This window comes from Tessaracoccus aquimaris, assembly GCF_001997345.1.
Lineage (GTDB): Bacteria > Actinomycetota > Actinomycetes > Propionibacteriales > Propionibacteriaceae > Arachnia > Arachnia aquimaris.
The window spans coordinates 1,991,919-2,048,931 of record NZ_CP019606.1 but is presented as its reverse complement, the minus strand read 5'-3'; the positions used below and the strand labels follow the sequence as shown (position 1 = coordinate 2,048,931).

Annotated in this window: 51 protein-coding genes (2 of these 51 only partly in view); 27 read left to right on the top strand and 24 right to left on the bottom strand. The window is 69.1% G+C overall.

The features are described from left to right. On the bottom strand, positions 1-2,084 hold the 5' portion of the coding sequence (locus tag BW730_RS09615) for an ATP-binding cassette domain-containing protein (protein WP_077686048.1). 190 nt of this gene lie to the left of the window's left edge; the window shows 2,084 of its 2,274 coding nt (coding positions 1-2,084); it begins with the start codon at positions 2,082-2,084; its stop codon lies beyond the left edge, outside the window. A gap of 76 nt (positions 2,085-2,160) precedes the next feature. On the opposite strand from BW730_RS09615, the gene BW730_RS20165 reads away from it, so the two are divergent. Then, the gene (locus tag BW730_RS20165; protein WP_077686047.1) at positions 2,161-3,009 is read left to right on the top strand and encodes a ribonuclease H family protein; all 849 of its coding nucleotides are present in this window, start codon (positions 2,161-2,163) and stop codon (positions 3,007-3,009) included. A gap of 83 nt (positions 3,010-3,092) precedes the next feature. Here the strand turns inward: BW730_RS20165 and BW730_RS09605 are convergent, their stop codons facing one another. From BW730_RS09605 to BW730_RS09590, 4 genes are all read right to left on the bottom strand, one after another. Next, positions 3,093-4,541, bottom strand: a complete 1,449-nt coding sequence (locus BW730_RS09605; RefSeq protein WP_077686046.1) for a DUF4091 domain-containing protein — start codon at positions 4,539-4,541, stop codon at positions 3,093-3,095. Positions 4,542-4,710: 169 nt separating this feature from the next. Next, positions 4,711-5,517 carry a carbohydrate ABC transporter permease gene (locus tag BW730_RS09600; protein ID WP_077686045.1) on the bottom strand — a complete coding sequence of 269 codons (807 nt, stop codon included), beginning with the start codon at positions 5,515-5,517 and terminating at the stop codon, positions 4,711-4,713. Between the two features lies 1 nt (position 5,518). After that, complete coding sequence (locus BW730_RS09595; protein ID WP_226996681.1) at positions 5,519-6,448, bottom strand: carbohydrate ABC transporter permease; 930 nt, start codon at positions 6,446-6,448, stop codon at positions 5,519-5,521. Positions 6,449-6,450: 2 nt separating this feature from the next. Next, positions 6,451-7,686, bottom strand: a complete 1,236-nt coding sequence (locus BW730_RS09590; RefSeq protein ID WP_077686044.1) for an ABC transporter substrate-binding protein — start codon at positions 7,684-7,686, stop codon at positions 6,451-6,453. A gap of 126 nt (positions 7,687-7,812) precedes the next feature. Here BW730_RS09590 and BW730_RS09585 point away from each other — a divergent pair, with 126 nt between their 5' ends. From BW730_RS09585 to BW730_RS09575, 3 genes are read left to right on the top strand one after another with little or no spacing between them, the layout of a single operon-like run. Further along, positions 7,813-8,076, top strand: coding sequence for a helix-turn-helix domain-containing protein (locus BW730_RS09585; protein ID WP_158522578.1), 264 nt, complete (start codon positions 7,813-7,815; stop codon positions 8,074-8,076). Next, positions 8,028-8,402: a hypothetical protein gene (locus BW730_RS09580; protein ID WP_158522576.1), complete on the top strand. Its 375-nt coding sequence runs from the start codon at positions 8,028-8,030 to the stop codon at positions 8,400-8,402. The genes BW730_RS09585 and BW730_RS09580 overlap by 49 nt, the downstream gene beginning before the upstream one ends. Continuing rightward, positions 8,333-8,929: an ROK family protein gene (locus tag BW730_RS09575; protein WP_158522574.1), complete on the top strand. Its 597-nt coding sequence runs from the start codon at positions 8,333-8,335 to the stop codon at positions 8,927-8,929. The genes BW730_RS09580 and BW730_RS09575 overlap by 70 nt, the downstream gene beginning before the upstream one ends. Positions 8,930-8,949: 20 nt before the next feature. On the opposite strand, the gene BW730_RS09570 is transcribed toward BW730_RS09575, so the two are convergent. Both BW730_RS09570 and BW730_RS18130 read right to left on the bottom strand, forming a co-directional pair. After that, positions 8,950-9,327 (bottom strand): YchJ family protein, encoded by a 378-nt coding sequence (locus BW730_RS09570; protein ID WP_145952795.1) that lies wholly within the window; start codon positions 9,325-9,327, stop codon positions 8,950-8,952. 9 nt (positions 9,328-9,336) lie between these two features. Next, positions 9,337-9,891, bottom strand: coding sequence for a hypothetical protein (locus BW730_RS18130; protein ID WP_145952794.1), 555 nt, complete (start codon positions 9,889-9,891; stop codon positions 9,337-9,339). 129 nt (positions 9,892-10,020) lie between these two features. Between BW730_RS18130 and metG the strand changes: the two genes are divergently transcribed. Both metG and BW730_RS09555 read left to right on the top strand, forming a co-directional pair. Continuing rightward, positions 10,021-11,805: a methionine--tRNA ligase gene (metG, locus tag BW730_RS09560; RefSeq protein ID WP_077686039.1), complete on the top strand. Its 1,785-nt coding sequence runs from the start codon at positions 10,021-10,023 to the stop codon at positions 11,803-11,805. 45 nt (positions 11,806-11,850) lie between these two features. Beyond that, positions 11,851-12,294: a hypothetical protein gene (locus BW730_RS09555; protein WP_077686038.1), complete on the top strand. Its 444-nt coding sequence runs from the start codon at positions 11,851-11,853 to the stop codon at positions 12,292-12,294. 3 nt (positions 12,295-12,297) lie between these two features. Here BW730_RS09555 and BW730_RS09550 read toward each other — a convergent pair whose 3' ends face one another. The 6 genes from BW730_RS09550 to BW730_RS09525 all read right to left on the bottom strand — a co-directional run bounded on the left by BW730_RS09550 (position 12,298) and on the right by BW730_RS09525 (position 21,048). Further along, positions 12,298-12,885 (bottom strand): uridine kinase family protein, encoded by a 588-nt coding sequence (locus BW730_RS09550; RefSeq protein ID WP_077686037.1) that lies wholly within the window; start codon positions 12,883-12,885, stop codon positions 12,298-12,300. A gap of 63 nt (positions 12,886-12,948) precedes the next feature. Further along, positions 12,949-14,754, bottom strand: a complete 1,806-nt coding sequence (locus BW730_RS09545; protein ID WP_077686036.1) for a DUF2207 domain-containing protein — start codon at positions 14,752-14,754, stop codon at positions 12,949-12,951. Positions 14,755-14,779: 25 nt separating this feature from the next. Continuing rightward, positions 14,780-16,588: a DUF2207 domain-containing protein gene (locus BW730_RS09540; protein ID WP_077686035.1), complete on the bottom strand. Its 1,809-nt coding sequence runs from the start codon at positions 16,586-16,588 to the stop codon at positions 14,780-14,782. A 26-nt stretch (positions 16,589-16,614) separates the two neighbouring features. Then, positions 16,615-18,432, bottom strand: a complete 1,818-nt coding sequence (locus tag BW730_RS09535; RefSeq protein WP_077686034.1) for a DUF2207 domain-containing protein — start codon at positions 18,430-18,432, stop codon at positions 16,615-16,617. A gap of 139 nt (positions 18,433-18,571) precedes the next feature. After that, positions 18,572-20,236 carry a phospho-sugar mutase gene (locus tag BW730_RS09530; RefSeq protein WP_077687599.1) on the bottom strand — a complete coding sequence of 555 codons (1,665 nt, stop codon included), beginning with the start codon at positions 20,234-20,236 and terminating at the stop codon, positions 18,572-18,574. Next, positions 20,236-21,048: a purine-nucleoside phosphorylase gene (locus tag BW730_RS09525; protein ID WP_193432339.1), complete on the bottom strand. Its 813-nt coding sequence runs from the start codon at positions 21,046-21,048 to the stop codon at positions 20,236-20,238. The genes BW730_RS09530 and BW730_RS09525 overlap by 1 nt, the downstream gene beginning before the upstream one ends. 46 nt (positions 21,049-21,094) lie before the next feature. Between BW730_RS09525 and BW730_RS09520 the strand changes: the two genes are divergently transcribed. Continuing rightward, positions 21,095-22,498 carry an NAD(P)H-quinone dehydrogenase gene (locus BW730_RS09520; protein ID WP_226996679.1) on the top strand — a complete coding sequence of 468 codons (1,404 nt, stop codon included), beginning with the start codon at positions 21,095-21,097 and terminating at the stop codon, positions 22,496-22,498. On the opposite strand, the gene BW730_RS09515 is transcribed toward BW730_RS09520, so the two are convergent. Further along, positions 22,499-24,178, bottom strand: a complete 1,680-nt coding sequence (locus BW730_RS09515) for an AMP-binding protein (protein WP_077686032.1) — start codon at positions 24,176-24,178, stop codon at positions 22,499-22,501. It lies immediately after the preceding gene. 269 nt (positions 24,179-24,447) lie between these two features. Then, entirely contained in the window at positions 24,448-25,287 is an 840-nt protein-coding gene (locus BW730_RS09510) for a hypothetical protein (RefSeq protein ID WP_077686031.1), read from the bottom strand. Between the two features lie 406 nt (positions 25,288-25,693). Here BW730_RS09510 and BW730_RS09505 point away from each other — a divergent pair, with 406 nt between their 5' ends. From BW730_RS09505 to BW730_RS09470, 8 genes are all read left to right on the top strand, one after another. Beyond that, on the top strand, positions 25,694-26,701 hold the full coding sequence (locus BW730_RS09505; RefSeq protein WP_226996677.1) for a glycoside hydrolase family 172 protein: 1,008 nt from the start codon (positions 25,694-25,696) through the stop codon (positions 26,699-26,701). Continuing rightward, on the top strand, positions 26,701-27,843 hold the full coding sequence (locus tag BW730_RS09500; protein WP_077686029.1) for a DUF4185 domain-containing protein: 1,143 nt from the start codon (positions 26,701-26,703) through the stop codon (positions 27,841-27,843). Before BW730_RS09505 ends, BW730_RS09500 begins: the two co-directional genes overlap by 1 nt. Before the next feature lie 58 nt (positions 27,844-27,901). Then, on the top strand, positions 27,902-29,287 hold the full coding sequence (locus BW730_RS09495) for an ABC transporter substrate-binding protein (protein ID WP_145952793.1): 1,386 nt from the start codon (positions 27,902-27,904) through the stop codon (positions 29,285-29,287). Between the two features lie 69 nt (positions 29,288-29,356). Next, on the top strand, positions 29,357-30,283 hold the full coding sequence (locus BW730_RS09490; RefSeq protein ID WP_077686027.1) for a carbohydrate ABC transporter permease: 927 nt from the start codon (positions 29,357-29,359) through the stop codon (positions 30,281-30,283). 45 nt (positions 30,284-30,328) lie between these two features. Continuing rightward, the gene (locus BW730_RS09485; RefSeq protein WP_226996676.1) at positions 30,329-31,141 is read left to right on the top strand and encodes a carbohydrate ABC transporter permease; all 813 of its coding nucleotides are present in this window, start codon (positions 30,329-30,331) and stop codon (positions 31,139-31,141) included. After that, positions 31,138-33,687 carry a GH116 family glycosyl hydrolase gene (locus tag BW730_RS09480; protein ID WP_077686026.1) on the top strand — a complete coding sequence of 850 codons (2,550 nt, stop codon included), beginning with the start codon at positions 31,138-31,140 and terminating at the stop codon, positions 33,685-33,687. The genes BW730_RS09485 and BW730_RS09480 overlap by 4 nt, the downstream gene beginning before the upstream one ends. Continuing rightward, positions 33,687-34,721 (top strand): LacI family DNA-binding transcriptional regulator, encoded by a 1,035-nt coding sequence (locus BW730_RS09475; protein ID WP_077686025.1) that lies wholly within the window; start codon positions 33,687-33,689, stop codon positions 34,719-34,721. The genes BW730_RS09480 and BW730_RS09475 overlap by 1 nt, the downstream gene beginning before the upstream one ends. Positions 34,722-34,814: 93 nt before the next feature. After that, positions 34,815-35,639: a hypothetical protein gene (locus BW730_RS09470; RefSeq protein ID WP_077686024.1), complete on the top strand. Its 825-nt coding sequence runs from the start codon at positions 34,815-34,817 to the stop codon at positions 35,637-35,639. Positions 35,640-35,652: 13 nt separating this feature from the next. On the opposite strand, the gene BW730_RS09465 is transcribed toward BW730_RS09470, so the two are convergent. Next, positions 35,653-37,428: an acetyl/propionyl/methylcrotonyl-CoA carboxylase subunit alpha gene (locus BW730_RS09465; RefSeq protein ID WP_226996673.1), complete on the bottom strand. Its 1,776-nt coding sequence runs from the start codon at positions 37,426-37,428 to the stop codon at positions 35,653-35,655. 93 nt (positions 37,429-37,521) lie between these two features. On the opposite strand from BW730_RS09465, the gene BW730_RS09460 reads away from it, so the two are divergent. Beyond that, positions 37,522-37,992 carry an NUDIX hydrolase gene (locus BW730_RS09460; protein ID WP_077686023.1) on the top strand — a complete coding sequence of 157 codons (471 nt, stop codon included), beginning with the start codon at positions 37,522-37,524 and terminating at the stop codon, positions 37,990-37,992. Between the two features lie 22 nt (positions 37,993-38,014). Here the strand turns inward: BW730_RS09460 and BW730_RS09455 are convergent, their stop codons facing one another. Together BW730_RS09455 and BW730_RS09450 are read right to left on the bottom strand one after the other, a co-directional pair. Further along, positions 38,015-39,622 carry a mechanosensitive ion channel family protein gene (locus BW730_RS09455; RefSeq protein WP_077686022.1) on the bottom strand — a complete coding sequence of 536 codons (1,608 nt, stop codon included), beginning with the start codon at positions 39,620-39,622 and terminating at the stop codon, positions 38,015-38,017. Between the two features lie 24 nt (positions 39,623-39,646). After that, positions 39,647-40,054 (bottom strand): lipoprotein, encoded by a 408-nt coding sequence (locus BW730_RS09450; protein WP_077686021.1) that lies wholly within the window; start codon positions 40,052-40,054, stop codon positions 39,647-39,649. A gap of 111 nt (positions 40,055-40,165) precedes the next feature. Here BW730_RS09450 and BW730_RS09445 point away from each other — a divergent pair, with 111 nt between their 5' ends. Then, complete coding sequence (locus BW730_RS09445) at positions 40,166-40,744, top strand: RNA polymerase sigma factor (RefSeq protein WP_158522572.1); 579 nt, start codon at positions 40,166-40,168, stop codon at positions 40,742-40,744. 1 nt (position 40,745) lies between these two features. Continuing rightward, complete coding sequence (locus BW730_RS18525; protein WP_077686019.1) at positions 40,746-41,564, top strand: hypothetical protein; 819 nt, start codon at positions 40,746-40,748, stop codon at positions 41,562-41,564. Positions 41,565-41,624: 60 nt separating this feature from the next. Here the strand turns inward: BW730_RS18525 and BW730_RS09435 are convergent, their stop codons facing one another. Genes BW730_RS09435 through BW730_RS09425 form a run of 3 tightly spaced genes read right to left on the bottom strand, consistent with a single transcriptional unit; the run spans position 41,625 to position 44,024 of the window. Beyond that, complete coding sequence (locus BW730_RS09435; protein WP_077686018.1) at positions 41,625-42,230, bottom strand: Maf family protein; 606 nt, start codon at positions 42,228-42,230, stop codon at positions 41,625-41,627. Between the two features lies 1 nt (position 42,231). After that, on the bottom strand, positions 42,232-42,453 hold the full coding sequence (locus BW730_RS09430; protein ID WP_077686017.1) for an acyl-CoA carboxylase epsilon subunit: 222 nt from the start codon (positions 42,451-42,453) through the stop codon (positions 42,232-42,234). Continuing rightward, positions 42,450-44,024, bottom strand: coding sequence for an acyl-CoA carboxylase subunit beta (locus tag BW730_RS09425; RefSeq protein ID WP_077686016.1), 1,575 nt, complete (start codon positions 44,022-44,024; stop codon positions 42,450-42,452). Before BW730_RS09425 ends, BW730_RS09430 begins: the two co-directional genes overlap by 4 nt. A gap of 71 nt (positions 44,025-44,095) precedes the next feature. Here BW730_RS09425 and BW730_RS09420 point away from each other — a divergent pair, with 71 nt between their 5' ends. The 4 genes from BW730_RS09420 to purE all read left to right on the top strand — a co-directional run bounded on the left by BW730_RS09420 (position 44,096) and on the right by purE (position 47,099). Next, positions 44,096-44,899: a biotin--[acetyl-CoA-carboxylase] ligase gene (locus BW730_RS09420; RefSeq protein ID WP_158522570.1), complete on the top strand. Its 804-nt coding sequence runs from the start codon at positions 44,096-44,098 to the stop codon at positions 44,897-44,899. Positions 44,900-44,916: 17 nt separating this feature from the next. After that, positions 44,917-45,414 carry a PH domain-containing protein gene (locus tag BW730_RS09415; protein WP_077686014.1) on the top strand — a complete coding sequence of 166 codons (498 nt, stop codon included), beginning with the start codon at positions 44,917-44,919 and terminating at the stop codon, positions 45,412-45,414. An 85-nt stretch (positions 45,415-45,499) separates the two neighbouring features. Continuing rightward, positions 45,500-46,609, top strand: a complete 1,110-nt coding sequence (locus BW730_RS09410; RefSeq protein WP_237268041.1) for a 5-(carboxyamino)imidazole ribonucleotide synthase — start codon at positions 45,500-45,502, stop codon at positions 46,607-46,609. Then, on the top strand, positions 46,602-47,099 hold the full coding sequence (purE, locus tag BW730_RS09405; RefSeq protein ID WP_077686012.1) for a 5-(carboxyamino)imidazole ribonucleotide mutase: 498 nt from the start codon (positions 46,602-46,604) through the stop codon (positions 47,097-47,099). The genes BW730_RS09410 and purE overlap by 8 nt, the downstream gene beginning before the upstream one ends. Positions 47,100-47,171: 72 nt before the next feature. Here purE and BW730_RS18795 read toward each other — a convergent pair whose 3' ends face one another. Both BW730_RS18795 and BW730_RS09395 read right to left on the bottom strand, forming a co-directional pair. Next, positions 47,172-48,962 (bottom strand): hypothetical protein, encoded by a 1,791-nt coding sequence (locus BW730_RS18795; RefSeq protein WP_193432338.1) that lies wholly within the window; start codon positions 48,960-48,962, stop codon positions 47,172-47,174. Between the two features lie 108 nt (positions 48,963-49,070). Then, positions 49,071-50,279 carry an LCP family protein gene (locus BW730_RS09395; RefSeq protein WP_077686011.1) on the bottom strand — a complete coding sequence of 403 codons (1,209 nt, stop codon included), beginning with the start codon at positions 50,277-50,279 and terminating at the stop codon, positions 49,071-49,073. A 126-nt stretch (positions 50,280-50,405) separates the two neighbouring features. On the opposite strand from BW730_RS09395, the gene BW730_RS09390 reads away from it, so the two are divergent. From BW730_RS09390 to BW730_RS09375, 4 genes are read left to right on the top strand one after another with little or no spacing between them, the layout of a single operon-like run. Beyond that, positions 50,406-51,932: an LCP family protein gene (locus tag BW730_RS09390; RefSeq protein WP_077686010.1), complete on the top strand. Its 1,527-nt coding sequence runs from the start codon at positions 50,406-50,408 to the stop codon at positions 51,930-51,932. A 60-nt stretch (positions 51,933-51,992) separates the two neighbouring features. Then, entirely contained in the window at positions 51,993-52,976 is a 984-nt protein-coding gene (locus BW730_RS09385) for a glycosyltransferase family 2 protein (RefSeq protein WP_077687596.1), read from the top strand. Between the two features lie 31 nt (positions 52,977-53,007). Next, positions 53,008-54,381: a coiled-coil domain-containing protein gene (locus BW730_RS09380; RefSeq protein WP_145952792.1), complete on the top strand. Its 1,374-nt coding sequence runs from the start codon at positions 53,008-53,010 to the stop codon at positions 54,379-54,381. Next, positions 54,378-55,448 carry a coiled-coil domain-containing protein gene (locus BW730_RS09375; RefSeq protein WP_145952791.1) on the top strand — a complete coding sequence of 357 codons (1,071 nt, stop codon included), beginning with the start codon at positions 54,378-54,380 and terminating at the stop codon, positions 55,446-55,448. Before BW730_RS09380 ends, BW730_RS09375 begins: the two co-directional genes overlap by 4 nt. Before the next feature lie 5 nt (positions 55,449-55,453). On the opposite strand, the gene BW730_RS09370 is transcribed toward BW730_RS09375, so the two are convergent. Continuing rightward, a complete protein-coding gene (locus BW730_RS09370) occupies positions 55,454-56,110 on the bottom strand; it encodes a TIGR03089 family protein (protein ID WP_077686007.1) in 657 nt (218 codons plus the stop codon). Positions 56,111-56,140: 30 nt separating this feature from the next. Between BW730_RS09370 and BW730_RS09365 the strand changes: the two genes are divergently transcribed. Then, positions 56,141-57,013, top strand: partial view of a mannose-1-phosphate guanylyltransferase gene (locus BW730_RS09365; protein ID WP_077686006.1) — the 5' portion only. The gene runs 207 nt beyond the window's last position; the window shows 873 of its 1,080 coding nt (coding positions 1-873); it begins with the start codon at positions 56,141-56,143; the stop codon falls past the right edge of the window.

Below are 57,013 nucleotides of genomic sequence, written 5' to 3'. Positions count from 1 at the left end.
ACCAACCGGTCGAGCATCTGAAGCATTGCGTCGATGTCTGCCATGTGCAGGCCGGTGGTCGGCTCGTCCAGCACGTAGATGCCTGCGCCCTCGCCCATCCGGATCGCCAACTTGATGCGCTGCCGCTCGCCGCCTGACAGCGTCGACAGCGGTTGGCCGAGCCGCAGGTAGCCGAGGCCGACGTCGTGCAGGCGTCCGAGGATCTTGCCCGTCGTTCCGGTGTGGAAGACCTTCGCGGCCTCGGCGATGGGCAGGTTCAGTACCTCGGCGATGTTGAGACCGTCGAGCGTGTAGCGCAGCACCTCGTCGGTGTAGCGGCGGCCCTCGCACACCTCGCAGGTGTTGGCGACCCCGGCCATCATGCCGAGATCGGTGTAGACGACGCCCAGGCCCTTGCAGTTCTGGCAGGCGCCTGCCGAGTTGGCGCTGAACAGCGCGGGCTTCACGCCATTGGCCTTCGCGAAGGCGGTCCGCAGCCCGTCGAGCACGCCCGTGTAGGTCGCGGGGTTCGACCGGATCGAGCCGCGGATCGCCGTCTGGTCGACGACCCGGAGGTCACCCGCCCGCGCCATCGAGCCGTCCGCGATCGAGCCGTGGATGAGGCTGGACTTGCCGGAGCCTGCCACTCCGGTGATCACCGTCAGGATGCCGAGCGGCACGTCGACGTCGACGTCGCGCAGGTTGTGGGTGGAGGCGCCCCGGATCTCGAGGTGGCCCTTGGCCGCGCGTGGGGTTTCGCGCAGCGTCGGCCGGACCTCCAGGTGCTCGCCGGTGATTGAACCGCTCGCGCGCAGGCCCTCCAGGTCTCCGGTGTAGACGACCTCGCCGCCCTTGGTGCCAGCGCCGGGCCCGATGTCGACGATGTGGTCGGCCCGCTTGATGACCTGCGGCTTGTGCTCCACCACGAGGACGGTGTTTCCCTTGTCGCGGAGCCGCTGCAGGAGCGAGCACATCTTGTCGATGTCGTGCGGGTGCAGCCCGACGGTGGGCTCGTCGAAGACGTAGGTGATGTCGGTGAGCGCGGAGCCCAGGTGTCGCACCATCTTGACGCGCTGCGCCTCGCCGCCGGAGAGCGTGCCGGACTCGCGGTCGAGTGAGAGGTAGCCGAGGCCGACCTCCACCAGCGAGCCGAGCAGGTCGGCGAGCGCGATCAGCACCGGGCGGGCCCGGTCGCCCGCGGCGGAGTCGCGCAGCGTCTCGACCCAGGGGAGCAGGTCGGAGATCTGCCAGCCCAGCGCCTCGGGGAGGGTCACGGAGTTCACGGTGGCCGTGCGGGCCGCCTCGGTGAGCCGGGTGCCTCCGCAGTCGGGGCAGGGGGCGAAGGTGCCGATCCGCTCCGCGAACTCGCGCGCGTGCTTCTGCCCGGGCGCCTTCTCGGGGTTGAGGAACATCCGCCTGACCCGGGGGATCAGCCCCTCGTAGGTCATGTTCATGCCCAACGCCTTGACCTTGGTCGGCTCCTGGTACATGAGGAACTGCCACTGCTCGTCGGTGAAGTCCCTCAGCGGGATGCTCGCGTCGAGCGTCGGGTTCTCCGCGTAGCCCTTCCAGTACCAGGTGCCGACGCCGAACCCGGGTGCCAGGATCGCCCCATCGGTCAGCGACAGGTCGCGGTCGACGATCAGCGACTCGTCGACCGCGGAGACCTTCCCGTTGCCCTCGCACGAGGGGCACATGCCCTGCGGGGTGTTGAAGGAGAAGAAGAAGCTCGGCCCCACCTCGGGGGTGCCCAGCCGCGACCAGACGAGCCGCATCAGGTTGTTGACGTCGGTGGCGGTGCCGACGGTCGAGCGCGAGTTGGCTCCCATCCGCTCCTGGTCGACGACGATCGCGGCGGACAGGTTCTCAAGGGCGTCGACGTCGGGGCGGGCGGGGCTCGCCATGAACGACTGCACGAACGCGGGGTAGGTCTCGTTGATGAGGCGCTGCGACTCGGCCGCGATGGTGCCGAACACCAGCGAGGACTTCCCGGAGCCGGAGACCCCGGTGAACACCGTCAGTTTCCTCTTGGGGATGTCGACGTCCATGTCGCGCAGGTTGTTGACGCGCGCGCCGCGCACCCGGATCTGATCGTGCGAAGTCATGCGGGAAAGTATGACACCGCGACCCGACAGATCCACGATCGGAAATCGGCGCCCCACGGCCACTATCCTCGGGTGCGTGATCGTTGCCGCTGCTGATGGTTCCTCCCTGTCCAATCCCGGGCCCGCAGGCTGGGCGTGGTACATCTCCGACGACGCGTGGGCGGCAGGCGGCTGGGACCACGGCACCAACAACATGGGCGAGTTGATGGCCGTGCTCGACCTGCTGCGCTCCACCGCGCACCTGGACGAGCCACTGAAGGTGCTGTGCGACTCGCAGTACGTGATCAACTCGCTCACCAAGTGGATGCCGGGCTGGAAGCGGAAGGGTTGGCGCAAGGGCGACGGCAAGCCGGTGCTCAACGTCGAACTCATGAAGGAACTGGACGCCGAACTGGCGGGCCGCGACGTCACCTTCGAGTGGGTCAAGGGGCATGCTGGTCACGCCATGAACGAGGCGGCCGATGTCCGCGCCCGCGCTGCCGCGACCGCCTATCAGGCGGGCACCGAGCCGGACGTAGGGCCCGGGTTCCCCGAGGCCGCCCGGCCCACAGCACGCACCGACTTCGAGGTCGGCCAGGTCGACGAGCAGCCCGACCTGTTCTCGCTCGACGCCCCGGCCGATCAGCCCCGCCCGGTGCCTGGCACGGCTGGGCCGAGGGCGAAGGCTGCCGTGGTGCGCGCCGTCGGCAACCTCTCGACGGCGCGTGACTCGGTGCGGCTGCACCAGGATCTGGTCGTGCTGAGTGGCAGCCTCGAGACGACCTCACTCGCCTGGTTCGAGGGAGCCACCATCGAACTTGTTCGCGTCGACGCCGTCGGCGAGGAGGCCTGCCTGGCGCGGCTCCTCGTCGACGGCCGACCCGCAGGGCTGCTCTGGCAGCAGGTGCCCGGCGCGTGGTCGCTGCGCTACGCCGCGATCGGCTGACCTGACAGCAACGACCTCAGAGCAACGACAACGCCCCGCCGCGCCCGGAAGGGGAGCACGGCGGGGCGTTCGTCACACGACGTTCAGGAGGCGTCGATGACGGCCTTGTCGAGGGCGGCGCGGCGGGTCAGCCACTGGTCGCCGGGGATCCAGCCCGCTGCGTAGTCGAGGTCGCCGTCGGGGTCGATGATCGCGAGCACGGCCTCGCGCCCGATCAGCGCCTCCGCCTGCTCCGCGACGGCCAGGTCGGCCATCGCCTCGGCAAACAGCCGGTGGCGCTGCGACTCGATGGGCTCGAACTTCGGGCCCGGGTACACGATGAACGGGTCGCCGCTGATGAAGCCGCCCCCCGCGCTGGTGTCGTGGAACGGGTCGATGGGGCGACGCGACAACTGCGCGTAGTAGAAGTTGAAGCCCCAGTGCAGGAAGCCGACGGCCTTCCCCTTGAACATCTGCCAGCCGAGCGCGCGCGTCCGGATGCCCTCCTGCGCGATGAAGCGGTTGGCGACGTCCCAGCTCTGCGCGACGCAGTGGTAGACCCACTCGGGCTCCATGCCTTCGGCACGGAAGGCCGGCACCGCGTCGGTCGCGACGATGGGCGTCGCGACGTGCTCTGCGTACTCGGGGTGCGAGAGCGCGTCGAGGACCCGGCAGCCCTCAAGCAGCCCTGCGACCGAGGCCTTCGCCGCGACATAGGTGTCGAGGTGGTCCTCGTTCGGCTCGTCCGAGATGTGGAAGACGGTGTTCTCGCGGCCGATCCGCTCGTCGAAGTAGGAGATCAGGAACGCGACGGCCTGGGACAGGAAGTCCTGGAAGGCCGGATCGAGCGCGGGCGTGTGCCAGCCGAACAGCTCGCGCTCCTCGCCGTCGACCACGACGCGGATCTGCGGCGCGCGGGTGGCGCCCCACTGAGTGAACAGGTGCGGCACCTCGACCTTGCCGATCCCTGCGTCCTTGAGGATGCCGAGCCAGCGGTCGAGGCGCTCGTGCCCGAACAGGTAGCGGCTGCCGTCGAGCGTGATGTCGAGCAACTGCGTGGTGGGGCGGTTGATGCCAGGCTCAGTGTCGAGCGGGGGAGTCCACACCGGCGTGAGCAGCATCGTGGTGCCCATCCGCGCGGCGGAGTGCACCTGGTTCTCGATGGCGCTCCAGTGCTCCTCGCTCCACGTCTCGACCTGGTAGTAGGTCGCGAGGCAGTCCGCGTGGAACCATTGCATGACGTCGACGCTCGGGGCCGCGCTCGGCCGCGCGACGGTCGTCACGTCGATCTCCTGCTCGAGAAGCTTGGTGTCGCGGTCCCAGACGGTGACCGTGATCCGCTCGGCGGGCAGCGTCACGTCGACCCAGATGCTGTGCCAGCCGATGTGGGTCGCGCGGGAGGCGCCGAACACCGGGCGCAGCAGGTCGGGAAGCAGCGCGGGGGCGTCGACGATGTAGCCGTCGGAGTGCTCCTTCCAGCACGGCACCTGGGCCGCGACCAGGTCGACGTCGAACATCCGCACGGACGAGGCGCCCGTCACGTCGACGCGCACCTGGCTCGCGGGGCCTCCAGACGGGTCTCGGGGGCAGCCAGGCGACCTGGAAGGACACCTGCTCGCCGTCCCAGCCGGTCAGGGCGGTCAGCGGCTCGGCGGGGGTCCAGTCGGGGGTGACCTTGACCATCGAGTTGGTCAGGAAGGTCGTGGGGGTCTGCATCGCTAGTTATCCCTTCACGCCGGAGGCGGTGACGCCCTCGACGAACTGTCGTTGGAGTACGGCGTAGACGATGAACGGCACGAGGAACGCGATCGTGGTCCCCGCCATCACCATGCCGTACTGGGTGAGGAAGTTGCCCTTGAGTTGTGAGACGGCCAGAGTCACCGTCGAGCGGGTGCCGTCCTGCAGCGAGATCAGCGGCCACAGGAAATCGTTCCACGTCGTCAGGAACGTGAACACCGTCAGCGCGACTAGAACCGGCTTGATGGCGGGCACGACGATCGACAGGAAGATCCTCAGATCGCTCGCCCCGTCGATCCGGGCCGCCTCGAGCAGGCTCGGCGGGATGGACGCCATGAACTGGCGGATCAGGAAGACTCCGAACGCGTTGATCACGGGCAGCGCGAGCGACAGGTGCCCGCCGAGGATGCCCAGTTCCCTGAACAGGATGAACATCGGGATCATCGTCACCTGGGCAGGCACCATGATGGTGGCCAGGTAGACCCAGAACACGGCCTTGCTGCCAGGGAACGGCTTGAACGCGAAGCCGAATGCCGCAAGCGACGACACGATGTTGTTCAGCACCACGGCGATCACGACGACGATGCTGGAGGTGAGCAGCGCAGAGCCGAAGTTGTTGGTGGTGAAGAGCCGCACGAAGTTGTCGAACGTCAGCAGCTCGGGGCGGATCGTGAACTCGAGCCGCGTGGTCGCCTGGATCGCGGTGATGACCATCAGCGCGAACGGCAGCACGGCCATCCCCACGAGCAGGGCCACCACGGCGTACATCGCCCATTTGCCTAGTCGTCCCATGTCAGTGCTCCTCTCGGAAGGCGAGTCGCTGGACGATCGAGACGATGAGCACGATCACCAGCAGCACCATGGCGATGGCGGAGGCGTAGCCCATCTGGAACGACTTGAAGCCGGCCTCGTAGATGCCCATCACGATGGTGGTGGTCGCGCCGCCTGGGCCGCCGCCGGTCATCGAGTAGACGAGGTCGAAGACCTGGAAGGACCAGATGGTCGCGAGGATGGTGCACAGCAGCGTGACCGGCTTCAGGCCGGGCAGCGTGATGTGGAGGAACTGCTTGAAGCCGCCCGCGCCGTCGACACGGGCCGCCTCGTACTGCTCGACGGGGATGTCCTGGACGCCCGCGTAGAACAGCACCAGGAAGTAGCCGATGTTCTTCCACACGCTCACCAGCGCGACGCAGATGAGCGCCAGTTGCGGGTTGCCCAGGAAGTTGACGGAACTGAGTCCCATCGCCTTGAGCATCACATTGAAAATGCCCGAGTCGGGCGCCAACATGTACTGCCACACCGTGCCGACCAGGATCAGGGAGGCGACCACCGGCACGAACAGGACGGAACGGACGATGCTGGAGAAGCGCGGGCCGGCGACCCGTGCGAGGAACTCGGCCAGGATCATCGGGATGATCATCTGCAGGGGGACGGCGATCAGGGTGTAGATCGCGGTGGTGCGCAGCGCGCCCCAGAAGTTGGGGTCGTTCAGCAGTCGGGTGTAGTTGTCCAGCCCGGTGAAGACCGGGTCGGAGAGGACGTCGTAGCGCGTCAGCGACAGGTATCCCGAGAAGACGATCGGGATGATCGCGATGAAGGTCAGGACCAGCAGCGACGGTGCGATGTAGAGCAGGCCGCCCCACCCGGCCCGACGAGCGGGCCGAGTGGGAGCGGTGCTGGGGGGCGCGCCGGTGCGCGCCCCCCGTGCCTGGAGCGTTGTCACGCTCACGCCTGGGCGAGCGCCGCGTCGCCCTCGGTGGCGGCGTCGGCCATCGCCTGCTCCGGGGTCTTCTCCCCGTTGAGCATCTGCTGCAGGTTCTTGTACAGCGCGTTGTATGCGGGCACGCCGTTGGCGACCACGGGCAGGACGTGCAGGATCTCGGCCTCCTCGGTGTAGATCTTCTGCAGTTCGGGCGAGTAGATCGACTTCTCGTCCTTGCCGATCGGCGGGAAGTTGGCCTGCTTGTGGAAGGCCTCCATCTGCGGGCCCGCCTGCAGGAAGCTCATCAGGTCGTAGCAGAGTTCCTGGCTCTCGCAGCCCTTCAGCATGACGAGCGCGTCGCCTGCGATGAAGGTGCCGCGGTCCTTGCCCTGCAGCGAGGTGACCCAGCCCAGGTCGACGCCGGCGGCCTCGTAGATCGTGGCCTCCTGCTCGGTGGTGATGGTGAATGCCACCTCGCCCGACTCGAACGCCTTGCGCGCGGTGTCGACGGTGATGCCGGTGGTGGCGTCCGGGAGGATGCCGTCGGTCTTGAGGCTGAGCAGGAACTTGGCGGCCTCGATCACCTCGGGGGTGTTGAACTGGGTCTTGGTGCCGTCCTCGGTGAACAGGTCACCGCCGGCCTGCCACACGAAGGGGAAGAACTGGCCGTTCATGATGCCGCGGCTCGGGTCGCCCCACGGCGCCGTCATCGGCTGGATGCCCTTTGCCTTGACGGCCTTGGCCGCCGTCGCGAACTCGTCCCACGTCGTGGGCGGCTCGACGCCCGCCTCGGCCAGCAGGGTCTTGTTGTACATCAGCACGCGCGCGCCGCCCACCACGAAGGGGAGCGTGTACTGCTTGCCGTTGATGACGCCCTTGTCGAGGAAGTACAGGTTGTCCTTCTGCTCGTCGGTGACCTTGCCGTCGAGCGAGATCAGCTGGTCCTTCTTGATGTAGTCACCGATCATCTCGGAGTACATGTAGCCGACGTCGGGACCGGCGCCCGACGAGATGCCGGTAAGGTACTTGGTCTCGTAGGAGTCCCAGGGGACGACGGTCACGTTGACGTCGACGCCCTTCTCCTTCTCGAACGGGGCGACGATCGCGTCCCACAGTTCCTTGTCCAGGTTGTCCGCGGCCAGGGGCGGCATCCAGAGGTCGATCGACTTGGGGGTCGACGCCGAGGTGCCCGCGCCGCATGCCGTGAGGAGTGCGCTGGAGAGGATCAGGCCAGCGAGCACGCTCAGGGATTTCTTCATGTTGCCACTTCCTTGTTGGCGGTCGGGACCGCGGATTCTCCCGCGGCTGCCCACAGTATGCAGATTCGTAACAGGGTTGTGCAAGTCTCTTATTAAAAAGGGTTACAGTGTTGTAACATTTTCGTCGTGAGCACGCATTCGTCCTTGGCCGAGATCAGGTACGTGAACCAGCGCGCGGCGCTGGACGCCTGCTACGCGCTGGGGGACACGTTCACGCTGAAAGACCTTGTCGAGGCGACAGGGCTGTCCCGACCGACGCTCACGCAGTCGCTGCGCGCCATGGAGCAGGCGGGTCTCGTCCGCTCCGACACCACCAGGCCGGCCTCGGGCTCGGGCGTCCGATGGCGGTGTTCCACCCCGTGCCGGAGCAGCACCGACTGCTCGTGGTGATCATCGGCTACGAGTCGTGCGACGTCACCATGGTCGACGCGACGGGCGCGGTGATCGCCACCGGCCACGCATTGATGTCTCCCTCGCCGGTCGACGACATCGTCGAGGCGGTCGACCGGGTCGTCGCGGACGGCGACTCGCCGGTGCTCGGCGGAGTGATCGCCGTGATGGGCATCGTCCAGGGCGAGAACAGCGTCCGCTCGAACCGTTACCCCTGGCTGGGGAGCCGCAGTCGCTCGTCGCCATCAAGGCCCCGGTGCTCGACCGTTGGCCCGACGCTGACATCGTCGTGCGCAACGACGCCAAGCTCGCCGCAGGCTTCCTGATGTCCGCGCTCGCCGAGTCGGGGCACCCTGCCCGCTCGGCCGTCGCGCTTCACATGACGGAGGCCGTCGGCTGCGGCCTCGTCATCGCGGGAGAGGTGCTGGAGGGCGCGCACGGCGCCGCGGGCGAGATCGGGTTGGACCCGAACGGTGCGTTCGGCTCGGCAGAGATCGCGCTGCGTGAGGGCGCGCAGAGGCTCGGCATCCCGCGGCTCGAGGTGTTCGCGGAGGCGGGGCGCAACAACCCTCAGGCGCTCAAGGTCGCCCGGGAGGTCGGACGCTGGCTCGCGCTCGGCGTCCGCTCCACCACGCTGGCGCTCGACCCGGAGGTCGTCGTGCTCGGCGGGCCGCTCAGTGCCTGCGGCGAGGCGCTGCGCAGCGTCTTCGTCGACGCGTTGGGCGACGTCTCGCTCACGCCGCCGGAGGTCGTCCTGGTGGCGTCGTCAGGCGACGCGGTGCACCGAGGGGCGCTGCTGGTGGCGAGCGACCGGGCCCGAGCGCGGCTCGTCGAGGGGCTCCCGCAGGTCTGAGAGTTCGGCAGGTCTGAGAGTCAGTAGGTGCCGTCGAGGTAGTACCAGCGGTCCTCGAAGAGGAAGCGACTCACCACGCGCAGTTGCCCTGGCCCCTCGGGCGAGGAGAAGTCGGCGGTGAACGTGACCGTCCCCTCGGTGTCCCAGGCCTTGCCTTCCGAGGTCGCGTCAATCCGCAGCCCCGTCCAGGTCGTGTCGACGTCCAGGTCGAGGTGGTCGGGTCGGGTGTCAGGGTGCCACGTGTCGAGCAGATAGTCGGCGTCGCGCAGCGCGAACGCGCTGTAGCGCGACCGCATCAGGGCGACCGCGGTTGGCGCGGGTCGCCCGGCGTGGAACCGTCCGCAGCACGCGTCGTACGGCTTGCCCGTGTCGCAGCGGCAGGGGAGGGCGTCGGTCATGCGAGGAGTTTAGGCGTCGGGCCAGGTGAGCGTGAGGGTCGTGTCGCGCTCTGCGGCATACTCCCCGCCGAGTTGCATGCACTCGCTCGACACGTCGACGGCGGCCTCGCCTGCGTGCAGCACGAGGCGCTGCGTGCCACGCTCGCAGCGACCGTTGGTCCGCCAGTCGAGCGTCAACCCCGTCCATTCGCCCGGCGCGAGCACCGGGGCGTCGCCCAGCACCTCGAGGCTCAGTTCCCCGCCGGAGCCGTCGGCGTCAAGGCCCGTGAAGTGGACCTCTTCGAGGGGGAGCGGTTCGGAGCCGCAGTTGCCGATCTCGAGGAACAGGTGCCGCGCCCCGAGGGCCGCGTCGATGGGTGAGAGCCGCCTCGCGAGGCCGCCCGCCTCCGCGTCGGTGTCGGAGCACTGAGTGGGGGCCTCGATCGGCTCGACGGGGTCCTCGAGGACCGGCTCAGGCTCCTCGACCGCCGCCACCACCGGGGGAGGTTCGGGTGGCGCGACCGGGACGCTCGGGAAGCCGAACAGGAGCACGAAGAGGGCCAGGGCCGCGGCGATCAACCACATGTCGGCCAATCTACGGCGCCATCGTCGGTGGCGCGTCCCGCCGTGGTCGTGACCCGACTGCCACCCTGGTGTCGGCCTGGCGAGGCGCGACGGTGAGTGGCCCGTCGTCGCGGCGATAGGATGACGCCCATGAGTCGCATTCTTGCCGCGGTCGCCTGGCCGTACGCCAACGGTCCCCGCCACATCGGGCACGTCTCCGGGTTCGGGGTGCCTTCCGACGTGTTCGCGCGGTACATGCGCATGGCAGGCCACGACGTCCTGATGGTCTCCGGCTCCGACGAGCATGGCACCGCCATCCAGGTGAAGGCCGACGCGGAGGGCCTGACGGCCAGGGAGACCGCGGACAAGTACCACTCACGGATCGTCGCCGACCTGCAGGGGCTCGGCCTCAGCTACGACCTGTACACGCGCACGACGACGCCGAACCACTACCACGTGGTGCAGGAGATCTTCACGGCGCTGTACGAGAACGGCTACGTGTTCGCCAAGACGCAGATGGGTGCCATCTCGCCGTCGACCGGGCGCACCCTTCCCGACCGCTTCATCGAGGGGACCTGCCCGATCTGCGGGTACGACAACGCCCGAGGCGACCAGTGCGACAACTGCGGCAACCAACTCGACCCGGCAGACCTGATCAACCCGAAGTCGAAGATCAACGGTGAGACGCCCGAGTTCGTCGAGACCGAACACTTCTTCCTCGACCTCCCGAAGGTCGCCCCGCAGCTCGCCGCGTGGCTCGACAGCCGCGAGGACTGGCGCCCCAACGTGCTGAAGTTCTCGCACAACCTCCTCAAGGAGATCCGCGAGCGCGCCATCACCCGCGACCTCGACTGGGGCGTACCGATCCCCCTCGACGGCTGGCGCGACGCCCCCATGAAGCGCATCTACGTCTGGTTCGACGCCGTCATCGGCTACCTGTCGGCCGCCGTCGAGTGGGCGAAGCGCTCCGGCGACCCCGACGCCTGGCGAGCGTTCTGGAACGACCCTGAGGCGGGGTCGTACTACTTCATGGGCAAGGACAACATCGTCTTCCACTCCGTGATCTGGCCCGGCATCCTGCTCGGCGCCAACGGCCAGGGCGAGTTGGGCGGCACCATCCGCCCCGAGCTCGGCGAGCTGCAGCTTCCCACCGAGGTGGTCAGCTCCGAGTTCATGACCATGAAGGGCTCGAAGGTGTCCTCCTCGCGTGGCGCCTCGATCTTCGTCGGCGACTTCCTGGCCGAGTTCGGCCCCGACGCGCTGCGCTACTACATCGCGGTCGCCGGGCCTGAGAACCAGGACACCGACTTCACGTGGGACGAGTTCGTCCGGCGCACCAACTTCGAGTTGGCCAACGAGTGGGGCAACCTCGTGAACCGCTCGATCGCGATGGCCCACAAGAACAACGGCGGCATCCCCGCGCCCGGCGAGCTCACCGACGAGGACCGCGCGCTGCTCGACGCGTCGGCTGGCGCGTTCGACACCGTCGGCGAGCACATCGCGGCGCGTCGCTTCAAGGCGGGCATCACCGAGGCCATGCGGATCGTCGGGCTCGCGAACAAGTACCTCTCCGACATGGAGCCGTGGAAGCTGAAGGACGACCCAGCGCGCCGCGACACCGTGCTGCACGTCGCGCTGCAGGTCGTCTCCGACGCGAACACGTTGCTCACCCCCTACCTGCCGCACTCCGCGCAGAAGGTCTTCGAGGCCCTCGGCGGGGAGGGAATCTGGGCCGCCCAGCCGGCGATCGTCGAGGTCAGCGACGGCGACCTGAGCTACCCGACGCTGCAGGGCGACTACGCCGCGCAGCAGGCGACCTGGGCCTCGCGCCCGATCCAGCCGGGCACCCCGCTCGCCAAGCCGACCCCGCTGTTCGCCAAGCTTGACGAGAAGCTCGGCGAGACCGGCCCGTCTTGGGCCCCGATCGCCGACTGATCCAGGCCCGAACAACAAGGCCCCCTTGTCGGGTAGCCTTCCCCGGTGATTATTTGGCGTGGCTGGGGCATCCTGGCGGTTGGTTTCTTCCTGGCAGCGGGCATCCTTGGCGTCGCCATTCCGTTCGGCATCTGGGGTGAGGCCGCCAAGTGGGCGATGATCCCCGCGGCGCTCGCCGCGGGCGCGGGCTGCTGGTTCACGGGCGTCCACCTGAATCAGACCAAGCCGCGCCGCTACCTCGAGGAGCAGTTGCCGCTGTTCCAGCAGCAGGTCGCCGCCTCGGTCGCGGCTGGCACGTTCCGGCTGCCGAACCAGCCGCCGCCCACCTCGATGGAGGAGGCCCGCGGCCAGGCCGCCGGCTACCTGACCTTCCTGAGCCAGGGCGGCACCGCGCAAACCAACCGCCACACGCTCTTCTTCGTCCCGCTGCAGTACTGGGGCATCGTCATCGCGATCTGGGGCATCGCGATGCCCTTCCTACTGAAGTAGGCCTCAGGCGGAGAGGCGGGCGAGCGCGGCGCGCATCGACGTCGGGGCGAAGCCCTGACGCATCGCCTCGCGGCGCAGGCCGGGCTCTGCGCGGTACAGCGCGGCGCCGCGGCGCAGCAGCACCGGGGGAGTCTTGCGCTTCTCGCGCAGGTCGCGGGCCAACCGGCGGCTGAAGTTCGCGGCCCGTCGGCGGTCGAGCCACCAGCCCTCCGCGTTGATGCCCGCGCGGCGGGCGGGGTTGAGTGCGTCGATCGCGAAGATCCCCTCGGCGACCACCATCGACGCGTCACCCAGGTCGATCACCTTGGAGCCGACCCGCCGCGAAAGCGAGATGTCGTACTCGGGCACCTCACACGAGCCGGTGCTCAGCAGCATCGAGATCGACGCGAGCGCCAGGTCGAGGTCCCACGTCTCCACCCGGTCCCAGTCGGGAATGCCCATCGGCGTCATGGGGAGGCCGGGATGGTCGGCGTCGTGGTAGAAGTCGTCGAGGCTGAGCGGGAATGCCGTCGACGCCTGCGCCGCGAGCCGGGTGAGCCTGGACTTGCCGCTGCCCGAGGGGCCGGCGACGAGCAGCAGGGTCCGAGTCATGCGGGCTAGCCTAGCGATTCCCGACGCGGTGCCGCGCGCGCCGGGCCTCGTCAGGGGCGGGCCTCACCAGGAACTGCCGCCGCTTCCCCCGAAGCCACCGCCCCCGCCGGAGCCGGAGCCGCCCGTCGAGCCTCCGCTCGCGACGCCGACGCCCGAGGCGACCGCCATCTGGGTCACCGTCGTCATTGCGGAGGACACCGATCCGAGGGCCGAGGTCAGCCCGGCGGCCTGGCTCAACTGCACCCCGTGCAGCCAGGACGTGTCGCCGACATACACGCCGTCGCGGGCCAGGTCGGCGAACAGCGACGACCAGTGGTCGGCGACGCCGAAGACCATGGCGTAGGGCAGGTACCTGGAGAAGATGTCGACGCCCTCCTCGAAGCGAAGCGTGTCGCGCTCCGCGGTGGAGAGGTAGAGCTTGAAGCCCTCGGCCTGGGACAGTACCGCCGACCCCTTCGCGGTGCGCCGGAAGGTCTTGAACGACACTACGAACAGGCCGATGCCGAAGAGTGCGACGGGGATGCCGACCAGCCCGAAGCCGAAGAGCATGCCGAGCATCGCGCACATCGCCACGCCGATGAACGTCAGGAAGAAGCCGACGACTCGCATGGCCTGCAGGCGTCCGTGCGAGTGCTTCTCGAGCCAGCCCCTGCCCTTGACGGCGCCGTCGAGGGCCTTGACGACCCGCCGTCCGAGCTTGCGGTTGGCGCGCAGGTCCTTGGCCGTGACCCGGGCCGACTGCTTGAACATGACCGCGAGCAGCGACTGCTCGTGGCCGAGCAGCTTTCCTGTCGGCGCAGGGTCGACCCGGGTGAGGACGACGCCGCTGCCTGTGGACTCGATCGTCAGGTAGCCGCGGGCGGCGAGGTCGACGAGGGTCGCGGAGGCGGCGACCTTGTCGACGCTGCCCTTGATCAGGACCCGCAGTTCGCCCGGGGAGCCGGGCGGCGGTGCGAACTGGACGGCGACCGGCGGCCGGTCCCGCCTCGAGGCTCGCGCGACGGTGGCCTCGCCGCCCTTGGGGATCACGCCGGGCGGGACGCCGACGAAGACCTCGTCGCGGGAGGCGTTGCGCCACAGCGCCAACAGGACGCCGAGGGCGGCGAGCAGCAGCCCGCCGGAGACGGCGCCGGTGGTCGCGTTCAGCGTGAAGGGCCGCTCGCTCGCGGGCTTGTCGACCAGTTCCTGTTCGGCGCCGACGAAGGTGCCTGCCGGGAAGCTGGCCGTGACCTGGAAGCGTTCGTGCGGGTCGAGGTGGTCGACGGAGAAGTCGGCGCCGGCGCCGTCGTGGGAGGCCTCGCAGGTCCGGTCGCCGCGCGCGCCGAAGTGGCAGTAGGACGCCGCCACGTCCACGGGCCCCGTCACGGTGGCGGTCGCCTCGGAGAAGGGCAGGTCCCAGCCCGTGCCGATCGCGTCCCAGTTGAACTCGTCGAGGCCGCTCTCGGGGTGGTCGGGCGCGATCAGGCCGCTCACCCTGTAGGTGAGCCGGTACTCCTGCGGGGTGTCGTAGAAGGTGTCGGCGTCGCCGACCTGCATCGTCATCGTCTTGGACGAGGCGGTGCGCCGCACGTCCGTGTTGGCGCCGCTGGGCGAGGACCACTCGACAGGCCCGTAGGAGAACCGGTAGTCCTTGCCGTTGCCCGCGTCCTGCCTGGTCGGGAGCACATAGATCGGTCCGCGGCCGCGTTGGGCGGAGAAATCCATCGTGAAGTCGACGGTGACCTCCGCGAGGCCGTCCTCGGCAAGCCTGACCTCCGCGTGGAACCGCGTGATGGGCGTGCCGCCGTCGGCGGTGGCGCTGGGGGTCGCGAGCACCGAGAGGAGCAGCGCGATCGCCAGGGCGGTCGTCAATCGCAGGGCCTTGGTCATCCCAAAAGGCTAGGTGCCGCCGGGCTCACCAGGATCCGCCGCCGCCGCCGCCGAAGCCCCCACCGCCGCTGAAACCGGAGCTTCCCGAGCTCCCGGAGGTGGACGACGAGTAGCTCGATGACGAGGAACCGTAGGTCACCGAACGGTCCATGGACCGGGCGGCGGAGTCGAAGCTCGACGCGAAGGCCGCGGTGCTGAGGAGGCCGCCTCCCGAGACCCACGAGTCGTCGAAGCGGTAGCGGCCCTGCTCGCCGAGGGTCGTGAACAGCTTGGTCCAGCGGTCGACGAGGTCGAACACCACCGCCTGGGGCAGGTACTTGGAGAAGATGTCCTCGCCCTCCTCGAGGCGCAGCGTGTCTGCCTCTGCGGTGGCGAGATAGAGCTTGAACCCCTTCGCCTGCTCCAGGTAGGCCTTTCCGACCCGGGAGAGCTGCTTCCTGCGCAGGGACGAGGCGAGCAGGATGATCCCGAAGACCAGCACCGGCAGGCCGACGAGCCCCCATCGCAGCAACACCCCGAGCACGATGCTTCCGGCCACTCCGAACGCGATGAGGTTGATGCCAAGGGTGAGGGCAACCAGGCCGCCCCTCCCCGGCTCGTTGAACCATCCCCTTTCCTTGACGCTCGCCCTGAGCTTGGTGTCGAACCGCGAGGGGATGTCACCGTACGGGGGAGTGCGCAGTTCCTCGGAGGTCACCGCATCGTCGCGGTGGAACAGCCTGCCGAGCAGGAAGTCCTCGAACGGCTCGAGTGAGATGGGGTCGGACCTGAGGCGCACCAGCGCGAACTCCTTGCCGACGCCCTGGTTGATCCGCAGGTAGCCGCGGACGGCGAGGTCGAGCACCGTGGCGGTCAACGCGGTGCGCCCCGTCTTCCTGGTCAGCAGCAGGCCGAGCTCGGCGGGCGTGGTGTCCCGGGGTGGCGCGAACGAGACGGTTGTCACCTTGGAGGCGGGCCGCTGCAGCGCGGCGAGGGCTTCAGCGTTCGGCTTGCGCTTTGGCGGCTTCTCCTGCTTCCTGATCCGGCGGAACTGTGCCACGCCTCCGAGGATCGCGGCCACCATCCCGACCCCGAAGAGGCTGCCCGTGACCGGGGTGAGGGCGAAGGCCGTGAGGGGGGTCAGCTTCGCTCGGCGGTGCTGTTCGACGCCGCCGAAGGTGCCTGCGGGGAAGCCGACGACGGTCTGGACGGGGTTGGACGGCGGAAGCTCCGCGAGGTAGAAGCTTGCGGAGGCGCCGTCGGTCCAGCCGTCGCACGGACGCTGGCTCTGGTAATCCCCGACGAAGCACGCGGCCTTGGTCACCTCGGTCGGGCCCGTGACGGTGATGTCGATGTCGCTGATCGCGGAGGTCCAGCCGGTGCCGAGCGCGTTCCAGTTGAACTCGTCGAGCCCACTGTCCTTCTGGTCGGAGACGATGAAGCCGGTCACGTCGTAGGTGATGGTGTAGTCCTGGGGCGTGGTGTAGACGGTGCCCTCGCGGCCGATCTTGAGGGTCCGCACGCCGCCGGAGTCGGTGCTCTCCGCGACGTCCGCCGCGGCCCCACTCGGGGAGCTGACCTGCACGTCGGAGTACTCGAAGGTGTACTCCATCGACGGGTCCGCGCCGTCGTCCTGGGCGGTCGCGAGCGCGATGTAGGGGCCGTGGCCGGACCTGGCGCCGAAGTCGAGCGTGAGGTTGATCTTCACCTCGGCGACGCCCTCTGGCGTCAGGTTGACGACGACGTCGTAGTTGGTGATCGGCACCCCGGACTCAGCGCGGGCTGGGAGGGTGCCCGTGGCCGTCACGATCAGGCCTACGGCCACTGCCACGAGCATTCGCCAGAAGATCCGCATGGGCGCCAGCGTAAGCCCGCCCGGGTCTACCAGGAGCCGCCGCCACCGCCGCCGAAGCCGCCGCCTCCGCTGAACCCGGAGAATCCGGACGAGCTGCCCGTGGAGGCCGTCATGCCAGCGGCGCGGGCGGCGTCGAAGGAACTCGACATGGTCGAGGTGAGGTTGTTCATGGCGCTGGCGAACGCGAAGCCGTGGTAGAGATCTGCGCCGATGTACCAGGACGTGTCGGCGCGGTAGATGCCGTCGGCGCCCAGTTGGGCGAACAGCTTCGACCAGCGGTCGGCCACGCCGAAGACCATCGCGTATGGCAGGTACTTGGAGAAGATGTCCTCGCCCTCCTCGAAGCGCAGCGTGTCCTTCTCTGCGGTCCGCAGGTACAGCTCGAAGCCCTTGGCCTGGGCCAGGTTGGCCGACCCGAGCGCCGTGCGCTTGCGGAACTTGCCGGACAGCACGATCAGCCCGATGCCGAAGATGGCGAGCGGGATCGCGAGGAGGCTCCACCCGGACATCGAGAGCCCGATGGCGGCAACACCCGCCACGATGATGCAGAGCCCACCGAGCGTCATGGGCACGGCCTGCGCGGTGGTGGGGTTGGCCTTGAACCAGCCCTTGCTCACCACGGAGTTGTAGAGGCCGGTGCGGGCCGTCGACAGGTCGTGCTGGTGGTCGACCCCGCGCAGTTCACCCGCGCTGACCGCTGGCTGCCCCTGGAACACGTCGGCGAGCAGCTTCGACTCGAATGGTTCGAGCTTGTCGCGCTGGCGCGGGTTGGTGGCGTAGAGGACGAACTCGTTGCCGCCGTTCGACTCGATCCGCAGGTACCCGCGCACTGCGAGGTCGACGAGGGTCGCCGACACATCGACGTTGTCGGCCGTGGTGTCCATCAGCGTGCCGATCTCACCGGGGGTGGACCCCTTCGGCGGGTTGAACTGCACCGTGACGGGCGCCTTGCCGGAGGCCTGCCCGATGTTGCCCGGCTCGCCCTTTCCAGGCGTCAGGCCGGGGGTGAGGCCGAGGTAGACGTCGTCGCGGGCGTGCCTGCGACGGATCGCGACGAGGCCGCCGAGGGCCGCGACGAGGCCAGCCCCCGCGACGCCACCGGTGAGGGGGGTCAGGGCGAACGCGTTGCCGATCGAGGGCTTCTTACGCTTGTGCTGCTCGACGCCGCCGAACGTCCCTGCCGGGAAGCCCGCGACGATCTGCATCGGCTCACGCGGCGACAGAGCATCGACCGAGAAGCTGGCGGAGGTGCCCGACTCGGACGCGTCGCACGGCGTGGTGTAGCCGCGCCCGTAGAAGCAGGCCGTCTTCTGCACGTCGGCGGGGCCCGTCACCTCGACGGTGACGTTGCTGATCCGCGACTCCCACGCGGGGCCGATCGCGTTCCAGCTGAACTCGTCGAGCCCGCTGTCCTTCTGCTCGGAGACGATGAAGCCAGTCACGTCATAGGTGAGCGTGTAGTCCTCAGGGCCGTTGTTGAAGATGTCCGCATCGCCGATCCGCAGCTCGATGCCCTCGCTCTGCGACTCCTTCGACACCGTGGTGTTGGCGCCCGAGGTCGAGGTCACGTTGAAGTTGGAGTACTTGAAGACGTACTGCTCATCCGGGTTGGCGCCGTCGTCCTGAACCGTCGGCAGGATGACGATGGGCCCTCGGCCGCGCACCACGGAGAAGTCCATGGTGAAGTCGACCTTCATCTCGGCGACACCCTCTGGCGTGAGGTTGACGGCGACGTCGTAGCGCGTGATGGGGGCATCCGTGTCCGCCTTCGCCGGCATGGCCACGAACCAGACCGAAACGAGGGCGAGCAACAGTGCGGCGAGTCCAGCTCGAAGCTTCGTCATGGTTTCCAGGGTAGCCCGCCGGCGGGCCTCGCCTCAGGCGTCGGGCAGAAGCTCCCGCACGGGCGCGGCGCGAGTTCGGGCCGGGACGGCGAAGACCCCTGAGGACGGATCCCCAGGGGTCTTCGAGCGGGTCGTGACGTCAGGCGTCGACTCCCAGGGCCGCCGCCATCTCGGAGCGCAGCCGCTCGAGGCTTGCGGCGTTCGTCTCACGCGCCGACGCGACGTCCTGGGACCGGTCGGCGGGGAGGCGCACCTCCAGGTAGCACTTGAGCTTCGGCTCGGTGCCGGACGGGCGGGCCACCACGTGCAGGCTCGGGCCCGTCAACTCGATGGCGTCGGTCGGCGGCAGCGCGTCGGAGCCCTCCGACAGGTCAGCCACAGTGACGTCCTCGCCGAGCAGTTGGGCGGGCGGGTTGGCGCGGAGCCGGGCCATCGCGTCGGCGATCAGCGACAGGTCGGCCACCCGGACCGACAGTTGAGAGGTCGAGGTGAGGCCGTACGTGCGGGCGATCTCGTCGAGACGATCGGCGATCGTCAGGCCCTTGGCCCTCAACTCGGCGGTGATTCGGAGCACGTTGACGGCCGCGGTGATGCCGTCCTTGTCGGGGACCGCGTGCGAGTCGCAGCAGTAGCCGATGGCCTCCTCGTAGCCGAAGGCCAGGTCGGGGACCCGGCCGATCCACTTGAAGCCGGTCAGCGTCGTGGTGTGCGAGCGGCCAGCGGCCTCGGCCATCCTGGCGAGCAGCGTCGAGGACACCACCGAGTTCGCGAATGTGCCCGGCACGCCGCGTCGGATCGCGTCCTCGCCCAGCAGCGAGCCCAACTCGTCGCCGGTCAGCATCCGCCACCGGCCGTCGACGACCGCGGCGACCGCGCACCGGTCGGCGTCGGGGTCGTTGGCGATCACCACGTCGGCGCGCTCCTCCGCGGCGAGTTTCAGCGCGAGGTCGATCGCGCCCTTCTCCTCGGGGTTGGGGAACGAGACCGTGGGGAAGTCGGGGTTCGGCTCTGCCTGCTCGGCGACCTCGCGACCCGCGGGCAGGCCGATGGCCTGGGCGACGTCGCGCATCGTGGCGGCGCCGACGCCGTGCATGGCCGTGTGCACCCAGACGATCTCCTTGGGCGCGTCGGCGGGGTACAGGGAGGCGGCGCGCGCGACGTAGGCGCCGAGCAGGTCGGCAGTGACATCGCTGCGGGCCTCGCCACGCGGCAGGTGCGCCCAGTCGCCCGCGGCAACCGTCGCGATCTCGGCGGCGATCTCGGCGTCGGTCGGAGGCACGATCTGGGACCCGTCGCCCAGGTAGACCTTGTAACCGTTGTCCTGCGGCGGGTTGTGCGACGCCGTGACGACGATGCCCGCGACACAGCCGAAGTGCTGGATCCCGAACGCGACCACAGGGGTCGGGATGGGCTCGTTTGTCCACAGCACCTCGAAGCCGGCGCCCGCCATCACCTGCGCCGTGTCCTCGGCGAACGCCTCGGAGTTGTGCCTGGCGTCGTGGCCGACGATGACCTTGCCGCCCGCGTGGCCCTTTGCCCTCAGCCAGGCGGCGAAGCCCGCGGCGGCCTGCGTCACCACGACCCGGTTCATCCGGGCGGGGCCGGGGCCGAGTGCTCCGCGCAGCCCCGCGGTGCCGAACTCGAGCGGGCCTGCGAACGCGGAGGCCAGTTCAGCGGTGGCGGCCGTGCGCAGCGTGTCGTCGTTGGCCTGGGCCTGGACGATCAGGTGGTCCAGTTCCTCGCGGGTGTCGGGATCCGGGTCGGCGTCGCGCCAAGCGGTCGCGGCGGAGATCAGGTCGCTCATCACAGGGCCCCCACGATCCCGGCCAGCAGCGAGGCGAGCCTCGGGCCAGCGTCCTTGCCAGCTTGAAGCACCTCGGCGTGGTCCAGGTTGGTCTCGCTCAGGCCCGCGGCCGCGTTGGTGACAAGCGAGAGGCCGAGCACCTCGAGGCCCGCCTCGCGAGCCGCGATGGTCTCAAGCGTCGTCGACATGCCCACCAGGTCGCCGCCCAGGACGCCCGCCATCCGCACCTCGGCAGGGGTCTCGTACTGCGGCCCACGGAACTGGACGTAGACGCCCTCCGGCAGCGACGCGTCGACGGAGTGCGCGACGTCACGCAGGCGCTTCGCGTAGGCCTCGGACAGGTCGACGAAGGTCGCGCCAAGCAGCGGGGTGTCGCCGGTGAGGTTGATGTGGTCGTTCAGGACGACGACCGTGCCCGGCGCCCAGTCGGGGTTCAGCCCGCCGCAACCGTTGGTCAGCACGATCGTGTCGGCCCCCCAGGCGGCGGCGGTGCGCACGCCGTGCACGACCGGGGCGACCCCGCGGCCCTCGTAATAGTGCGTGCGTCCCGTGAAGATCGCGGCCACCTTGCCGCCCGCGGTGCGCACCAACTTCAGCGCGCCGCCGTGGCCGCTGACCACCGGCTTACTGAAGCCGGGGGCGTCGCCCAGTTCGATCTCGCCGATCGGGGTGCCCAACTGGTCCGCGCCGGAGGCCCAGCCCGAACCGAGCACCAGCGCGACATCGATCCGGTCGACGTCGAAGTGGGAGCGGAAGAAATCGGCCGCTTCGGCCGCCAACTGATAAGGGTCCTGGTTCACAGGCCTCAGCATACTTGCGGCCACCCGGGCTGCGTGGGGGTGTGGAAGGATGGCACCCGTGACCAAGGTAGTGATCATCGGTGGCGGACCCGGCGGCTACGAGGCGGCGCTCGTCGCGACCCAACTGGGCGGCGACGTGACGCTCATCGAACGCGACGGCCTCGGCGGCGCAGCGGTGCTGACCGACTGCGTCCCGTCAAAGACCCTGATCGCCACCGCCGAGGTGATGGTGCGCATCGAGAACGCCCGCCAACTTGGCCTGCACCTACCCGGCGATGCCGTCACGGACGTGGTGCGCGTCGACCTGGCCGAGGTGAACCAGCGCGTCCTCGACCTCGCGCTCGCCCAGTCGAGCGACATCCGGCAGCGACTCCTGCAGGAGGGCGTCGCGATCGTCATCGGGCAGGCCCGGCTCGACGGCGCCAACGTCGTGATCGCCGACACCGAGCACGGCCAGGAACGCTTCGATGCCGACATCGTGCTCGTCGCGACCGGGACCACGCCGCGTGAACTTCCCGACGCGCCATGCGACGGTGAGCGGATCCTCAACTGGAAGCAGGTCTACAACCTCACCGACCTGCCCGAGCGGCTCATCGTGGTCGGCTCCGGCGTCACCGGCGCCGAGTTCGCCTCCGCCTTCGACGGCCTCGGCTGCGACGTGGTGCTCGTCAGTTCCCGCAAGCAGGTGCTGCCGGGCGAGGACCAGGACGCGGCCGCCGTGCTGCAGAAGGCCTTCGAGCGGCGCGGCATGACCATCATGAGCGAGCGCCGCGCGGTGGCGGCCCGACGCGAGGGCGACGGGGTCGTCGTGACGCTTGCCGACGGCGAGGAGATCACCGGGTCGCACTGCCTGATGGCGGTCGGCGCCATCCCCAACTCGGCGGGCCTCGGCCTCGAGGAGGCGGGCGTTGAACTGACCCCGTCGGGCCACATCAAGGTCGATCGCGTCTCGCGCACCTCCAACCGGCACGTTTACGCGGCAGGCGACGTCACTGGCGTCTTCGCGCTCGCCTCGGTCGCGGCCATGCAAGGCCGGGTCGCCATGTGGCATTCGCTCGGGGACGCCGTCACCCCGCTCGACCTGCGGCTCGTCTCGTCCAACGTGTTCACGACCCCCGAGGTCGCCACCGTCGGCCTCTCGCAGAAGGAGGTCGACGCGGGCCTGGTGCGCGTCTCCTCGGTGCTGCTGCCGCTCGGGCCGAACGCCCGCTCCAAGATGCAGGGCTTCACCGAGGGCTTCGTGAAGCTGTTCTGCCTGCCGACCACCGGCATCATCGTCGGCGGCGTCGTCGTGGCGCCCCGTGCGTCCGAACTGATCCATGCCGTGTCGATCGCGGTGTCGCAGCAGGTCAACGTCGACGACTTCAGCCACGCGTTCACCGTCTACCCGTCGATGTCGGGCTCGCTCGCCGAGGCGGCGCGCCGGCTGCACAAGCGCGACGCCGCCGTCCTGACCAACTGATCAGCCGCGCAGCTCGGGGTAGTTCTCGTAGCGGAAGTCGTTGACCTCGACCGCCGGGTCGTGCTCGCGGGCGCGCAACACCACGCGGCGCACCTTTCCGCTGATCGTCTTTGGCAGTTCCGCGAACTCGACCCGACGCACCCGCAGATAGGGGGCGAGGTTCTCCTTGGCGTGCCTGAGGATCGACACGGCCGTCTCCTCGGTCGGCTCGAAGCCGGGCGCAAGCGCGATGTAGGCCTTCGGCACTGCCAGCCTGAGCGGATCCGGGGCAGGCACGATGGCCGCCTCCATCACGGCAGGGTGCTCGATCAGCACCGACTCCAGTTCGAACGGCGAGATCTTGTAGTCCGAGGCCTTGAACACGTCGTCAGTGCGACCGACGTAGGTCAGGTAACCGTCATCGGAGACGGTGACCAGGTCGCCCGAGTGGTACCTGCCGTCGGCCTGCGCGGTGGGGGAGCCGTCCAGGTAGCCGGGCGTCAGGTTGAACGGCCATGGCTCGAGCGGAAGCGTGATCTCGCCGGTGGACGACTCCTCGCCGGTGTCGGGGTCGACGATCTCGAGGCGCACGCCAGGCATGGGCTTGCCCATTGAGCCCGGTCGCACCTGCTCGCCGGGCGCGTTGCCGACGGTGCAGGTCGTCTCGGTCTGCCCGTAGCCGTCGCGGATGGTCAGGCCCCAGGCCCGCTCGACCGCGGAGATCACCTCGGGATTGAGCGGTTCGCCCGCGCCGACCACCTCGCGCAGCGCCGACGGGCGCTCGCCGAGGTCGGCCTTGATCATCATCCGCCACACCGTCGGCGGCCCACACAGCGTCGTGACCTGGCACTCCTCGAGCGTACGGAGCAGTTCCGACGCGTCGAAGCGGTCGTAGGCGTAGCTGAACACGGTCGCACCGGCCAGCCACGGGGAGAAGAAGCTCGACCAGGCGTGCTTGCCCCAGCCTGGGGAGGAGATGTTCAGGTGCACGTCGCCTGGGCGCACGCCGATGAAGTACATGGTCGACAGGTGGCCGACGGGGTAGCTGAGGTGCGTGTGCACCACGAGTTTCGGGTCCTTGGTCGTGCCGGAGGTGAAGTAGTACAGGCACGGGTCGCCTGCGTCGGTGACGACCTCGTGGGGCTCTGCGGGCAGCAGTTGCGCGTCGGCCATCGCGCGCCAGCGGCCGTGCGCCGCGCCGGTGGTGACGGTGACGATGTTCGAGATGTCGCCGAACTTCGCCTCGTCCTCGGGGTTGGCGATCACGGCAGTGACTCCCGCGCGGGGCACCCGCAACTCCAGGTCGAAGGACTGCAGCGCCTGCGCGGTCGGCAGCACGATGGCGCCGAGCTTCATGACGGCAAGCATCGCGTCCCACAGTTCGACCTGGTTGCCGAGCACGACCATTACCGCGTCGCCCTTACCGACGCCCTGCGCCGCCAGCCAGGTGGCCAGCCGGTCGGAGCGGTCCGCCATCTGGGCGAAGCTGAACACGTGGTCGACGCCCTCCAGGTCGCGCAGCCATAGCGCGGGGGAGTCGTTGCCGCGGGCCATCGCGTCGAACCAGTCGATCGCCCAGTTGAACCGCCCGGAGATGCGTGGCCACTCGAACTCGGCGCGCGCCCGATCCCCCTCGCCTCTGAGCCCGAGCAGCAGATCACGGGCCTCACGGATGGATGTTGCGGCGGTGTTCAATGGCACTCCTCAGGCGTAACCTACGCGACCGTAGGTTGTTTCCAACGCTACCTTCTGAGGCATCGATGCTTATCACGCGTCCATCCGAAGATCGGGGCCCTCCCTTGTGGGAATCCCACAGCCCCTGGGGCGAGTGGCCCCTGTGCGATCGGCGCGGGTCGTCCACGGAGGGGGAGCGAGCATGGCGCCCGACGTTTCCGCCGACCCGGAGCAGGCGCGCTACCTGTCCCGCATAAGCTCGCGCGGCGCCCTACGAAGAGATCTGAGCGGGCGGCTCAGTCGTCGAGCAGGCCCATCAGCAGCGAGAAGCCGCCGATCATCAAGGCTCCGTGCGTGATGGTGCGGAGCGCGGGGTCGCCGCCGTAGCGCCCGTAGTAGCCCTGCGCCCATGCCGCGTGCTGCTGGTCCTCCCAGTAGGGGACCTGACGCTGCCCGGCGTAGACCATCCGGATCGACGGGTCGTTGCCGGTGCGGATGCGTTGCGCGTCTGCCGCGCAGGCGGGCACGTCGCGGGGAGCACCCCCGGGCGGTGCCCAGGAGACGTTGGCGACGGAGACGCCGTGAGAGGGGTCGAAGAAGCACGGCGGACGATGTTCGGGCACGGCCTCGCCCTTCACCCTGGCGCGGACGCAGGCCACCGAGTAGCGGCCGCCCTCCATGATCTCGGCGATCCGTTTGACGTCGGCGTTGGACTGAGCCGTCGCCAACTGCTGCTTCGCACCGTCGTAGGCGTCAAGGGCCGAGGTGTAGTCGGCCTGCGTCGCGTCATCGAGGGGCATCCCGACGACCTCGAGGTCAAGGTCGCGCAGTTCCTCGCCGAAGCTCGTGATGTCGCGGTCGATCGCCTCACGGGAACCCTGCGACATCGGCTGCCTGGCCGCCGGGTCGCCATACGGCTGGCCCATCATCGGGAACGGCTGCTGCCCGTAGGGCTGCTGCGCGTAGGGGCCGCCGAGGCCGCCGCCCCACTGGCTGATCTGCGGGCGCGGGCGGGGATCGAGGGGCTGAGGTGGGTAACCGCTGTCGCCGAGGCGTGGACGATTGCCCCTGGTGACGCTCAGGATCACAGAGATCATCACGAAGATGAACATCATCGTGATCAATCCGCTGAACATCTCACTCCACCTCTACTTCCAGCATCCGCCTGCTACCCAGGATATTCGGGCGCGCAAGGGCGGCCGCGGGCGGGGCCATAGTCCGTGGTGAGCACGCGCTCTTCAGGCCGGGCGCTCGCACCCCTGGCACGGGGAGCCCGGCGGGGGCACCCTCCTGTGGGGGATCACCATCTCCGCGTGGCCAGAGGACGCGTACGCAATCCGATCTGGGACACATTTCTTGCCCTTTGTGGTTGACGTCGCCGCAACGACGGTCGTAGGGTCAGTGAAAACGATTTCTCAGGTTTTCCCCGGGCCGGATGGTCCAGGACCCCAACGAAGGGCAGACGAATCGATGAGCAATTACGGTAGCTACGGTTCCAGCCTCCGGGATCTTCCCAGGCTGCGTGACACCAAACGTCGGAGGGTGTCCTCCTATGACGCATCAGGAGGCAACGAGGACCGGGTCACCCTGCGCCCGGGGGAGACCGTCCAACTCGCCGACATCGCGGGCGCAGGCGACATCAACCACATCTGGATGACGGTGGCGCCGGCAGGGCCGACGGACCCGAACACCCCGGACAACGACTTCCTGCGCAAGCTGGTCCTGCGCGCCTACTGGGACGGCTCGGACAAGCCGAGCATCCTGGTGCCGCTCGGCGACTTCTTCGGCGTGGGGCATGCGAAGACCACCAACTTCGCCTCGCTTCCGCTGCAGATGAGCCCGCAGGATGGCAAGGCGTTCAACAGTTTCTTCCACATGCCCTTCGCAGATGGTGCCCGGTTCGAGCTCACCAGCGAGTGCGAGGAACTGGTGCTCTGGTTCTACTTCTACATCGACTACGAGGCCTTCGACGAACTGGAGGACGGCATCGGCCGCTTCCACGCGTCGTGGCACCGGGAGAACCCGACTGACGGCATCGAGCAGGGGGAGTTGACCAACGGCGAGTACCTCTTCGGAGGCGACAACACCACGGGCGACGGCAACTACACGATCCTCGAGACCACGGGACGCGGACACTACGTCGGCTGCACCTTCAACGTCACCAACCTGCGTCACACGGAGGCCTGGAACTGGTACGGCGAGGGCGACGACATGATCTTCGTCGACGGCGAGTCCTGGCCCCCCAACATCCACGGCACCGGCACCGAGGACTACTTCAACACCGCCTGGTGCCCGTCCGAGCCTTTCCACGGCCCGTACCACGGCATCACGATGCCGGGTGGGCCGAACTGGTCGGGGCAGATCTCGATGTACCGCTTCCACATCGAGGATCCGGTCACGTTCAACGAGTCGGTCCGAGTCACGATCGAGCATGGCCACAACAACCAGCGGTGCGACGACATCTCATCGGTCGCCTACTGGTACCTGGACCGGATCGACGAGACGCTGACCCTCCCGCCCGTCGAGCAGCGGATGCCGAGGCTCGGCTGATGGATCTGACGCGGCGGGGGCTCTTGGCGGCGGGGACGGTGGCGTCTCTCGCGACCGCCTGTTCCGGCGGCCGAGGTGGCGCCGCCGCGTCACCGGTTCCCGGTGGGTTCGTGCTCGGCTCGGTCGATGGCGTGACCCGCGTCGCGCAGCTGACGGGCCCTGGCGCGATCAACGACACGGCGAGCGTGCTGCTGGCGGGGGCTGACCTGGGTCACATGACCACCGTGGGCGAGCGCACCTGGTTCGTCTTCGGCGATAACTTCGGCATCCGTGACGCCGACGCGTTTGGCGGAACCGGCGAGGTCTGGAAGTCCAACTGCCTCGCCTGGACGACCGACGATGACCCCACCGACGGCATCACCTTCGACGGCTGGGTTCTCGACGACCTGGAACAGGTCAAGGAGGTGCTTCCGGGGGACCACAAGCCCAACGACCAGGTCGGCGAGGTGACCAAGATCCCGACCCAACTGTTCGCCGTCGACGAGACGATGTACCTCGCGTACATGTCGGTAACCCATTGGGGCGAGCCGGGCGTCTGGGAGACCGATCATGCCGGGCTCGCGAGGTCGACCGATGATGGGCAGACGTGGGAGATCCTCGAGGCAGTGACCTGGCCCGGGGAGTCCGGTTTCGTGCAACTCGCTCAGGTGCCGCTCACCGTGGACGGCGTCGACTGGATCTATCTCTGGGGGATCCCGGCCGGGCGCTTCGGCGAGGTGTCCCTGATGCGCGTGCGCGCCCAGCCCGCCGCCGTAGAGGAACTGTCCTCCTACGAGTACTTTGCAGGCGAGGTCGACGGCGAGGCGACCTGGAGCACGGACCTGAATGATGCCGTCGTGGTCCTCGACCGCGGCACGGCGGAACTGTCCGTGCTGTGGTCGAGCCACCTGGAGAGGTGGCTGCTCGCCAGCATGCTCGACAACGGATCGGCAGTCCTCTACGAGGGCCTCTCACCGTGGGGCCCGTGGAGCGAACCCCACGAGATCCTCACCCAAGCCGACACTCCGGGGCTGTACGCCCCGTACCTGTGCCCTCGCTACGTCGCCGACGACGGGCGGCGGCTCTTCTTCACGCTCTCCATCTGGGGGCCCTACCAGGTCTATTGGTACTCAATGGACCTCCGTCGAACCGGCGGGGACTGAGGTCCCGCCGCCAACACCACCGCCTGCCGTAGGCAGGACGAGACAAAAGGAGTCAATGATGACCAACAACATTTCGAGGCGCACACTGCTCGGCGCGACCGGAGGTCTCGCAGCCGTCAGCGTCCTGGCAGCCTGCGGCTCGGGAACTCCCGGCGAGCCGGCCCCGACCGACACAGGAGGCGGCGGAACCGGAGGCAGCGCGGCCGCTGTAACCACCATCCAGTTCTGGCACCGCACGTTCACCCCGGTCGAGAACAAGTGGTACGAGTCGATCATCGAACAGTTCAACAAGGCCCAGACCGCCGTGAAGGTGGTGGGTACCGAGGTGCCTGCGGATGCCTGGGATCAGAAGATGAAGTCGGCGCAGGCAGCTGGCAAGGCTCCAGACGTCTACACCCACCCAGGCGCCATCCAGGACGCGGTCAACGCGGGCCAGCTCTTCAAGCTCAACGACGTGATGTCGGCTGAGTCCCTCGGGGAAATCATGGACTCGGCCAAACCCGTCTCGGCCGTCGGCGAGGACTACTACGCCTACCCGCTGCTCCTTGAGCCGCAGGCGGTCCTCTTCTGGAACAAGGACATGCTGACCGCGGCCGGGCTCGATCCCGAGAAGGGACCCGAGACCTGGGACGACCTCTTCGCTCTGTGCGAGAAGATCAAGCCCACCCTCAAGAAGGGCCAGTACTGCATCTCGCCCGCAGGTGACGCCCCGACGTTCGCCTGGTCGAGCGTGGGCCAGCAGTTCAACTTCAACAACCACCTGGCTCTGAAGGACGACTGGACGGCTGCCGCCGTGCAGGAGCCCGGTTACAAGGCCCTGATCGAGGTCTACAAGACCCTCTGGGACAACGAATACATGCCCAAGCAGATCCTCGCCGCCTACGTCGAGGGCAAGGACTTCGGCGAGCAGAAGTGTGCGTTCAAGGTGTCCGGCTCCTGGATGATGTCCGAGATCGGCTCCGACTACCCGGATCTGCTCACCAAGACCGGCATCGGCAAGGTGCCCAGCTCGCCCGACGCGGGCGGCAGGACCACGACCACGCTCGGCAACTTCAAGTGGGTCATCGACGCCAAGACCAAGAACTCCCAAGCGGCAGGTGACTTCCTCTCCTGGGCCATCGCAGGCGATCCCGCCAACCTGGTGCCGTTCTTCGTCGACACCCAGTTCACCAAGGTGCCCGTGCGCAAGTCGGTGCAGGAGGCCGTCGCCAAGGACGAGAAGGCCGCCGACGCCCCCTGGTCCGAGATCGTCACCAATGAGATCGCGCCGGACGCCATCCCTGAGCCGACCTACCCGTGGGACGTGTCGTTGGCCGTCGGCACCGCGATGGAGGCCGGCATGAAGGGGGCCTCGTCGATCGACGACGCACTCGCCACCGCCACGGCCGCGATCAAGACGGTGATCGATCGCGAGAAGCTGCCCGAGAAGGCGCCCAAGCAGTAGCCGTCACTTGGCCGGTTGGCGACCGCGTGTGTGCGCCGCAGCCAACCGGCCTCGTCCAAGGGAGACACCATGACAACCGCCACAGCGCGTCCAGAGCGCGACGCCAGAAAGCGCCATGCCAGATACCAGTACCGCGACTCGAAGGTTGCCTACCTGCTGCTGTTGCCGGTCGTGATCCTGCTCGGCATCTTCGTGATCTGGCCGGCCGTCTACGCCGGCTACCTGTCCTTCCAGAACTGGAGCTTCTACAAGGCCCCTGAGTTCGTGGGCCTCGACAACTTCCTCGCGGTCCTGAAGGACCCGCTGTTCTGGGCCACTATCCGCCGCGGCTTCCTCTTCGTCCTGATGACCGTCCCCGTCATGCTGGTGCTCGCCTTCTTCTTTGCGAGCCTCGTGGTGGCCGTCTCGCGGCGTTTCGCGACGGTTCTGAAGGTCAGCATCTACATCCCGACCATCATCTCGACGGTGATCGCGTCGATCGTGTTCGTGCTGATCTACGACTACTCCGGCGGCCTGCTCAACTGGTTCCTGGGCTACTTCGGCATCGACCCCATCGCTTGGATCGGCGACCCGGCCTGGGCGCTGCTGGCTGTGGCTGTGCCCGCTATCTGGCTCGGCCTCGGCCTGACGTCCCTGATCATGGTCGCGGCGATGGTCGACATCCCTATGGAGTTCTACGAGGCGGCCGCGATGGAGGGGGCCGGGTGGTGGCAGAAGACGCGCTACATCACGATCCCGCAGATGAAGAACGTCCTGCTGTATCTGCTGATCACGGGGTTCGTGGCGGCCATCCAGCAGTTCGAGCTCCCGCTGATCATGACCGGCGGCGGCCCGCTCGACTCGACTACTCTGCCGAACCTCTTCATCTTCAACCACTTCCGCAACGACATCAACGTCGGATACTCCATCGCCGCGGCGCTGCTGCTGTTCGTGGTGCTCGGGACCGTCTCCGCGCTGGTGTTCAAGGTGCTCAACTCCGAAAAGTTGGTGGACTGACATGAGCGAGATCGACGAGATCCGCCGCCCACACCGCACCGCCGCATGGTGGATCCGCGCCGTCCTGAAGGGCATCGTCGGGGCCGTGTACATCGCGGCGGCACTGTTCCCGCTCGCCTGGATGGTCATCGCCGGTTTCAAGGCGAAGACCGAGGTCATCCAAACCCCTTCCAGTTCTTCCCAGAGGTCTGGAAGTGGGAGAACTACGCCCAGATCCTGGCCGACCCGACGTTCACCCGCACCCTCCTGTGGACCCTGCTCGGCGCGCTGCTGTTCACGGTGCTGAGCCTGAGCGTCAACTCGCTGGCCGCTTACGCCTTCGCACGCCTCGAGTTCCGGTTCAAGAAGACCCTCTGGGTGCTGGTGATCACCACCATGTTCATCCCGGGCATGACCATCCTGCTGACCAGCTTCATCGTGGTCACGAAACTCCACATGCTCGACACCCTCGCCGTGCTGGTCGTGCCCGGGGCTGCGAGCGCCGCGAGCGTCTTCTTCATCCGCCAGTTCTACCTCAACATCCCCTCCTCCCTCGAAGAGGCCGCGATGCTCGACGGCTGCGGCCGGATCCGCATCTTCTTCAGCCTGTTCCTCCCCCTGTCGAAACCCCCCTTCGTGGTCATGGGCATCACGGCCTTCCTGGCCTACTGGAACTCCTACGTCTGGCCCATCCTGACCATCACGTCCCCGGACAAGTACGTGCTGCAGCAGTACCTGGCGACCTTCCGGTCCGAGCGCAACACCGAGCTGGGGCTCCTGATGGCCGGCTCGACGCTCGCGGCCCTCCCCGTGGTCATCCTCTTCCTGATCTTCCAGCGCCAGATCATCGGCAACATCAAGATGGCGGGCCTCAAATGACGACCTGGAACCCGAACGACCATCCGGCCGTCGCCATGCCGCTCGGCGGCATCGGGACAGGCTCCATCGCCTTGGGCTCCGACGGCGGCTTTCGGCAGGCCCAGCTGATTAACGTCGGTACGCACCACGGCGACCTGCCTGGCACGTTCATGGCGCTCCGGGTCCAGCAGTTGGAGCCGATCCTGAACCAGACCATGGTGCTCCAGGCCGAGCGCGATGATCCCGGCGCACACGGCAGGCCCGCAACCCCCATGGTCAACGACGACCTGGTCCCTGCCTGGCAGCGTGACCTGATCGCTGCCCACGGGGGGACCAGCACATCGATGACCGCGACCTATCCGGTCGCGGATGTCACCCACGACACCGGCGGCCCGATTGTGGTCAAGGTCAAGGCCGTCTCGCCGCTGGTCCCTGGCGACGCCGACGCGTCGGGGCTGCCAGCCATCCTGGTCGACGTCGAACTCGTCAACACCTCGGAGGTGACAGCCTGGACGTGGCTCGCGTTCGCGGCGCACAACGCGGTCGGGCTCGACCCCCATCTGAACCCGCGCGGCGTGCGCGCCCCGGGATACGGCGGCAACGTGAACCGCTTCCGCCGCTCCGGGACAAGAGCAGACCTGGTGATGGACAACCCCAGCGTGGCGCCGTCGTCACCGTGGTCCGGCCAGCAGGTCCTCTCCTGCGAAGCGGACCGGGTGGTCGCGCTGCCCTGTTTCGAGGACCCCGACGAGTTGTTCGACTTCCTCCGGGTGCTCGCCCCCTGGGGCGACCAGACGGTGCTCGGCGTCGCGCCGTGGGTGCAGGTCGGGCAGCAGAGTGGGCCTGAGCCACGGTTCGGGCCAAGTCCGCAGGGCTCAACCTGGCTGGGCGCGCTCGTCGCTCACAACGAGATCCCGGGGGATTCCAGCGTCACGGTGCGCTTCGTGCTCGCCTGGCACTTCCCCAACCGCTACGTCGACTTCGTCCAGTACGGACCCGACCGACCCGAGGTCGGCCCCACGAGGTTCTGGATCGGCAACCACTACGCAACCCGGTTCCCCGATGCCCTGGCCGTCGCGGACGACGCGCTCAACAACTGGGACGCACACTGGAAAGACACCGGTCGGTGGGTCGACGCCCTGAACGCCGTCGACCTCCCGGAACGGTGGCGCACCCACCTGGCGGCCCAACCCATACCGCTGCGCACCCCGACCACCTTCAGGACCCACGACGGCAACTTCTACGGCTACGAGGGGCTGCTGGGGGAGTCGACCCTGATGTGGTCGGGTGACGTCGGGGGTGCCTGCCCGCTGAACTGCACACACGTGTGGAACTACGCCCAGGCCGGGGCCGCCCTGTTCCCTGCTCTCGAACGGTCGATGCGCGAGACTGAGCTCGACCTGATGCAGGCGCCTTCGGGGGCGCTGCCGCATCGGGTCCACCTACCCCGATACCTGAGGCAGCACGGCGACGGCCCCGTGGGTGCCCCTGACCAGCCGGCCCTCGACGGCATGTGCGGCGCGGTCCTCAAGACCGACCGCGAGCTTCGCCGCGGCGCGGTGGACCTGGAATGGATCCGGTCGCGCTGGGCGGGGATCGAAAGGCTGATGGGGCACATTGCCACCACGTGGGATCCAGACGACACGGGCCTCCTGCACGGAATCCAGCCGAGCACCTACGACATCGGCTTGCACGGAGCCAACACCTACATGGGTACCTACTGGCTGGCGGCGCTGAGGGCGGCCGAGGAGCTGGCGCGCCTGATCGGTGAAGATCTTCTCGCGCAGGGCTGGCGCGCGCGCTTTGAGCGCTCCTCGGCCGCCCTTGACGAAGCCTGCTTCTCCGGTGGCTACTACGTTCAGGTGCCAGATCCGGACCTGCCGGACATGCATCAGTGGGGTAGGGGCTGCCTGGCAGACCAACTGATCGGCCAGTGGTGGGCGCACGAACTGGAGCTCGGCTACCTCCTGCCCGAGGACCACGTCCGCGAAGCCCTTGCCAATGTGGTTCGCCACAACCTCCTCGATGACGCAGGGACCGAGACGCAGCGGCCTTATGCGATGCGGGGGGAACGTGGACTGGTGCTGTGCACGTGGCCGGACGGAGGCCGCCCGGAGGTTCCGACGCTGTACTGTGACGAGGTGTGGACCGGGGTGGAATACCAGGTCGCGGCACACTGCGTGCGGGAGGGGCTTCTGGGTGAAGCCGAGGCCATCGCGGACGCAGTATGGACTCGGCACGACGGTCGGCGTCGGAATCCCTTCAACGAGATCGAATGCGGCGACCACTACGTCAGGGCCATGTCCGGCTGGAGCCTGTTCGAAGCATCCCTAGGGCTCAGCTGGAATCAGATCGACGGGACGCTTCGGGTCGGGCGCGACGGTAGCTACCCGATCCTGACTGGAGAGGGATGGGGAACTGCAGTGGTCCGTCAGGATTCGGTTGATTTGCGCTGCCACCGAGGTCGGCTCAAGGTGCGTGCCGTTGTGCGTGGCGAGGACGGAGCGCGCTTCCGGGTGGCCGCAGATCTCGGCGTCGACGATGGACCGCTTGTGGTGGAGCGGTGATGACGCAGCAGCGCGAGAAGGATCCCACGATCACCGACGTGGCCCGTGCCTCAGGGGTGTCCATCGCGACCGTGTCCCGGGTGCTGAACGGCCATCCCAGCGTCGCACCTGAACTCGCGGAACGGGTGCTGGCCGCGGCGAAGGAGATCAGCTATCGGCCCAACGGTGCGGGCCGTGCGTTGCGCCGTCAGCGCTCCGACCTGCTGGCCGCGATCGTGCCGGACGTGCGCAACCCATTCTTCGTCCGCCTCCTTGAAGCATTCGAGAAGGTGGCCAACGCCGAGGGCTACTCGGTGGTGCTGTGCAACACACGCGAGGAACCAGCCAGGGAGCGGGCCTCGATAGAGACGGTGATCGCGCACCGGGTCTCGGGCGTGCTGATCGCGGCCGCCTCCCCGAAGCCGAGCCACCTGCGACCGTTCGACCGGGCGGGTATTCCTGTGATCACCGTCGACCGTACCGTCGCCGGCTTCGGCGGCGACTCCATCGCGGTCGACAACCGCATGATCGGTCACCTCGCCGCAGATCATCTGCTGGAGCAGGGGCGGTTCTCGCCGATGGTGCTGAACCATACGACGGACATCTCTCCGATGCGCGAACGTGAGGAGGGCTTCCGCGCGGCGATGGCGGCCGCCGGACATCCCGTCCCGGATGCACGGGTCTTCTCACTCCCGTTCCATGAAGACCGGCCCGCTGAGGTTGCCCGTCTGATCGCCGCGACGGATGCCGACGCCATCTTCGCCGCGACCAACACCCTGACCGGTGAGGCCTTCTCCGCGCTGCGGAGCCAAGGTAGGGCGATCGGGCCTGAGGTCGGCCTGGTTGGCGTCGATGACGACCGCTGGAACCTGATGGTCGAACCGCAGGTCACGGTCGTGGAGCAGCCGTCTGAGGAGCTGGGCCGCTGGGCGGGGCAGTTGCTGGCGACGAGGGCGCGCGGTGGCCAGATGACCAACGCGAGGATCATCCTCGACCCGGTGCTGAAGCCGAGGGCCAGTTCGCTGCGGACCGACGGAGGAGTCGTCGTCATCTGAGACCGGGCTTCAGGGTGGCCTCCCTGTCCGGATGGGCATCTGCCTGTGCATCGTCAGCAGTCGGCGACCCTGGCAGGGGGCAGGATGTCCGTCATGGACCTCGCCCCGGCCACCGAAACCGCACCTGACTACCGCAGAGTCGTCCTCGCGAGCGTGTTCGCGCTGCTGCTCGGCTCCGCCATCACCGTCCTGATCCACGAGTGCGGGCACTGGGTCGCCGGGGCGCTGCTCGGCAATCCGAGCACGCTGTATTCGTTCGCCGTCTCCCATGCCGGGGAGATGACGCCGCAGGCCGTCGCGATCGCCGCCCTCGCTGGTCCGGCGGTCAGCCTGGTCCTCGGCCTTCTGATGACCTACTGGACGCCGCTCAGAGCCCGCGGCGGGACCGCGCACCTGCTGTGGCTGTGGGTGGGGTTCACCTCGCTGCAGGAGGCGGTCGCCTACCTCGTCATCACCCCGTTCGGGGCCGGCGACACCGCCGTGGCCAACGACGCCCTCGGCGGCGGCTTCATCGCCGCGATGGTCGCGCTAGCCCTCGGCATCCTCGGCATGTTCTGGCAGGCACGGCGGTTCGCGGGCCACGTCGCAAGGTTCGCGGGCGAGGACCTGCGCCTCGCGCGCAGCTACGCCTGGTTCCCGTGGCTGATCGCGATCGGCTGGATGGTCGCCGTCCAGATCGTGATGCTCTCCATCACCCCCATGACGTCGACGCTCGGGGAGAAGATCATCATCGCCATCGCGAGCATCGCCATGACGGTGTTCGCGCCGATGAGCTTCATCTTCCTCGGCAAGCTGCTCGGAGACACCCCGGTCGAGCCGCTGCGCCTCCCGCCGTTCCCGACGGGACTGGCCATCGGCTACGCGCTGATGCTGATCCTGGGCGTGGTGCTCGCGTTCGCGGCGCCGACGATCGGCTGAGCCTCAGGCCGGCTCAGTCGGCATCGACGATCTCGCAGAGCAACTGCCCCGCCGTGACTGCGTCGCCCGGGGCGACCGACAGGGACGCGATGACCCCGTCGCGGTGCGCGTTGAGCGGCTGCTCCATCTTCATGGCCTCGATCACGACGATCGCGTCGCCCTCGGAGACGCTCTGCCCCTCCTCGACGTTGACCTTGACGATGGTTCCCTGCATCGGCGTGGTGAGCGAGTTGCCGCTTGGCGCAGAGACCTTGCTCCCGCCGCGGTCGCGCCGCGTGGGGCGCTTGGCCGACTTGGGGGACTTGGCCCGCGCGCCCAGCCCGCCGGGCAACTTGACCTCCACGCGCTTGCCGTTGACCTCAACCGTGATGATCTCCGGCTCCAACTGGTCCTCGTCCTCGCCGAGCTCTCCGCTGTAGGGCGCCAGTTGGCCGGTGAAGTCCGTTTCGATCCAGCGGGTGTGCACGTCGAACGAGCCGCCCTCTGCGGTGTAGGCGGGGTCGGTGAGGACAGCGACGTGGAACGGGACCACCGTCGGCATCCCCTCGATCTTCAGTTCGGCCAACGCCCTGCGGGAGCGCTCGATGGCCTGCTCGCGGCTCGCGCCTGTCACGATCACCTTGGCGACCAGAGAGTCGAACGCGCCCGGCACAGTCATGCCCGCGTGGTAGCCCTCGTCGACGCGGACGCCGGGGCCGCTCGGGGCGTGCCACTTCGTCAGGGTGCCTGGTGCCGGCATGAAGTTGCGGCCCGGGTCCTCCGCGTTGATCCGGAACTCGATCGAGTGGCCGCGGATCTCTGGGTCGTCGTAGCCCAGTTCCTCGCCCGCGGCGATCCGGAACATCTCGCGCACCAGGTCGAGCCCGGTGACCTCCTCCGAGACCGGATGCTCGACCTGCAGGCGGGTGTTGACCTCGAGGAAGGAGATCGTGCCGTCGAGGCCGACGAGGAACTCGCAGGTGCCCGCGCCGACGTAGCCCGCCTCCTTGAGGATCTTCTTGCTCGACTCGTACAGCCGGGTCATCTGATCGTCGGTGAGGAACGGCGCGGGGGCCTCCTCGACAAGCTTCTGGTGGCGGCGCTGCAGCGAGCAGTCGCGCGTCGAGACGACCACCACGTTGCCGTGCGAGTCGGCCAGGCACTGCGTCTCGACGTGGCGCGGCTTGTCCAGGTAGCGCTCCACGAAGCACTCGCCCCTGCCGAACGCCGTCACGGCCTCGCGGGTGGCCGACTCGAACATGTCGGGCACCTCCTCGAGAGTCCGGGCGACCTTGAGGCCGCGGCCACCGCCGCCGAATGCCGCCTTGATGGCGATCGGCAGCCCGTGCTGCTCCGCGAACGAGACGACCTCAGCGGCGTTGGCGACAGGGTCGGCGGTGCCGGGAACCAGCGGCGCGCCGACCTTCTGCGCGATGTGGCGGGCCCGCACCTTGTCGCCGAGCGCCTCGATGGCCTCGGGTGGTGGGCCGATCCAGGTCAGGCCAGCGCCGATCACGGCGCGGGCGAAGTCGGCGTTCTCGGCAAGGAAGCCGTAGCCGGGGTGGACGGCGTCGGCGCCGGAGCGCTCCGCGACGCTGAGCAGTTTGTCGATGTTGAGATAGGTGTCGGCCGGGGTGGCGCCGTTGAGCGCGTAGGCCTCGTCGGCCAGAGGAACGAAGAGCGAGTCGGCATCCGAGTCGGCGTAGACCGCCACCGACCCGATTCCGGCGTCCCTGGCTGCGCGGATCACCCGCACGGCGATCTCTCCCCGGTTTGCGATCAGAACCTTCTGGATGGCCTCGTTGCCCACTGTGATCCTCCTGGCTTCGGACTAGGGGCGAGTCTAGTAGCCGCCCCGCCGTGTCGCGCGGCTTGGTCCAAAGGTTGTGCCAGTGTTGAGCACATGCCTACGCCCCCCTTCATCGTCGACCTCCGCGCCACGATCGGCCACGCGCCGCTGTGGCTGATGGGCGCCAACGCGCTCGTGGTTCGCGGCGATGAGGTGCTGCTTGTGAGGCGCTCCGACACGGGCGAGTGGGCTCCGATCAGCGGCATCGTCGACCCGGGCGAGCACCCGTCCGAGACGGCGGTTCGGGAGGCGCTCGAGGAGGCGGGCGTCGTCATCGAGGTCGAGCGACTGCTGTGGACGGTCGTGATGGAGGAGATCACCTACCCCAACGGCGACCGTTGCCGCTTCCTCGACCATGGCTTCCGGGCCCGCTGGATCTCGGGCGAGCCGTACGTCGCCGACGAGGAGTCGACCGAGGTGGCGTGGTTCCCGGTCGACGCGCTGCCCACCCCGCGTCAGGAACGCCTCGACGCGATGCTGCTGGTTGTCGAACAGGACCCGCGCGACGTCGTCTTCACCCTCTGAGCGGGCCCGCCCCCGCCGATGGCTAGGGGGAGTCGTCGGGGTCGTCGATCTTGGGCAGGATCCGGGTCTCGGTGAGGCGTTCGCGGGGGCGCTCCGGGTGGTCGAGCGCCAACGCGCTTCCTGGGGCCGCTGCCTCCTCCGTGCCGCCTGCGGATCGGCCGGACGGGGTGCCCTCGTGGTCGACGGCGGGTTGCTCCCCGGTGCGCAACTTCCGCTCGGCGGTCTTCTCCCGCTCGGCCATGTCCGCTGCGCTCGGCCCTGACATCTGGCGGTTGCGTTCCTCGGCCTCCGGGGAGCCGGAGTACAGCCGCGCCTCGGGGCTCTTCGACGACAGGGTGGTCTCGGCGGGGCTCTCCTGCTCGGGGCGTCCCTCGGGCTCGGCGTCGTCGTCCTTGCGGCGCTGCACCAGCCAGGAGGCGAGCCACTTCGGCAGCGCGCCCTCATCGTCGTCGTCTGCGTCGTCGACCTCGGCCGCCGGCATCAGTTGGGTCTGCTCGTCTGCCTGTTCCTTCTCCCACTCGTCGACGACCTTTTCGACGAAGTCCTCGCGCTCCTCGAACGTCGGCGCGGTGGTGGTCTCGGGCTCCAGCCTGGTGCGGGGGAGGGCGTAGACGGCGTGCTGCTGCAGCCAGTTGATCATCTCCTCGCGCACGTAGCAGCGCAGGTCCCACAGGTCGCCGGAGGTGGCGGCGGAGACGACGGCGCGCACCTTGACGTAGCCACCCGTCGAGTCGGTGACCTGCAGGTTGGCGCTGCGGCCGTCCCAGAGGTCGCTTGCGCGCACCAGTCGGATCAGTTCGACGCGCAGCGCCTCGACGGGGGCGAGCCAATCGAGGTCGAACTCGACGGTCCCGAGCAGTCGCGGCTCGCGGCGGGTCCAGTTCTCGAAAGCCGCGTTCGTGAAGGTCGAACTCGGCACGATCCAGCGGCGGTCGTCCCAGGTGCGCACCACGACGTAGGTGAGCGTGATCTCCTCGACCGAGCCCATCTGCTCGTTGAACACCACCAGGTCGCCGACGCGCAGCGCGTCGGAGAAGGCGATCTGCATGCCTGCGAAGATGTTCGACAGCGAGGACTGCGCCGCGAGGCCCGCCACGATCGACAGCAGGCCCGCGGAGGCGATCAGAGACGTGCCGACGGCCCGGAAGGCGGGGAAGGTCAGCAGCGCCCCGGCCAGCGCGCACAGCCACACCAGGGCGATCAACACCCGGTCGATGACCTGCATCTGGGTGCGCACCCGGCGGTAGTGCGGCGTTTCTTCCGCGGAGTCGTCGGAGTCGCGGTGCAGTATCGAGCCCTCGACGGCGCGGATCAGGCTGGTCAGCAGCAGCGCGCTCGCCAGGATCATCACGATCGTGAAGACCTGGACGAACACGGGCCGCCACTCGGGCGAGGGCGCGTAGGCGGACGGGGCGGTGGCGATCAGCACCGCGACCCCACCGCCGAGCAGCATCATGAACACCCGCACCGCGACGCGCATGTGGCGGATGACAAGGCGCAGCCTCTCGCGGCGCCGGATGATGAGGCGGGTCACCAGCGAGATCACGATCGAGACGGCACCGCCGATCACCACGCCGAGCGCGCCCCAGCCGATGACGGTCAGCGTGTCGAGCGCACTTTCCTCAGGCATGCTGCCGAGCCTAGTCCGATCCGATCAGCGATCGGTGCGAAGAGTCAGTGCCGCGTACCCCTTCGACGCCGTGAAGGCGCCCTGCCAGCCGCCGCCCTCGAAGATCAGCGAGTTCTGAGCGTCGCCCGTGATGGTGAAGCCCAGCGTCGGGAGCGTGCGGCGCAGGTAGTCAGCGACCTCAAGGGCGTCGGGTGCCGTCATCACGACGGTGATGTTGTTGGCGGAGTCGACCCGGTCCGAGATCTCCGCGCCGCGCGGAACGGACAAACCCTCGGGGGCGTTGCCGAAGCCGAGGTCGCGCAGCGCCTGGCCGTCCTCGGGCACCGCCGCGGCCGTCAGGCTCGACGGCGGGGGCGTGACCGGGTCGACGGCAGCGGCCGCGCAGCCAGTCAGGGCGAGGGCGGCGGTCAAGCCGATCAGGATCCGGTGCACGCCGCAACTCTACAGATGGAACCCGAACGCGCAGTGCCGGACATTTCCCGGTATCAGCGACGAAAGGGATGAGGAATGCACGCACAGGCACGTCCGCCCCAAGGCGACGACATGATGGTCCTCATGGACGATGACAGCCTATGGGAGGACCTCCGCTCGGGCGACGAGGCCGCGTTCAGGCGGCTCTTCGAGCGGCACTCCCGAGCCGTCTACAACGTCGCCTTCCGGCACTCCGCCTCCTGGGCGACCGCAGAGGAGGCCACCCAGCTCTGCTTCGCGGGCGTCTGGCGTCGCGCGACCGCGGGCACGCTGTCCCAGGTGAATCCGGGCGCCGTGCGGGCCTGGCTCTGCGCCGTCGGTCGCAACGAGGCCCGCAACCTCGTCCGCTCCGCGGGCAGGAGGCTGCGGCTCGTCGAGCGGATCGAGGCCCAACCGTCGAGGACCGCGGCAGACAACGTGGGCCAATGGCTCGCGCATGAGGAGTCGATGCGCCGCATCAACCACGTGCTTGACCGGTTGCCCGACGCGCAGCGCCAGGTCGTCGAACTGGTCGCCTGGGGCGGCTGCACCATGGCCGAGGTCGGCGAGGCCCTCGGGGTGCCCGTCGGCACCGTCAAGTCCCGGCTCGCCCGGGCACGCGCGACACTCGCGACCACCGAGGTCGCCCATCTGCTTGGTGAGGAGAACTGAGATGACCATGCTTCCCCCCGAACGTGATCTGCCCGGCGCCGACCGGATGGTCGAGGAGATCATCGCCGGCGTCGAACCGGTGCGCACCGAGGCCCCAAGCCGCCGCCCGTGGGTGATCCTTGGCGCCGCTGCCGCCGTCGCGCTCGTCGTCGGCGGGGTGTTTGCGGTGCAGGGGCTGCGCGGCGGCACCTCGCCCGCCGAACCCGCGCCCCCGACCGTCACCGCGACCCCTCCGACCGGCGCGCCCACCCCCGCGACGCCAACCGCCTCGCCGTCGGCCGAGCCGAGCGAGACGCCCCAGCCGAGCGAGACGGCCACGCCCCAACAGAGCGAGACGGCCAGCCCGAACCCGGGGCCGACGGAGACCGCCACCCCCGTTGACACCTCCGACCGACCGACCGGGCCCGTCACGCTGACCGCGGTGCTCGGCGAGACGGTCAGGACCCGCTACTTCGACGTCACCGTCAAGGACCTGACCGCGGATGGGGACGGCACCGCATGGGCGGCCGACGTCACGGTCTGCTACGTCGCGCCCCAGCCCGACGCCAATGCCGACGGCACGACCCGCACGAGCACCGATCCCTGGTTCTTCGAGGTCATCGACGGCGAGACGGGCAAGGCATCCGGGTTCCACGGCGTCGCCGAGTTCCCACCGTCGGAGAACTGGTCGCCGAGGTACCAGGAGCGCCTCCTGAAGGTCGGCGAGTGCAACTCCGGCTGGGTCGCAGTCGCGCCAGGCAACCCGGACCTGGTACTGCCGACCCTTCGCTACTCGCCAGCCGACTTCGGCGACGAGATCCTGTGGAGGTTCCCGCACTGAGTACTCGGCGCCGGGCGGCGGACGAGGAGCCTCCGCCCGACGCCGGGACAGGCGCCGGTATCAGCCGAGCGTCGGGGCCCAGAGGGACTGCCAGGGGACGCCCAGGTCGATCACCATCTGCCGGGTGAGTGGCAGCGACAGGCCGATCACGTTGTACGGATCGCCGACGATGGAGGTCACGAACGCCGCACCCCGGCCGTCGATCGTGAACCCGCCCGCGACGCGCTGCGGTTCGCCGGTCGCGGCGTAGGCCGCGATCTCCTCGTCTGAGACGTCTGCGAAGCTCACCTTCGTCGAGCCGACCGCGCACGCGGACCTCAGGTCGTCGCCCGTGCGGACGGCGACGTAGTGGCCCGAGTGCAGCAGGCCGTCGCGGCCACGCATGATCTGCCAGCGGGCGATCGCCGCCTCCGCGGTGCCCGGCTTGCCGTGCGCCCTGCCCTCGAACTCGAGCACCGAATCGCAGGCGAACAGCACGAAGTCGCCCTCCAACTGGGGGACGACGGTCTCGCCCTTCGCGGTGGCGAGCCGCTGCGCGAGGCTCGTCGGAACGGGGTCGCGCACCTGATGCTCGTCGAACCCGGACACGATCACCTCCGGGTCGAGCCCTGCGCGCTGCAGGACCGCGAGCCGGCCGGGCGACTTCGAGGCGAGGATGACCCGCATGTCAGAGGCGGTGGTAGGTGCGCCAGGCGTCCCGGCCGCCGACCAGCGGTCGGCGCAGCACGCGGTAGTACGACTTCCAGCCGCCCGCTAGGGGGCGGTCGTCGGCGGAGCGCAGCCTCTCCTCGCGGGTCGAGGCCATCAGCGCGGCGGCGACAGCCGCGATCTCCTCCTCGGTGAGGTTCGCCTTCGAGAAGCTGAGCGTCGGCTCGTTCTCATCCGTCATAGCGGGATGTTCCCGTGCTTCTTGGGCGGGATCGTGGCCCGCTTGGTGCGCAGCAGCCTGAGCGCCCGGATCACCTGCGCGCGCGTCTCGTGCGGGTAGATGACCTGGTCGACGTAGCCGCGGTCGGCGGCCACGTACGGGTTGGTCAGTTCGTCGTCGTACTCCTGGACGAGGCGGGCGCGCTCCGCATCGGGGTCGGCCGCCTCCGCCAACTGCTTGCGGTAGAGGATGTTGACGGCGCCCTGCGCGCCCATCACCGCGATCTGCGCCGTCGGCCACGCGAAGTTGATGTCGGCGCCCAGCGACTTGGACCCCATCACCAGGTAGGCGCCGCCGTAGGCCTTGCGGGTCACGACGGTCAGCAGCGGCACCGTCGCCTCGGAGTAGGCGTAGATCAGCTTCGCGCCGCGTCGGATGATGCCGTTGTGCTCCTGGTCGACGCCGGGGAGGAAGCCGGGCACGTCCACGAAGGTGAGCACGGGGATGTTGAACGCGTCGCAGGTACGCACGAACCGTGCCGCCTTCTCGGCGGAGTCGATGTCGAGGCAGCCTGCAAGCACCGTCGGCTGGTTCGCGACGATCCCGATCGAGCGGCCCTCGATGCGGCCGAACCCGACGATGATCGAGCCTGCGAACAGGGCCATCACCTCGAGGAACTCGTCGTCGTCGAGGACATTGCGGATCAGGTCGCGCATGTCGTAGGGCTGGTTGGCCGCGTCGGGGATCAGTTGGTCGAGGCGACGGTCGTGGTCCGTGATTGTCAGGTCGACCTCCTCCTCGTCGTAGATCGGCGGATCCTCCAGGTTGTTCTGCGGCAGGTAGCTGAGCAGTTCGCGCACGTACTCGATGGCGTCGGCCTCGTCGGCGGCCAGGTAGTGCGCGTTGCCGGACTTGGTGTTGTGGGTGCGGCCGCCGCCCAACTCCTCCATGGAGACGTCCTCGCCGGTGACGGTCTTGATCACCTCCGGGCCCGTGATGAACATCTGCGAGGTCTTGTCGACCATCACGACGAAATCGGTCAGCGCAGGCCCGTACACGTGGCCGCCCGCAGCCGCCCCCATGATCAGCGAGATCTGCGGGATGACGCCGGAGGCGAGCGTGTTACGGCGGAAGATCTCGCCGTAGAGGGCAAGCGAGACCACACCCTCCTGGATGCGGGCGCCGCCGCCCTCGTTGATGCCGATCAGCGGCACGCCCGTCTTGAGCGCGAAGTCCTGGATCTTGACGATCTTCTCGCCGTAGACCTGTCCGAGGGCGCCGCCGAAGATGGTCACGTCCTGGCTGAAGATGCACACCGGGCGACCGTGGATCGAGCCGGTGCCCGTGATCACGCCGTCGCCGAACGGCCGCTTGGCGTCCATCCCGAACGCCGTCGAGCGGTGCCGGGAGAACTGGTCGAACTCGGCGAAGCTTCCCTCGTCCAGCAGCGCCATGACGCGCTCTCGCGCGGTCATCTTGCCCTTGGCGTGCTGCTTCTCGACGGCCGCGGCGGAACCCGCGTGAATGGCCTCGTCGATGCGCACCCCGAGATTGGCGATCCGACCGGCGGTGGTGTGGATGTCGATCTCCATGCGTGTCACCTTAGCGCCGGGGAGCCTGACCTCGACCGATGCTCAGCGAATTGGTTTCCTACTATGAACCCATGAATGCGACCATTCCGAGCGCCCGCGAGATCCACCGATCGGTGACCCGCGACGGCGCCCGCGACACGTTGTTCGACCGGATCGAGGTGACCGCTTCGACCGGTTCCACCAACGCGGACCTGGCGGCGCTGGCACGGCAGGGCGACGACCGGACCATCGCGCTGGTCGCCATGGAGCAGACGGCGGGGCGGGGCCGCCTCGACCGGCAGTGGGTCAGCCCGCCAGGAGCGTCCATCTCGCTCTCCCTGCTGCTCAAGCCGAGGCCCGAGTTCCAGCAGTGGGGCTGGCTGTCGATCCTCGCGGGGCTGGCGGTGTCGTCCGCGCTTGCCGACCTGACGCCGGACCCCTCCCGCGTCACCCTGAAGTGGCCCAACGACGTCCTGATCGGCGGCGCGAAGGTGTGCGGCATCCTCTCGGAGCGCATCGAACGCCCCGACGGCGCCCGCGCGGTCGTCGGGATGGGCATCAACGTGTCCCTGACCCGCGCGCAACTTCCCGTCCCGACCGCGACCTCGCTCGCTCTTGAGGGCCTGCCCACCGAGCCCGAGCCCATCATCGCTGGGGTGCTTCGCCACTTCGAGGACTACTACTCCACCTGGTCGCTCAGCGGCGACCTGCGCGAGGTCTACGAGGCCCGCTGCGCCTCGATCGGCGCGCCGCTGACAGTGGTGGTCGACGCCGAGACGAGCGTCGACGGTGTCGGAAGGGGAGTTGACGCGTTCGGCCGGCTCCAGGTGGCGACCGCCACCGGCATTCAGACCTTCGCCGTCGGGGACGTGGTGCACGCACGCCTGGGCCGTTAGGCGTGCCAGACTGTCCCATGGCGATCAGCAAGGACCAACTCGGTCAGGACGAGAACATCGTGCTCAGCGTGCGCACGCACGGGAAGGCGCTCATCGTGCCTGCCATCATCCTCATCGTGCTGGGGGCGCTGCTCGGGCTGGCCATCGCGTTCTTCCCGGCCAACATGCAGCCGTGGGCGACCTACGCGTCGATCGGCGTCGCGCTGATCCTGTTCGTGTGGCTCGTGCTGCTGCCGTTCCTGCGCTGGGTGACGTCGACCTACACCATCACCGACCGGCGCGTCATCACGCGGCGAGGCATCATCAACAAGACGGGCCACGACCTGCCGCTGCGCCGGATCAACAACGTCAACTACGAGCGCTCGCTGCTCGACCGGATGCTCGGCTGCGGCACGCTGGTGCTCGAGACCGCCGCCGGGCAGCCCTTGGTGCTCCCCGACGTCCCCGGCGTCGAGCGGGTGCATGTGACCATCACGGAACTGCTGTTCGCCGTCCACGAGGACAGCGACGACTGAGGCCCACCTCTGGGGGCCCTGTTAGGCTGCCCGGGTGACCCGCCGCTACACAGTCGCCATCGCAGGGGGCGGGCAACTCGCCCGCATGATGCAGCAGGCCGCCATCCCGCTCGGGATCGACGTGCGGTTGCTCGCCGAGGGGCCCGACGTCTCCGCAGCCCAGGTCGTCCCCCTCACAACGGTCGGCGACTACCGCGACCTCGACACGCTGCTCGCCTTCGTCGACGGTGCCGACGCGCTCACCTTCGATCACGAGCATGTGCCGACGGCCCATCTCGAACGGCTCGCGGAACTGGTCGCCGTCCGACCTGGGGCCGAGGCGCTGGTGTTCGCGCAGGACAAGGCCCGGATGCGCGCCCGGATGACGGAGTTGGGGGTCGCCTGCCCCCGCTACGCCATCTGCGACACCCCCGCCGACCTCGCGGCGTTCGGGGACGAGTTCGGCTGGCCCATCATCGCCAAGACCTCCCGCGGCGGGTACGACGGCAAGGGCGTCTGGAAACTGGACGACGCGACCCAGGCAGGCGAGCCCTTCGAGGGCCTCGCGGAGACCTCCGCGGGGGAGAAGGTGCTGATCGTCGCCGAGGAGTTCATCGACTTCAGCCGCGAGTTGAGCGCCATCGTCGTGCGCAGCCCCTCCGGCCAGGTCGTCGCCTACCCGATCAGCGAGACGCGCCAGGCCGACGGCATCTGCGTCGAGACGATCACCCCGGCGCCCGCTCTCGACGACGACGAGGCCAGCCGACTACAGGAGATGGCGATCCGGATCGCCACGGAGTTGGGCGTGGTCGGCGTGCTCGCCGTCGAACTGATGCAGGCCCGCGACGGACGCATCGTCGTCAACGAACTCGCCATGCGGCCCCACAACACGGGCCACTGGAGCATCGACGGGGCCCGCACCAGCCAGTTCGAGAACCACATCCGCGCCGTGCTCGACCTGCCGCTCGGCTCTCCCGAACTGCGCGACCCCGTCGTCGTGATGGCCAACGTGCTCGGCGGGGCCGAGGAGGACCTCACCGGGGCGCTGCAGCACGTCTTCGCCCGCGACCGCGCGGCCCGCGTCCACCTGTACGGCAAGGAGGTCAAGGCTGGCCGTAAGGTCGGGCATGTGACCTGCGCCGGCACCGACGTCGACGACGTGCGTCGCCGCGCCTGGCACGCCGCCAACTACCTGATGGGAGACCCCAATGCCTGATCCGCTCGTCTCGATCGTGATGGGGTCGGACTCCGACTGGCCGACCATGAGCGCCGCCGCCGACGCGCTTGCCGAGTTCGGCATCGAGTACGAGGCCGACGTGATCTCCGCGCACCGGATGCCCGAGGACATGGTGCGCTACGGCCGGGAGGCCCACGAGCGCGGCCTCAAGGTGATCATCGCCGGGGCCGGGGGAGCGGCCCACCTGCCCGGCATGCTCGCCGCGCTGACCCCGCTGCCGGTGATCGGCGTCCCGGTGGCCCTGAAGTACCTCGACGGCATGGACTCGCTGCTGTCGATCGTGCAGATGCCAGCCGGGGTTCCCGTGGCCACCGTCGCGATCGGCAACGCCCGCAACGCTGGCCTGCTCGCCGCCCGGATGCTCGCCACCTCGGACGAGGCGCTGCTTGAGCGGATGCTCGACTTCCAGGAGAGGCTGCGCGACGCCGCCCACGCCAAGGGGCGCGTCGTCCGCGACTCGGTGAACTGACCCCACAACGACGACGGTGCCCGGTGGCTCAAGGCCACCGGGCACCGTCTCTCGTTTCTCAGCCGCGCCGCGTCACTTGAACGTGACCTGCAGCGCGCCCTCCTGGTAGTGGTCGGCGGTCGGGTTGCTGACCATGCCGATCGCGGTGATCGGGTCGAGCGCCTCGGAGAACTCGTCTCCCGCCGAGCCGATCATGTCCTGGTAGAACGACTGCGACTTCAGGCCCTCGATGTTGATGTAGAGCAGCCCCGCCGCCTTGCCGTCGACGACCTGCTTGAAGCCGTCGAGGTCGCCCAGCTTCGAGCCGGGGTTGGCGATCGCGTCGGTGTCCTGGCCGAACGCCACCAGGCCGTTGTCGCCGTCCTGGCCGACGGTCAGCGGGAACTCGGGGCTGCTGCCCGCGGCCTCGGCGATCTTGTCGAGGATCTGCTTCTGCTTGGCGGCGTCCTCGGTCTCGAGCTTCGCGCCGACCACGGGGCTCTCGCCGTCGATGCCGACCGTCAGGCCGACCTTCTTGCCGATCAGGGCCTTGAGGTCCTGCGGGCCGGTGATGCCGAACTGGGCGAGCGACTCGGCGGCGTTCTGGGACTCGGCGAGCTTCCAGTACTGCTCGAACATCTCGTCGTTGGTGCCGAGCGCGGCCACCAGTAGCGCGTCGCCCGAGAGGTCCTTGGCGAAGGCCGCCACGTCGTCGGAGCTAGTCTCCGGGGCGTTGGGCGTCTGGACGGCGTACTGCATCGACAGCTTGTTCTCGCTCACCTTGAGGCCGATCGCACCGTGGGTGCCCTGCAGCGTCTTGGTGTCGATGCCGCTGGCGTCGACACCGCTGGTGTCCTCGGCCTGCGCGATCGCCGCGTCGATCATCGCCGGGCCGAACCATGCGCTCGCGAGGCTGTTGTCGCCGATCTTGGCCATGTCGGCCTTGTACTGCTCGGAGTCCGCCAGGGACGCCTTCTTGATGTCGGCCACGTCGATGGTCGAGCTCGCCTCAGTGACGACCATCAGGTTGTCGATGAACTGGACCTTCGTGTCCTCGGCCTCGGCCTTGACGAAGGCCTCCGCCTTGCCCTTGTCCGTGGTCTCGACTGCGAACACGTAGTTGCTCTCGTCGTTCATGTCCTCCGAGGTGGTGCCGACGATGCCCGCCGCGAAGGAGTCGCCGAGCCACGGCTCGACCTCGGAGTAGTCCGGCATGTCCGGGGACTCCTTGGCCAGCACGTTCCACAGCGCCTGCTTGTAGTCGCCGCCGAAGTCCTCATCGGTCTTCAGAGACGGGTACTTGTCGATGATGCCCTTCAGCGCCAGCTTGTCCGCATTGGCGGGGGCGAGGTTGACCTCGAACGCAAACGCGACGTCGGCGGGAAGGCCCTTGGCCGCCGCGGGCGTCGAGCCCTTGAAGAAGAACATGCCGACGCCGATCCCGGCCGCGATCAGCGCGAGCGCCACGACGCCGGCGATGATGTACTTCGCCTTCGACTTCTGCTGGGTCGGTGCGCCGCCCGTCATGGCCTGCTGGGGGCCGTTCTGCTGGCCGAAGCCCTGCTGGGGACCCTGCTGGCCGAAGCCCTGCTGGGGACCGTTCTGCTGGCCGAAGCCCTGCTGGGGACCGTTCTGCTGGCCGAAGCCCTGCTGGGGACCCTGCTGACCGAAGCCCTGCTGGGGACCGTTCTGCTGGCCGTAGCCCTGGCCCGGGCCCTGCGGGGGGTGCTGGCCGAAGTTCTGCTGGGGGCCGTTCTGGCCGAAGCCCTGCTGGGGCTGCCCGCCCTGGTACCCGGGCTGCTGGCCCTGCTGGGGGCCGTTCCACGGCTGGCCGGGGCCCTGGGGGCCGCCCTGCCATCCGGAATTCGGAGGGGTCTGGCTCACGTTTTCGTCTCCTCTAAGAGGGCGGATTGATCTTGTCAATAGTAGGGACGACGTGGCTCAGGACCAGTGGCCGAAGGTACGTTCCGTGTCACACCACGGTCTCTTCGGCTACTTTCGGTACTTCTCAAGCGACGTGGTGTCGCCCGAGGCGATCGCCGCGAAGACCTGCGAGCTCGCGTCCTTGTCCCAGCGCATCACGGACCCCAGCCCGCTCACCCTGGCGTTGGGGTCAGAGACCGGGACGGTCATCGAGATGCCCTTGCCCGTCATGATCGACAGGAACCCGCTGCCCGCAGCGCCCATCGCGCCGAGGCCCGTGTCGTCGCCGCGGGCGAGCGACTTCGAGGCCGCCATGTTCAGTTGCCAGTAGCGCACCGGGTTCAGCACGCTCATCGGGCTGAGCACCTTCTTGCCGATCGCGCCGATCACCTCGCGCTGCCGCTCCATGCGGCCGAGGTCGCCGCGCGGGTCAGCCTTGCGCATCCGGACGTAGCCGAGCGCCGTGACCCCGTCGACCGTCTGGCAGCCCTTGGCGAGCTTCAGGTGGGAGTCCCTGTCGTCGATGTCGAACGTCGGGCAGACCTCGATGCCTCCGACGGCGTCGACCATGTCGACGACGCCGACGAATCCGACCTCCAGGTACCCGTCGACCCGGATGCCCGTGTTGTGTTCCACGGTCTCGACGAGCAGTGGCGCGCCCCCGAAGGCGTAGGCGGCGTTGAGCTTGTTCTGCTTGCGGCCGGGGATCTCGACCAGCGAGTCGCGGGGCAGGGACAGCAGCACCGGCTCACCATTGGTCGGCACGTGCAGCAGCATCATGGTGTCGGTGCGCCGACCCTCGGTGCTTCCGGTGCCGAGTTCCTTGCGTTCCTCGTCGGTGAGGTTCTCTCGGGCGTCCGAGCCGACAAGCAGCAGGGTGGTGCCTGGCTGCTCGGCGGGGCGCTCACCCGCGGGGGCGCTCTCGACCTTTGTGCCGATGGTCCAGGCGTAGATGGGTGTCCCGATCAGGAACAGCAGCCAGGCGAGCAGCAGGAAGCCGATCGTCTTGAGCACCGGGCGGCGGCGACGCCGACGCTTCCGCGGTGGGGGACCTGCGGGGGCGGGCTGCGACGGCGGGGGACCGGTCGGCGGCCGCTGAGAGCCGCCGGTCGCGGTCGCGGGATCGCCGGGGTAGCCGCCCTGCGCTTCCTGCGGTGCCTGCGGTCGACGCGAGTCGGCGCGCCTGATCCCCTCAATCTCGTCGGGGCGCATGACAGCGGTGTGTTCTGGCTCCTCGCTGCGGTACAGCCAGTCCATGTCCTCTTCGCGTGGCGTCATCTCGCCTCCCTCCGAGGGACAACCCTACTGAAGGGTCGAAACCGGGCAGGGTCGGCGTGGCGGCGCCGCTGGCCCGGAGGGTTGGGGTGAGACTGGGAGCCGCACCCTTCCCCGAGGAGCCGACACGTGTCAACCGCCATGCCGACCGAGGCCCAGCGCGTCCAAGCGCGCCGTGCCTTCGGTTTCGTCCTGATGTCTGCTGCCCTTCCAGGCTCCGTGCAGAGTTTCGCCGGGAACCAGCGGATCGGCAGGATCGCCACCCGCGTGTACGGGGCGGTGGCCGTCGTCGTGGTGATCGCACTGCTCGGCCTGCTGTTCGCCCGCGGGTTCACCGTCGGGCTGCTGCTGACACCCGCGGTCGCGACCGTCGCGAAGGTCGGGCTGTGGCTGCTGTTCGCTGGCTGGGTGCTGCTGCTCCTCGACGCGTGGCGGCTGTCCAAGCCGCTGCGGCTCGCGCAGCGCGGACGCCTCGGCCTCACCATCACCGCGGTCGTACTGATCCTCGGCCTCGGCGGCGTCACGGGGCTCGCCGCCAGCGCCATGACGGGCGCCGCCAACGTCGGCGAGGTCTTCCAGGGCGGGGGAGACACCGATGAGAAGGCGGGCCGCTACAACATCCTGCTGCTGGGCGCCGACGCGTCCGCCAAGCGCGAGGGCCTGCGGCCCGACTCCATCAACGTCGCCTCCATCGACGCCGCGACGGGCCGTACGGTGCTGTTCGGGCTGCCCCGCAACATGCAGCGGGTGCCGTTCCCCGAGTCGTCCCCGCTGCACGAGAAGTACCCGCAGGGGTTTGTGTGCGAGGACGGCGGCTGCATGCTCAACGGCATCTGGACCCTCGGCGAGGACAACAAGGACCTGTACCCGGGTAAGAACGCCGGGCTGGAGGCCACCAAGGAGGCCGTCAGCGAGATCCTGGGCCTCGACCTCAACTACTACGCCATGGTCGACATGGGCGGCTTCAAGTCCCTGATCGACGCCATGGGCGGCATCCGGCTCGACATCGCGAAGCCGATCCCCGTGGGCGGCGTCAGCACCAAGATCTCCCGCTACATCGAGCCGGGCAAGAACCGGCTCCTGAACGGCAACGACGCCCTCTGGTTCGCCCGCTCCCGCGCGGAGAGCAACGACTACGAGCGGATGGTGCGCCAGAAGTGCGTCATGACGGCCATGGTGCGCCAACTCGACCCGGGGACGGTCGCCACCAAGTTCGTCGACCTGTCGAAGGCGAGCAAGGACATCCTGAGCACCGACGTGCCCTCCGGCGAGGTCGTCAAACTCGCGGAACTGGCCCTCAAGGTCAAGGACCAGAAGATCGCGTCGGTGAACTTCACCCCGCCGATGATCGTCTCGGCACACCCCGACTTCGCGCTGATCCGCAGCACCGTCAAGGACAAGATCGAGGCCTCGGAGAAGCTCGGCGACGGCAAGGACGGCACGCCGCCCAGCGGGGCGCCCACCCCCACAACGAAGCCGACCACCAGCGCCGATCCAGGGGACAAGAAGAGCGAACAGCCCGCGGACAAGGCGAGCGCCAAGCCGACCAGGAAGGCAACGGCCAAGCCGACCGCCGACCCGACCGCGTCGGCCTCCGACGAGGCCCCCTATACCGAGACCTCCGACCTCGACGCCGTCTGCTCCGTCAGCGCCTGACCCGCTAGAGTGGCCGCGATCCGAGGGAGGTCCACAGTGCCGTCGAGCGTCAGCGTCGTCATGCCAGTGCGTGACGAGGAACGCCACCTCCGCGCCGCCGTCCAGGGAGTGCTGGACCAGGGCTACCCCGGGGAACTGGAGCTGATCCTGTCGGTGGGCCCGAGCAAGGACCACACGCATCAGATCGCAGAGCAGATCGCGGCGGAGGACCCGCGCGTCGTCGTTCTCGACAACCCCACCGGCTACACCCCGGCCGGCCTCAACGTCGCCCTCGCCGCCGCTAGCCACCCCATCGTGGTGCGCGTCGACGGCCACGGCGAACTCAGCGACGGCTACATCGCGACCGCCGTGCGGCTCCTCGAGGAGACCGGCGCCGCCAACGTCGGGGGGCTGATGGACGCCCGCGGCACGTCACCGCTCTCCGAGGCAGTCGCCGCCGCCTACAACTCCGCGTTCGGCCTGGGTGGCGGAGGCTTCCACCTGGCAGACACCCCGCCGGGGCCCGCCGAGACCGTGTTCCTCGGGGTCTTCCGGCGCGACGTGCTCCGCGAGATCGGCGGCTTCGACGAGTCGCTGCACCGAGCGCAGGACTGGGAACTCAACTACCGGCTCCGACAGGCCGGCCACACGGTCTACTTCTCTCCCGAACTCCGCGTCGTCTACCGGCCCCGCGACAGCTTCGGCGCGCTGGCGCGCCAGTTCTACCGCACCGGCCAGTGGCGCAGAGAGGTCATCCGCCGCCACCCGGACACCCTCTCGCTGCGCTACCTGGCGCCGCCGCTGACCGTCGCGGGCGGCGCGGCCGGCCTGCTGGGCGGCCTGCTCGGGCTGGCCCTTCGCAGCCGGCTCCTCACCGCGATGTTTCTCGCGCCGGCGCTCTACCTGGCGTTCCTGGCCGCGGCGACCGCGTCCATGAAGGGGCTCAGCCCAGCGGCCCGGCTCCGGCTCCCCGCCGTGCTGGCGGTGATGCACGTCGCCTGGGGAAGCGGCTTCCTCAAGGGGCTGGACCACACCCCGATTCCGGGTGGCGGTACCGGCCGGTGAGTCGGATTGTGGTTCATGACAAGATGGGCGCATGGAACCCCAGCAGCCGAGCGTGACACCCGTGCCGGGTGGCGCGTCCGCGGCCACGGAGGTGCTGTTCCAGGCCCAGAAGCTGGCCGACCGGCTGCGTGACGAGGCCCAGGCCGACGCCGCACGGATCCGCGATGACGCGACCGGGGCCATCAAGGAGCGCGACGACGCCATCGCAGAGCTCGACTTCGCCAAGCACCGGCTGACCGAGGCCCGCGCCGACGTCCAGCGGATGCTGTCCGAGGCTGCCGAGCAGGCAGGCACCATCACGGCCTCAGCCGAACGCACCGCCGACGAGCTGATCGCCGACGCGCGGATGGAGGCCGACGCCATCCGGCAGCGCGCGCACGCCGAGGGGCAGCGCCTCGTCACCGAGGCCGAGGGGCACGCGGCGAAGCTGCGCGCGGAGGTGGAATCGCAGACCTCCGTGCAACAGGCCGAGCTGCAGTCCCGGCTGCTCGACCACGAGGCGCGGGTCGCGGGCGAGGTCGACAAGCACCGGCAGCGGCTGGACGCCGAACGCGCCGCCGCTGAGGCCGAGGCCGCCGAGCTGAAGAGTGCCGCCGCCGCGCACGCCGCCGAGTCAGACGAGGCCGTCCGCGTCGCCCGCGGGGCGGCGGAGGCTGAGGCCGCCGAGCTACACGAACGCACCCATGCCGAGGCTGCGAAGCTGGAGGCCGAGTCGAAGGCCGAGGCCGAGGCGAGGCTCGCCGAGGCAACGGAACAGCTGGAATGGGCACAGGCGACCGTCGTGCGGTTGGTCGACGGCGCGACCGCCGACGCCGCCCGCACCCGTCGCACGGCGCACGTCGGGGCAGCGAGGCGCGCCAGCCAGGTGCGCGAGAAGCTCGCAAGCACCCTGACGGGGGCCGTCGACGTCGCGCGACAGCGGATCCGCTCGGCCGACATCAGCGCCGCCGACGTGCGTGCCCGGGCCGACGCCGAGCTGACCGCCGCCAACGAGCATTCCGCCCGCACCCGCGAGGCCAGCGAGTCAAAGGCCGCCGACGTGCTCGCACGGGCCGAGCGCGAGGCGCAGGCGATCACCCAGCGCGCCGAGGAGCGGATCGCCGACGCCGAGGCCAACGCCACCGTGGTGCGCGAGAAGCTTGCGGCCGACCTGGAGCGCTCGCAGCGCGCCTCGTTCGAGCGCACCCGCGCCACCCGCGAGGAGGCCATCGAACTGCTCGCCGAGGCGAGGGTCGAGGCCGACCTGCTGCGCACCCAGGCCCGCGAGGTGCTGGAGGAGGCCCGCGCAGAGGTCGCGGCGCTCGCGCAGCGCCGCGACAACATCACGAGTCAGCTGAACTCTCTCTCCGGCGTGATCGAAGCTCTCGCCGTCCCCGGATCAACCACGTCGAATGAGGATCAATGATGGCCCCTAACTTCCGCACCGTCCTGCGCGGCTACGAGCCCGCCCAGGTGGACGCAGAGCTCAGCACGCTGCAGCAGGCGCTGGACGCCGCGCGCGCCGAACTGGGCGAGCTGACCGTCCAGATGAAGGAGTCGCGCCAGTCGTTGACCCAGGCGGAGGCCCGTCTCGGCGAGGCGAACTCGCGCGCGGAGGAGGCCGTGCGCGCCAAGACCATGGCGTCGCGTCCGACCTTCGAGGACCTGGGGGAGCGGATCGGCCAGATGCTCAGCCTCGCCGAGGATGAGGCGAGCGACGTGAAGCGCTCCGCGCAGGACGAGGCCGCGCGGCTGCTGGAAGACACCACCCGCAAGGCGGAGGCGATGGTCACCGAGGCGGACAGGTACGCGATCGACACCCGCAGCTCCGCGGACGCAGACGCCGAGGCGAAGCTGGCCGGGGCGCAGCGCCGAGCCGACGAGTTGATCGACCATGCCGACCGCGAGGCTGCCGCCCGCCGCGAGGAGGCCGAGGCGGTCTACGAGTCGCAGCAGGCCCGCGCGGCTCAGGCCGCGGCGGACTTCGAGCGCACGCTCGCCGAGCGTCGCGACACCGCGGCCGCCGACTTCGCCGTCGCGATGGGGCAGCGCGAGGACCAGTTGAAGGCCGCCGAGGAGAACCTGCGTGCCGCCGAGAACGAGGCGCAGCGCGTCATCTCCGACGCCAGCAGCCAGGCGGAGGGTCTCAAGTCCAAGGCGCACCGGGAGGCGGAAGAACTGGTGGGCGAGGCCCGTACCAAGGCGGAGCGGGTCCGCCGCGACTCCGAGCGCGAACTGGCCGCCGTCTCGCAGCGCCGCGACTCGATCACCGCTCAGCTCTCCAACGTGCGTCAGATGCTCGCCACCCTCGGTGGCGGAGCCGCGCTTGTCGGCGCGGTCGACGCCGCGCCAGCGGCCGCGGACGAACCCGTCGTCGCCGACGAGGACCTGGACACCCCCGACGGCGTCGAGGCGGCCTCGGCCGAACTCGTCGAGGATGAGGACATCGCCGTCGAGGACGTGGACCCGGAGGGCACCGAGGAAGAGGCCTGAGCGGCCTACTCCTCGAGCGTCGCGTGTTCGGCGGTCGCCACCGCGATCAGCCGCTCCGGCTCGTAGCCGACCGCGATCACGCTTGAGCCCTCGCCCTCGACGGGGGCGACCAGCGCGTCGAGCAGCCAGTCGGCACCCGGGTTCGGGGCGGTGAACAGAAGCCGCGTGTCGCGGGCGACCACCGGCGCAAGCGCCTCCCCGTCGAGCAGGTCCTCCTGCGCCCACACAGACGAGTCGTGCACGTCGGGCTGCGCGAACACCTCCACGTAGTCGACGGCGTCGGCCGGGGGGACCTCGAATCCGCGGCCGAGCGGATGCAGCGAGCAGGCCACGCTCAGCGCCGCCCGCCGGTCGTCGCCCGGGCCGACCACGATCAGGTCGGCCCCGGTGTCTGTGGTGTTGACGGGACAACCGCGTTGCCAGGCCGCCGCGATCCACACCAGCGACACCCAGTGACCCGGGTGGGTCGCTGCGAGCACCACGTCGATCGGCTCGCCGTCGTCGTGGCCGAGGTCGGCGATCAGGTTGGCGGTCTTGTCGACCCAGTTCGCGAACGTCGTGGCGCTCAGTTCGGTGCGGGTGTCTGCCGTGCCGTCGTAGTGGGTGATCAGGGGGCGTGCACCGGAGGCGGCGACGCGGCGTCGCAGGGCGGGGGTAAGCATCCATCGATCGTAACCGGGTAGCCTCTGCGCATGCATTACGTCGTGATCATGGCGGGCGGATCGGGCACGAGGCTGTGGCCGCTGTCCAGGCAGGGCAGGCCAAAGCAACTGCTGGAGATCTTCGAGGGGCGCTCGCTGCTGCGGATGGCCTACGAGCGGCTCGCGGGCGTCGTGCCTGCCGCCAACATCCTGGTGTGCACGGGCCGAGCCTATGCCGAGGACGTCGCTCGACAGTTGCCCGAACTGGGCAGCGGGAACATCCTGGGCGAGCCGGAGGGGCGCGACTCGCTCAACGCCGTGGCCTGGTCCGCGGCGGAGATCGCACGACGCGACCCCGACGCCGTCGTGGCGATGGTCACCGCGGACCAGGTGATCACGCCCGTCGATGAGTTCCAGGGGGCGCTGCGCACCGCCTTCGAGGTGGCGGAGACGGTGCCCGGAGCCCTCGTCACGCTCGGCGTCGTGCCGACCTCCCCGCACGTCGGGTACGGCTACCTGCACCGCGCGGAGGAGATCGCCGGATTCCCCGGCGTGCACCGCGTCGCCGAGTTCAAGGAGAAGCCGACGCTCGAGGTCGCCGAGGAGTACCTGGCGAGCGGCCGCTACTGGTGGAACGCTGGCATGTTCGTCTGGCGGGCCGAGACGCTGCTGTCCCAACTGGACCAACTGCTTCCCGACACCGCCGCGACCGTCCGTGAGATCGCAGCGCACCCCGAGCGCCTCGACGACCTGTTCCCGACGCTTCGCAGGATCTCGGTCGACTACGCCGTGATGGAGCCGGCCTCCGTCGGGGCGACCGACGCGCAGGTGATCAGCGTGCCGCTCGCGGTCGACTGGAAGGACGTCGGGGGCTTCCTCTCGCTCGCGGAACTGCTCAGCACCGATGAGCACGGCAACGCCGTC

Bases quoted from the DNA above. Each gene is read 5' to 3' on its own strand.
- BW730_RS09455 (WP_077686022.1), bottom strand. From the start codon at position 39,622: ATGCCTGAGGAAAGTGCGCTCGACACGCTGACCGTCATCGGCTGGGGC.
- BW730_RS09380 (WP_145952792.1), top strand. From the start codon at position 53,008: ATGGAACCCCAGCAGCCGAGCGTGACACCCGTGCCGGGTGGCGCGTCC.
- BW730_RS09420 (WP_158522570.1), top strand. From the start codon at position 44,096: ATGAATGCGACCATTCCGAGCGCCCGCGAGATCCACCGATCGGTGACC.
- BW730_RS09570 (WP_145952795.1), bottom strand. From the start codon at position 9,327: ATGACCGACGCCCTCCCCTGCCGCTGCGACACGGGCAAGCCGTACGAC.
- BW730_RS09480 (WP_077686026.1), top strand. From the start codon at position 31,138: ATGACGACCTGGAACCCGAACGACCATCCGGCCGTCGCCATGCCGCTC.
- BW730_RS09490 (WP_077686027.1), top strand. From the start codon at position 29,357: ATGACAACCGCCACAGCGCGTCCAGAGCGCGACGCCAGAAAGCGCCAT.
- purE (WP_077686012.1), top strand. From the start codon at position 46,602: ATGCCTGATCCGCTCGTCTCGATCGTGATGGGGTCGGACTCCGACTGG.
- BW730_RS09580 (WP_158522576.1), top strand. From the start codon at position 8,028: ATGGCGGTGTTCCACCCCGTGCCGGAGCAGCACCGACTGCTCGTGGTG.
- BW730_RS09470 (WP_077686024.1), top strand. From the start codon at position 34,815: ATGGACCTCGCCCCGGCCACCGAAACCGCACCTGACTACCGCAGAGTC.
- BW730_RS09550 (WP_077686037.1), bottom strand. From the start codon at position 12,885: ATGACTCGGACCCTGCTGCTCGTCGCCGGCCCCTCGGGCAGCGGCAAG.
- BW730_RS09460 (WP_077686023.1), top strand. From the start codon at position 37,522: ATGCCTACGCCCCCCTTCATCGTCGACCTCCGCGCCACGATCGGCCAC.
- BW730_RS09590 (WP_077686044.1), bottom strand. From the start codon at position 7,686: ATGAAGAAATCCCTGAGCGTGCTCGCTGGCCTGATCCTCTCCAGCGCA.
- BW730_RS09495 (WP_145952793.1), top strand. From the start codon at position 27,902: ATGACCAACAACATTTCGAGGCGCACACTGCTCGGCGCGACCGGAGGT.
- BW730_RS09425 (WP_077686016.1), bottom strand. From the start codon at position 44,024: ATGGAGATCGACATCCACACCACCGCCGGTCGGATCGCCAATCTCGGG.
- BW730_RS09430 (WP_077686017.1), bottom strand. From the start codon at position 42,453: ATGACGGATGAGAACGAGCCGACGCTCAGCTTCTCGAAGGCGAACCTC.
- BW730_RS09475 (WP_077686025.1), top strand. From the start codon at position 33,687: ATGACGCAGCAGCGCGAGAAGGATCCCACGATCACCGACGTGGCCCGT.
- BW730_RS09600 (WP_077686045.1), bottom strand. From the start codon at position 5,517: ATGGGACGACTAGGCAAATGGGCGATGTACGCCGTGGTGGCCCTGCTC.
- BW730_RS09485 (WP_226996676.1), top strand. From the start codon at position 30,329: ATGGTGGATCCGCGCCGTCCTGAAGGGCATCGTCGGGGCCGTGTACAT.
- BW730_RS09375 (WP_145952791.1), top strand. From the start codon at position 54,378: ATGATGGCCCCTAACTTCCGCACCGTCCTGCGCGGCTACGAGCCCGCC.
- BW730_RS09415 (WP_077686014.1), top strand. From the start codon at position 44,917: ATGGCGATCAGCAAGGACCAACTCGGTCAGGACGAGAACATCGTGCTC.
- BW730_RS09500 (WP_077686029.1), top strand. From the start codon at position 26,701: ATGGATCTGACGCGGCGGGGGCTCTTGGCGGCGGGGACGGTGGCGTCT.
- BW730_RS09510 (WP_077686031.1), bottom strand. From the start codon at position 25,287: ATGTTCAGCGGATTGATCACGATGATGTTCATCTTCGTGATGATCTCT.
- BW730_RS09535 (WP_077686034.1), bottom strand. From the start codon at position 18,432: ATGACGAAGCTTCGAGCTGGACTCGCCGCACTGTTGCTCGCCCTCGTT.
- BW730_RS09395 (WP_077686011.1), bottom strand. From the start codon at position 50,279: ATGACGCCACGCGAAGAGGACATGGACTGGCTGTACCGCAGCGAGGAG.
- BW730_RS09540 (WP_077686035.1), bottom strand. From the start codon at position 16,588: ATGCGGATCTTCTGGCGAATGCTCGTGGCAGTGGCCGTAGGCCTGATC.
- BW730_RS18130 (WP_145952794.1), bottom strand. From the start codon at position 9,891: ATGTGGTTGATCGCCGCGGCCCTGGCCCTCTTCGTGCTCCTGTTCGGC.
- BW730_RS09445 (WP_158522572.1), top strand. From the start codon at position 40,166: ATGATGGTCCTCATGGACGATGACAGCCTATGGGAGGACCTCCGCTCG.
- BW730_RS09525 (WP_193432339.1), bottom strand. From the start codon at position 21,048: ATGCTGAGGCCTGTGAACCAGGACCCTTATCAGTTGGCGGCCGAAGCG.
- BW730_RS09410 (WP_237268041.1), top strand. From the start codon at position 45,500: ATGATGCAGCAGGCCGCCATCCCGCTCGGGATCGACGTGCGGTTGCTC.
- BW730_RS09530 (WP_077687599.1), bottom strand. From the start codon at position 20,236: ATGAGCGACCTGATCTCCGCCGCGACCGCTTGGCGCGACGCCGACCCG.
- BW730_RS09435 (WP_077686018.1), bottom strand. From the start codon at position 42,230: ATGCGGGTCATCCTCGCCTCGAAGTCGCCCGGCCGGCTCGCGGTCCTG.
- BW730_RS09545 (WP_077686036.1), bottom strand. From the start codon at position 14,754: ATGACCAAGGCCCTGCGATTGACGACCGCCCTGGCGATCGCGCTGCTC.
- metG (WP_077686039.1), top strand. From the start codon at position 10,021: ATGAGTCGCATTCTTGCCGCGGTCGCCTGGCCGTACGCCAACGGTCCC.
- BW730_RS09385 (WP_077687596.1), top strand. From the start codon at position 51,993: ATGCCAGTGCGTGACGAGGAACGCCACCTCCGCGCCGCCGTCCAGGGA.
- BW730_RS18525 (WP_077686019.1), top strand. From the start codon at position 40,746: ATGACCATGCTTCCCCCCGAACGTGATCTGCCCGGCGCCGACCGGATG.
- BW730_RS09370 (WP_077686007.1), bottom strand. From the start codon at position 56,110: ATGCTTACCCCCGCCCTGCGACGCCGCGTCGCCGCCTCCGGTGCACGC.